The 53,444-nt window shown below is 68.3% G+C and carries 62 protein-coding genes and 2 pseudogenes (2 of these 64 running past the window's edge); 21 read left to right on the top strand and 43 right to left on the bottom strand.

Features of this window, described 5'->3' with window-relative positions; all coding sequences use genetic code 11:
• The 3 genes in view from ACUN0C_RS10515 to pcaH are tightly spaced (at most 24 nt apart) and all read right to left on the bottom strand, a layout consistent with a single transcriptional unit that may run on beyond the window.
• Positions 1–157, bottom strand: the 5' end (the start) of a protein-coding gene (locus ACUN0C_RS10515) for a 3-keto-5-aminohexanoate cleavage protein (protein WP_445466305.1). 683 nt of this gene lie to the left of the window's left edge; only the first 157 of its 840 coding nucleotides appear in the window; the start codon lies at positions 155–157; its stop codon lies beyond the left edge, outside the window.
• A 24-nt stretch (positions 158–181) separates the two neighbouring features.
• Positions 182–772 carry a protocatechuate 3,4-dioxygenase subunit alpha gene (gene pcaG, locus ACUN0C_RS10510; RefSeq protein WP_445466304.1) on the bottom strand — a complete coding sequence of 197 codons (591 nt, stop codon included), beginning with the start codon at positions 770–772 and terminating at the stop codon, positions 182–184.
• Positions 769–1,479 carry a protocatechuate 3,4-dioxygenase subunit beta gene (pcaH, locus tag ACUN0C_RS10505; protein WP_445466303.1) on the bottom strand — a complete coding sequence of 237 codons (711 nt, stop codon included), beginning with the start codon at positions 1,477–1,479 and terminating at the stop codon, positions 769–771. Before pcaH ends, pcaG begins: the two co-directional genes overlap by 4 nt.
• Before the next feature lie 70 nt (positions 1,480–1,549).
• Here pcaH and ACUN0C_RS10500 point away from each other — a divergent pair, with 70 nt between their 5' ends.
• Positions 1,550–1,672 (top strand): hypothetical protein, encoded by a 123-nt coding sequence (locus ACUN0C_RS10500; RefSeq protein WP_445466302.1) that lies wholly within the window; start codon positions 1,550–1,552, stop codon positions 1,670–1,672.
• A gap of 44 nt (positions 1,673–1,716) precedes the next feature.
• Here ACUN0C_RS10500 and ACUN0C_RS10495 read toward each other — a convergent pair whose 3' ends face one another.
• The 3 genes from ACUN0C_RS10495 to ACUN0C_RS10485 form a co-directional block, all read right to left on the bottom strand.
• On the bottom strand, positions 1,717–2,661 hold the full coding sequence (locus ACUN0C_RS10495; RefSeq protein WP_445466301.1) for a DUF6615 family protein: 945 nt from the start codon (positions 2,659–2,661) through the stop codon (positions 1,717–1,719).
• 118 nt (positions 2,662–2,779) lie between these two features.
• Positions 2,780–3,286, bottom strand: a complete 507-nt coding sequence (locus ACUN0C_RS10490; protein ID WP_445466300.1) for an RES family NAD+ phosphorylase — start codon at positions 3,284–3,286, stop codon at positions 2,780–2,782.
• A 10-nt stretch (positions 3,287–3,296) separates the two neighbouring features.
• A complete protein-coding gene (locus ACUN0C_RS10485) occupies positions 3,297–3,632 on the bottom strand; it encodes an antitoxin Xre/MbcA/ParS toxin-binding domain-containing protein (RefSeq protein WP_445466528.1) in 336 nt (111 codons plus the stop codon).
• A gap of 281 nt (positions 3,633–3,913) precedes the next feature.
• Between ACUN0C_RS10485 and dusA the strand changes: the two genes are divergently transcribed.
• Together dusA and ACUN0C_RS10475 are read left to right on the top strand one after the other, a co-directional pair.
• A complete protein-coding gene (dusA, locus tag ACUN0C_RS10480) occupies positions 3,914–4,915 on the top strand; it encodes a tRNA dihydrouridine(20/20a) synthase DusA (RefSeq protein WP_445466299.1) in 1,002 nt (333 codons plus the stop codon).
• Positions 4,916–4,965: 50 nt separating this feature from the next.
• Positions 4,966–5,796, top strand: coding sequence for a sulfite exporter TauE/SafE family protein (locus tag ACUN0C_RS10475; protein WP_445466298.1), 831 nt, complete (start codon positions 4,966–4,968; stop codon positions 5,794–5,796).
• A 3-nt stretch (positions 5,797–5,799) separates the two neighbouring features.
• On the opposite strand, the gene ACUN0C_RS10470 is transcribed toward ACUN0C_RS10475, so the two are convergent.
• From ACUN0C_RS10470 to ACUN0C_RS10460, 3 genes are all read right to left on the bottom strand, one after another.
• Positions 5,800–6,174: a PRC-barrel domain-containing protein gene (locus ACUN0C_RS10470; protein ID WP_445466297.1), complete on the bottom strand. Its 375-nt coding sequence runs from the start codon at positions 6,172–6,174 to the stop codon at positions 5,800–5,802.
• 61 nt (positions 6,175–6,235) lie between these two features.
• The gene (locus tag ACUN0C_RS10465) at positions 6,236–6,859 is read right to left on the bottom strand and encodes a retropepsin-like aspartic protease family protein (protein ID WP_445466296.1); all 624 of its coding nucleotides are present in this window, start codon (positions 6,857–6,859) and stop codon (positions 6,236–6,238) included.
• A gap of 5 nt (positions 6,860–6,864) precedes the next feature.
• Positions 6,865–7,665: an adenosylcobinamide-GDP ribazoletransferase gene (locus ACUN0C_RS10460; protein ID WP_445466295.1), complete on the bottom strand. Its 801-nt coding sequence runs from the start codon at positions 7,663–7,665 to the stop codon at positions 6,865–6,867.
• Between the two features lie 89 nt (positions 7,666–7,754).
• On the opposite strand from ACUN0C_RS10460, the gene cobT reads away from it, so the two are divergent.
• Positions 7,755–8,780: a nicotinate-nucleotide--dimethylbenzimidazole phosphoribosyltransferase gene (gene cobT / locus ACUN0C_RS10455; protein WP_445466294.1), complete on the top strand. Its 1,026-nt coding sequence runs from the start codon at positions 7,755–7,757 to the stop codon at positions 8,778–8,780.
• 25 nt (positions 8,781–8,805) lie between these two features.
• Here the strand turns inward: cobT and ACUN0C_RS10450 are convergent, their stop codons facing one another.
• Positions 8,806–9,153: a hypothetical protein gene (locus ACUN0C_RS10450; RefSeq protein WP_445466293.1), complete on the bottom strand. Its 348-nt coding sequence runs from the start codon at positions 9,151–9,153 to the stop codon at positions 8,806–8,808.
• Positions 9,154–9,518: 365 nt separating this feature from the next.
• Here ACUN0C_RS10450 and ACUN0C_RS10445 point away from each other — a divergent pair, with 365 nt between their 5' ends.
• Positions 9,519–9,941, top strand: coding sequence for a hypothetical protein (locus ACUN0C_RS10445; RefSeq protein WP_445466292.1), 423 nt, complete (start codon positions 9,519–9,521; stop codon positions 9,939–9,941).
• Positions 9,942–9,982: 41 nt separating this feature from the next.
• Positions 9,983–10,768 carry a hypothetical protein gene (locus tag ACUN0C_RS10440; RefSeq protein WP_445466291.1) on the top strand — a complete coding sequence of 262 codons (786 nt, stop codon included), beginning with the start codon at positions 9,983–9,985 and terminating at the stop codon, positions 10,766–10,768.
• Positions 10,769–10,837: 69 nt separating this feature from the next.
• Here ACUN0C_RS10440 and ACUN0C_RS10435 read toward each other — a convergent pair whose 3' ends face one another.
• Together ACUN0C_RS10435 and ACUN0C_RS10430 are read right to left on the bottom strand one after the other, a co-directional pair.
• The gene (locus ACUN0C_RS10435) at positions 10,838–11,239 is read right to left on the bottom strand and encodes a BA14K family protein (RefSeq protein WP_445466290.1); all 402 of its coding nucleotides are present in this window, start codon (positions 11,237–11,239) and stop codon (positions 10,838–10,840) included.
• Positions 11,240–11,379: 140 nt separating this feature from the next.
• A complete protein-coding gene (locus ACUN0C_RS10430; RefSeq protein WP_445466289.1) occupies positions 11,380–12,936 on the bottom strand; it encodes a sensor histidine kinase in 1,557 nt (518 codons plus the stop codon).
• Positions 12,937–13,100: 164 nt separating this feature from the next.
• On the opposite strand from ACUN0C_RS10430, the gene ACUN0C_RS10425 reads away from it, so the two are divergent.
• The 3 genes from ACUN0C_RS10425 (at position 13,101) to ACUN0C_RS10415 (ending at position 15,070) form a co-directional block, all read left to right on the top strand.
• The gene (locus ACUN0C_RS10425; protein WP_445466288.1) at positions 13,101–13,712 is read left to right on the top strand and encodes a glutathione S-transferase family protein; all 612 of its coding nucleotides are present in this window, start codon (positions 13,101–13,103) and stop codon (positions 13,710–13,712) included.
• A 168-nt stretch (positions 13,713–13,880) separates the two neighbouring features.
• A complete protein-coding gene (locus ACUN0C_RS10420; protein WP_445466287.1) occupies positions 13,881–14,450 on the top strand; it encodes an MBL fold metallo-hydrolase in 570 nt (189 codons plus the stop codon).
• Entirely contained in the window at positions 14,447–15,070 is a 624-nt protein-coding gene (locus ACUN0C_RS10415; RefSeq protein WP_445466286.1) for a uracil-DNA glycosylase family protein, read from the top strand. The genes ACUN0C_RS10420 and ACUN0C_RS10415 overlap by 4 nt, the downstream gene beginning before the upstream one ends.
• On the opposite strand, the gene ACUN0C_RS10410 is transcribed toward ACUN0C_RS10415, so the two are convergent.
• The 3 genes from ACUN0C_RS10410 to ACUN0C_RS10400 are packed head-to-tail and all read right to left on the bottom strand — an operon-like array spanning position 15,063 to position 17,380.
• Positions 15,063–15,221 (bottom strand): hypothetical protein, encoded by a 159-nt coding sequence (locus tag ACUN0C_RS10410; protein ID WP_445466285.1) that lies wholly within the window; start codon positions 15,219–15,221, stop codon positions 15,063–15,065. The two genes, ACUN0C_RS10415 and ACUN0C_RS10410, sit on opposite strands and share 8 nt — an antisense overlap.
• A 4-nt stretch (positions 15,222–15,225) precedes the next feature.
• Positions 15,226–16,416, bottom strand: coding sequence for a YeeE/YedE family protein (locus ACUN0C_RS10405; protein ID WP_445466284.1), 1,191 nt, complete (start codon positions 16,414–16,416; stop codon positions 15,226–15,228).
• Between the two features lie 7 nt (positions 16,417–16,423).
• Positions 16,424–17,380, bottom strand: a complete 957-nt coding sequence (locus tag ACUN0C_RS10400; RefSeq protein WP_445466283.1) for a sulfurtransferase — start codon at positions 17,378–17,380, stop codon at positions 16,424–16,426.
• A gap of 164 nt (positions 17,381–17,544) precedes the next feature.
• Between ACUN0C_RS10400 and ACUN0C_RS10395 the strand changes: the two genes are divergently transcribed.
• Both ACUN0C_RS10395 and ACUN0C_RS10390 read left to right on the top strand, forming a co-directional pair.
• A complete protein-coding gene (locus tag ACUN0C_RS10395; RefSeq protein ID WP_445466282.1) occupies positions 17,545–18,030 on the top strand; it encodes an Lrp/AsnC family transcriptional regulator in 486 nt (161 codons plus the stop codon).
• A gap of 83 nt (positions 18,031–18,113) precedes the next feature.
• Positions 18,114–18,602 (top strand): DUF302 domain-containing protein, encoded by a 489-nt coding sequence (locus tag ACUN0C_RS10390; RefSeq protein ID WP_445466281.1) that lies wholly within the window; start codon positions 18,114–18,116, stop codon positions 18,600–18,602.
• A gap of 12 nt (positions 18,603–18,614) precedes the next feature.
• Here ACUN0C_RS10390 and ACUN0C_RS10385 read toward each other — a convergent pair whose 3' ends face one another.
• From ACUN0C_RS10385 to ACUN0C_RS10350, 8 genes are all read right to left on the bottom strand, one after another.
• Complete coding sequence (locus ACUN0C_RS10385) at positions 18,615–19,484, bottom strand: NAD(P)-dependent oxidoreductase (RefSeq protein WP_445466280.1); 870 nt, start codon at positions 19,482–19,484, stop codon at positions 18,615–18,617.
• 61 nt (positions 19,485–19,545) lie between these two features.
• Positions 19,546–20,235, bottom strand: a complete 690-nt coding sequence (locus tag ACUN0C_RS10380) for an ABC transporter permease (RefSeq protein ID WP_445466279.1) — start codon at positions 20,233–20,235, stop codon at positions 19,546–19,548.
• Positions 20,232–20,987: an ABC transporter permease gene (locus tag ACUN0C_RS10375; protein ID WP_445466278.1), complete on the bottom strand. Its 756-nt coding sequence runs from the start codon at positions 20,985–20,987 to the stop codon at positions 20,232–20,234. The genes ACUN0C_RS10380 and ACUN0C_RS10375 overlap by 4 nt, the downstream gene beginning before the upstream one ends.
• 61 nt (positions 20,988–21,048) lie before the next feature.
• Positions 21,049–21,828 carry an ABC transporter substrate-binding protein gene (locus ACUN0C_RS10370; RefSeq protein WP_445466277.1) on the bottom strand — a complete coding sequence of 260 codons (780 nt, stop codon included), beginning with the start codon at positions 21,826–21,828 and terminating at the stop codon, positions 21,049–21,051.
• Between the two features lie 139 nt (positions 21,829–21,967).
• The gene (locus tag ACUN0C_RS10365) at positions 21,968–23,248 is read right to left on the bottom strand and encodes a molybdopterin molybdotransferase MoeA (protein ID WP_445466276.1); all 1,281 of its coding nucleotides are present in this window, start codon (positions 23,246–23,248) and stop codon (positions 21,968–21,970) included.
• Positions 23,241–23,759 (bottom strand): molybdopterin-guanine dinucleotide biosynthesis protein B, encoded by a 519-nt coding sequence (gene mobB, locus ACUN0C_RS10360; RefSeq protein ID WP_445466275.1) that lies wholly within the window; start codon positions 23,757–23,759, stop codon positions 23,241–23,243. The genes ACUN0C_RS10365 and mobB overlap by 8 nt, the downstream gene beginning before the upstream one ends.
• A complete protein-coding gene (mobA, locus tag ACUN0C_RS10355) occupies positions 23,756–24,424 on the bottom strand; it encodes a molybdenum cofactor guanylyltransferase MobA (protein ID WP_445466274.1) in 669 nt (222 codons plus the stop codon). The genes mobB and mobA overlap by 4 nt, the downstream gene beginning before the upstream one ends.
• Positions 24,421–25,416: a formate dehydrogenase accessory sulfurtransferase FdhD gene (locus ACUN0C_RS10350; protein WP_445466273.1), complete on the bottom strand. Its 996-nt coding sequence runs from the start codon at positions 25,414–25,416 to the stop codon at positions 24,421–24,423. Before ACUN0C_RS10350 ends, mobA begins: the two co-directional genes overlap by 4 nt.
• A gap of 66 nt (positions 25,417–25,482) precedes the next feature.
• Here ACUN0C_RS10350 and ACUN0C_RS10345 point away from each other — a divergent pair, with 66 nt between their 5' ends.
• Together ACUN0C_RS10345 and ACUN0C_RS10340 are read left to right on the top strand one after the other, a co-directional pair.
• Positions 25,483–26,589: a TRAP transporter substrate-binding protein gene (locus ACUN0C_RS10345; protein ID WP_445466272.1), complete on the top strand. Its 1,107-nt coding sequence runs from the start codon at positions 25,483–25,485 to the stop codon at positions 26,587–26,589.
• A gap of 196 nt (positions 26,590–26,785) precedes the next feature.
• Entirely contained in the window at positions 26,786–27,889 is a 1,104-nt protein-coding gene (locus tag ACUN0C_RS10340) for a TRAP transporter substrate-binding protein (protein ID WP_445466271.1), read from the top strand.
• A gap of 55 nt (positions 27,890–27,944) precedes the next feature.
• On the opposite strand, the gene ACUN0C_RS10335 is transcribed toward ACUN0C_RS10340, so the two are convergent.
• Complete coding sequence (locus ACUN0C_RS10335) at positions 27,945–29,861, bottom strand: TRAP transporter large permease (RefSeq protein ID WP_445466270.1); 1,917 nt, start codon at positions 29,859–29,861, stop codon at positions 27,945–27,947.
• Between the two features lie 2 nt (positions 29,862–29,863).
• Positions 29,864–30,463 (bottom strand): TRAP transporter small permease subunit, encoded by a 600-nt coding sequence (locus ACUN0C_RS10330; RefSeq protein WP_445466269.1) that lies wholly within the window; start codon positions 30,461–30,463, stop codon positions 29,864–29,866.
• 172 nt (positions 30,464–30,635) lie between these two features.
• Between ACUN0C_RS10330 and ACUN0C_RS10325 the strand changes: the two genes are divergently transcribed.
• A complete protein-coding gene (locus tag ACUN0C_RS10325) occupies positions 30,636–31,823 on the top strand; it encodes an Mrp/NBP35 family ATP-binding protein (RefSeq protein ID WP_445466268.1) in 1,188 nt (395 codons plus the stop codon).
• A 3-nt stretch (positions 31,824–31,826) separates the two neighbouring features.
• Entirely contained in the window at positions 31,827–32,027 is a 201-nt protein-coding gene (locus tag ACUN0C_RS10320) for a DUF6494 family protein (protein ID WP_445466267.1), read from the top strand.
• 4 nt (positions 32,028–32,031) lie between these two features.
• Here the strand turns inward: ACUN0C_RS10320 and ACUN0C_RS10315 are convergent, their stop codons facing one another.
• The 3 genes from ACUN0C_RS10315 to moaA all read right to left on the bottom strand — a co-directional run bounded on the left by ACUN0C_RS10315 (position 32,032) and on the right by moaA (position 35,294).
• Entirely contained in the window at positions 32,032–33,282 is a 1,251-nt protein-coding gene (locus ACUN0C_RS10315; RefSeq protein ID WP_445466266.1) for a multidrug effflux MFS transporter, read from the bottom strand.
• Complete coding sequence (locus ACUN0C_RS10310) at positions 33,279–34,199, bottom strand: DMT family transporter (RefSeq protein WP_445466265.1); 921 nt, start codon at positions 34,197–34,199, stop codon at positions 33,279–33,281. The genes ACUN0C_RS10315 and ACUN0C_RS10310 overlap by 4 nt, the downstream gene beginning before the upstream one ends.
• Positions 34,200–34,289: 90 nt before the next feature.
• A complete protein-coding gene (gene moaA / locus ACUN0C_RS10305; RefSeq protein WP_445466264.1) occupies positions 34,290–35,294 on the bottom strand; it encodes a GTP 3',8-cyclase MoaA in 1,005 nt (334 codons plus the stop codon).
• Positions 35,295–35,432: 138 nt separating this feature from the next.
• Between moaA and ACUN0C_RS10300 the strand changes: the two genes are divergently transcribed.
• Together ACUN0C_RS10300 and ACUN0C_RS10295 are read left to right on the top strand one after the other, a co-directional pair.
• Entirely contained in the window at positions 35,433–35,798 is a 366-nt protein-coding gene (locus ACUN0C_RS10300; protein WP_445466263.1) for a gamma-butyrobetaine hydroxylase-like domain-containing protein, read from the top strand.
• A 226-nt stretch (positions 35,799–36,024) separates the two neighbouring features.
• On the top strand, positions 36,025–36,216 hold the full coding sequence (locus tag ACUN0C_RS10295) for a hypothetical protein (RefSeq protein ID WP_445466262.1): 192 nt from the start codon (positions 36,025–36,027) through the stop codon (positions 36,214–36,216).
• A gap of 14 nt (positions 36,217–36,230) precedes the next feature.
• On the opposite strand, the pseudogene dprA reads toward ACUN0C_RS10295, so the two are convergent.
• The 3 genes and pseudogenes from dprA to ACUN0C_RS10280 all read right to left on the bottom strand — a co-directional run.
• Positions 36,231–37,280 (bottom strand): annotated as a pseudogene (dprA, locus tag ACUN0C_RS10290) (DNA-processing protein DprA); the annotation flags it as partial.
• A 130-nt stretch (positions 37,281–37,410) separates the two neighbouring features.
• Positions 37,411–38,064 carry a hypothetical protein gene (locus tag ACUN0C_RS10285; RefSeq protein ID WP_445466261.1) on the bottom strand — a complete coding sequence of 218 codons (654 nt, stop codon included), beginning with the start codon at positions 38,062–38,064 and terminating at the stop codon, positions 37,411–37,413.
• Positions 38,065–38,249: 185 nt separating this feature from the next.
• Positions 38,250–38,474: a DUF6471 domain-containing protein gene (locus ACUN0C_RS10280; RefSeq protein WP_445466260.1), complete on the bottom strand. Its 225-nt coding sequence runs from the start codon at positions 38,472–38,474 to the stop codon at positions 38,250–38,252.
• A gap of 104 nt (positions 38,475–38,578) precedes the next feature.
• Between ACUN0C_RS10280 and ACUN0C_RS10275 the strand changes: the two genes are divergently transcribed.
• Together ACUN0C_RS10275 and ACUN0C_RS10270 are read left to right on the top strand one after the other, a co-directional pair.
• Entirely contained in the window at positions 38,579–39,541 is a 963-nt protein-coding gene (locus ACUN0C_RS10275; protein ID WP_445466259.1) for an IS1595 family transposase, read from the top strand.
• Between the two features lie 224 nt (positions 39,542–39,765).
• Positions 39,766–39,966 carry a hypothetical protein gene (locus ACUN0C_RS10270; RefSeq protein WP_445466258.1) on the top strand — a complete coding sequence of 67 codons (201 nt, stop codon included), beginning with the start codon at positions 39,766–39,768 and terminating at the stop codon, positions 39,964–39,966.
• On the opposite strand, the gene ACUN0C_RS10265 is transcribed toward ACUN0C_RS10270, so the two are convergent.
• From ACUN0C_RS10265 to ACUN0C_RS10240, 6 genes and pseudogenes are all read right to left on the bottom strand, one after another.
• Entirely contained in the window at positions 39,963–40,250 is a 288-nt protein-coding gene (locus tag ACUN0C_RS10265; protein ID WP_445466257.1) for a hypothetical protein, read from the bottom strand. The genes ACUN0C_RS10270 and ACUN0C_RS10265 overlap by 4 nt on opposite strands.
• A gap of 51 nt (positions 40,251–40,301) precedes the next feature.
• Positions 40,302–40,733: a hypothetical protein gene (locus ACUN0C_RS10260; RefSeq protein ID WP_445466256.1), complete on the bottom strand. Its 432-nt coding sequence runs from the start codon at positions 40,731–40,733 to the stop codon at positions 40,302–40,304.
• A 68-nt stretch (positions 40,734–40,801) separates the two neighbouring features.
• A pseudogene (locus ACUN0C_RS10255) lies at positions 40,802–40,900 on the bottom strand (hypothetical protein); the annotation flags it as partial.
• A complete protein-coding gene (plsY, locus tag ACUN0C_RS10250; protein WP_445466255.1) occupies positions 40,897–41,508 on the bottom strand; it encodes a glycerol-3-phosphate 1-O-acyltransferase PlsY in 612 nt (203 codons plus the stop codon). The gene plsY and the pseudogene ACUN0C_RS10255, both read right to left, overlap by 4 nt.
• Positions 41,501–42,823 carry a dihydroorotase gene (locus ACUN0C_RS10245; RefSeq protein ID WP_445466254.1) on the bottom strand — a complete coding sequence of 441 codons (1,323 nt, stop codon included), beginning with the start codon at positions 42,821–42,823 and terminating at the stop codon, positions 41,501–41,503. The genes plsY and ACUN0C_RS10245 overlap by 8 nt, the downstream gene beginning before the upstream one ends.
• Complete coding sequence (locus ACUN0C_RS10240) at positions 42,816–43,751, bottom strand: aspartate carbamoyltransferase catalytic subunit (protein ID WP_445466253.1); 936 nt, start codon at positions 43,749–43,751, stop codon at positions 42,816–42,818. The genes ACUN0C_RS10245 and ACUN0C_RS10240 overlap by 8 nt, the downstream gene beginning before the upstream one ends.
• Positions 43,752–43,836: 85 nt before the next feature.
• Here ACUN0C_RS10240 and ACUN0C_RS10235 point away from each other — a divergent pair, with 85 nt between their 5' ends.
• A complete protein-coding gene (locus ACUN0C_RS10235) occupies positions 43,837–45,480 on the top strand; it encodes an isovaleryl-CoA dehydrogenase (protein ID WP_445466252.1) in 1,644 nt (547 codons plus the stop codon).
• Position 45,481: 1 nt separating this feature from the next.
• Here the strand turns inward: ACUN0C_RS10235 and ACUN0C_RS10230 are convergent, their stop codons facing one another.
• On the bottom strand, positions 45,482–46,408 hold the full coding sequence (locus ACUN0C_RS10230) for an AEC family transporter (protein ID WP_445466251.1): 927 nt from the start codon (positions 46,406–46,408) through the stop codon (positions 45,482–45,484).
• Entirely contained in the window at positions 46,405–46,890 is a 486-nt protein-coding gene (ruvX, locus tag ACUN0C_RS10225; protein WP_445466250.1) for a Holliday junction resolvase RuvX, read from the bottom strand. Before ruvX ends, ACUN0C_RS10230 begins: the two co-directional genes overlap by 4 nt.
• Positions 46,891–46,955: 65 nt before the next feature.
• On the opposite strand from ruvX, the gene parC reads away from it, so the two are divergent.
• Positions 46,956–49,226 (top strand): DNA topoisomerase IV subunit A, encoded by a 2,271-nt coding sequence (gene parC / locus ACUN0C_RS10220; protein WP_445466249.1) that lies wholly within the window; start codon positions 46,956–46,958, stop codon positions 49,224–49,226.
• Positions 49,227–49,310: 84 nt separating this feature from the next.
• Here the strand turns inward: parC and ACUN0C_RS10215 are convergent, their stop codons facing one another.
• The 4 genes from ACUN0C_RS10215 to hemB form a co-directional block, all read right to left on the bottom strand.
• Entirely contained in the window at positions 49,311–50,057 is a 747-nt protein-coding gene (locus ACUN0C_RS10215; protein WP_445466248.1) for an arginyltransferase, read from the bottom strand.
• Positions 50,058–50,068: 11 nt separating this feature from the next.
• A complete protein-coding gene (locus ACUN0C_RS10210) occupies positions 50,069–51,871 on the bottom strand; it encodes an SLC13 family permease (RefSeq protein ID WP_445466247.1) in 1,803 nt (600 codons plus the stop codon).
• A gap of 65 nt (positions 51,872–51,936) precedes the next feature.
• Positions 51,937–52,434: an RDD family protein gene (locus tag ACUN0C_RS10205; protein WP_445466246.1), complete on the bottom strand. Its 498-nt coding sequence runs from the start codon at positions 52,432–52,434 to the stop codon at positions 51,937–51,939.
• A 64-nt stretch (positions 52,435–52,498) separates the two neighbouring features.
• Positions 52,499–53,444, bottom strand: partial view of a porphobilinogen synthase gene (hemB, locus tag ACUN0C_RS10200; protein ID WP_445466245.1) — the 3' portion only. It continues 80 nt past the right edge of the window; 946 of the gene's 1,026 nt are visible here — the last part of the coding sequence; its start codon lies beyond the right edge, outside the window; the stop codon is at positions 52,499–52,501.

Here is a 53,444-nt window from a genome sequence, read left to right as displayed (position 1 = left end):
CGTCCCGCACATGGACGTGGACGATGGAGGCGCCCGCCTCGAAGGCGGCGTGGGTCGATTCCACCTGCTCGGGCACGGTGACCGGAACGGCCGGATTGTCGGCCTTCCGCGGCACGGACCCCGTGATCGCGACGGTGATGATGCAGGGTTCGGTCATGAGAGAAGCAATCTCCTCCGGCGGTCAGACGTCGAAGAAGACGGTCTCGTCGGCGCCCTGCATGTGAATGTCGAAGCGGTAGACGGTGCCGATCGGCATGTCCTCGCGGCTGGCGACCAGCGTCCGCCGCCGCTCTTCCGGCACGCTCTGGAGGACCGGGTCGCGCCCGTTCGCCTCCTCCTCGTCGGAAAAGTAGATCCGCGTGTAGAGGTGGCTCAGCTGCCCGCGCATGAACAGGATCACGTTGATGTGCGGCGCCTGCACCCCGTCCACCGAGCCGGGCTTCACCGTCTCGAACAGGTAGCGGTTCTGCGGGTCCGTGCCGGTGCCGTAGCGGCCGAAGCCGGTGAAGACGCTGTTCGACGCGCGCCCGTCCTCCGGGTGGAGGTAGCGGCCTTCGGAATCGGCCTGCCAGATCTCGATCATCACGTCGTCGATCGCCACGCCTTCGCCGTCGAAGACGCGCCCGGTGACGTGGATGCGCTCGCCCGTGCAGAGTTCGTCGGCGACCTTGCCGCCGGCGAGCGCATCGTGCGGGTAGCCGTACTGCTCGGCCGTCAGGCCGTAGGCGAAATAGGGCCCGACCGTCTGGGACGGCGTCTGCTTCAATGTCATCTCGGCGTCTCCATCGGCGTTTCCTCGCGCCCGCGTAGCACGATGTCGAAGACGTAGCCGAGCGCGAAGCCCGGTTCGGTGACGTCGATCGAGAATTGGGAGATGAGCCGCTCGCGCGCCCCCGCAGGCGCGCTCAGGTAGATCGGGTCGAGGTCGAGCAGGGGGTCGCCCGGAAAGTACATCTGCGTCACGAGGCGGGTGGCGATGGACGGCCCCAGCAGCGAGAAATGGATGTGGTTCGGGCGCCAGGCATTGTGATGGTTGCCCCAGGGATACGCCCCCGGCTTGATCGAATAGAAGCGGTAGCGGCCCTCGTCGTCGGTGACGCAGCGTCCGCCGCCGAAGAAGTTCGGGTCGAGCGGCGCGAGATGCTGGTCGACCTTGTGGACGTAGCGGCCGGCAGCGTTCGCCTGCCAGACCTCGACCAGCGTGTTGCGGACAGGGCGTCCGTCCTCGTCGAGGACGCGGCCGGTCACGACGATGCGCTCGCCGAGCGGCTCGCCGTTCTTCGCCCCGTTCCTGGTGAGGTCCGCGTCGAGCGCGCCGACCTTCTCGTGGCCGTAGACCGGCCCGGTCAGTTCCGAGAGCGTGTGCTTCATCGGGATGAGCGGCTTGGTCGGCGACCGGAGCGCGGTCGACTTGTAGTCGGGGAAATTGTAGGGCGGATGCGATTGCCAGTCGCGGATCCGGTAGGCATTGGCGGTCATGGCGCCCTCCCTCTTCGATCCGGTCCTGATATAGCGCGGCCGCGCGGCCGGCCATGCCGGAAAGCCGGCTTTGCCTGACGCGAGAGCGCCGGCGGCGGCGGAGATCGGGACGCGCCGCCTGCGTCGCCGCATCGCTTCGGACGTCTACGTCCACGACAGCTGGTTCTTCGGCAGCTTGCCGGTGGGGTCGTAGACCGTCACCTTGTGCGGCGGGTCCGGGCCCCAGCGCGACGCGGCCTAAGCGTCGTCAATCGTCCTTGATACAAGGATGATCTTAGGACGCTTAATACGAGCAACCTGGATAGGCTCCTCGTGATCACTTCTGCCGATGGCGCGTTCGACCAGCAGGGGAAATGGTCGGGTTATTGGGGCGAGCTGATCAGGACGACGAGGTCTTGGTCGTTCTTCGCCCGACAATGGAGGCCGCAGGAACCGGTCTGGCACAAGGCTTGGCAACTGAGGGACTTCTTCTCTCCACATCCATTCCGGACGAGACCGCTCATTGATGGTGGCCTCAACGGCTGCCCGAGAAACTCGTGGTGGCAGGATCATCGCCGCGGGAGGGCTCGCGCCACCCGTCGGCGGGCATAAGATAGTCGAAAGTGGAAAGAACAGGTCACGCAGGAATCCGACCTGTTTCAGGCGAGGTCTCTTCGATGCCTTCTTTGCTTTCAGCAGCGCCTTAACGACTTCATTAATTGCCCGACCGTCGGCCAGCTCGATGCCCGCGATGATGCCGCCCGAAGCCTTGCACGCCTCTTCTGGATTGTAGAAGGCATAGAGCGGGATCGTTTCGATCTTCTCCTTTACCGAAGATCGGATCAGCGTCGAGGATTGCTTTCCCGTACCATGTGGATGGTCGAGTTCACGATAAAGTCCCCGCATCCAATTTGTCGCGTGAGGCGAAAGGCGTTTGGCTTGAATCCGGTATTGAATGGCCTCACTAGTGGACGGTTCGACAATGAGGATGTCGAAGTCGCCGCCCGTTTTAGCTTCAGGTGGCACGAGGACTGTCGCATTGGTGCCGGCTATCCTCAGCAGCGAGGCAATGATGATGTCCGTGACACTGTCCTCGCGAAAACGCCGGCCAATCTTGTTCTCCAAGTCGAGGAAGTCCGAGATCATAGATGGTATTCGTTGGGCCAGATCGCACGGCGAGCCGAACAGTGGTGCGAACGTCACAGGGAGGCTCCAGCCTGACCGTATAAGCCGGAGCAACTGTCGCATGTAAGTGCGTCGTGGCTCAACCGGTTTGCTCGACCGTATCCTAACGGCGGACGTTCCACTTTCTAACCCGAGATCAACGGTTCTTCGGCAGCTTGCCGGTCGGGTCGTAGACTGTCACCTTGTGCGGCGGGTCCGGGCCCCAGCGCCACAGGACGAGGTTCTGGTCGTCTTGCGTGGCGCCGTTGGCGAAGCTCGGGACGAGGATGCCGGCGCAGCCGTCCGCCAGCAGCCGCCGGACGACGCCCCAGGAGGCGGGTTCGCGACGCGCGATCAGGGCATCGCCCCAGGCGCAGGCGAGATGCTCGAGCGCGACGCCGTGCGAGGCGCGGCCGGCTTCGGTCCGCAGGTCGGCAATGTCCGCGCAATCCACGTCGTAGCTGCACAGCACGTAGGGCGTCAGCCGATGGGCGAAGCCGGCCGAGACCTCGCGGAACGCGGTCTTGAAGCTGAGCGACAGGTAGAGCGTGTCGAGGCCCGGCCAGTTGAAGCGCCGGCCCTTCAGGGCCGCGCCGGCGCCGGAGAGCGGCATCCAGGACCAGTTCGGGTCGTGCGCCCTGAACGCCTCGCCCCGGAACCGCACGAGATCGGCCTCAGGCGTAGCCGCCCGTCGCCAGGTGGTCGACGTAGTCGCGCACGGCGGCCGCCTGGCCGGTCTTCACCAGCGCCTCCGCGGTGCGTCCTCCGAAGGCCAGGATCGGCTCGGCGCGGTACCACGCCATCGCCTGGGCCGGGCCGCCCGCCCAGACCTGCACCATGTTGATGATCTCCAGCATTTCCCGCATGCGGCTCTGGGCCTTGGGGCTGTCCCGGCGGCTCGCCTTCTGGAACACCTCGCGGGCGAGGCCGGCCGTCTCGGCGAGCTGCGCTTTCGACATGCCGAAGGCCTCGGCGACCTCGCCGGCATTCAGGGCGCCGTGCTCGTTCATCAGGCCGACGAGGGAGACGCTCTGGGGCAAGCTTCGACGTCCCGATCCGCTCGCCGGCCGCGGTGCGGACACGGTCCTCTTTGCCGCCTGAGCCATTGTCGTCGCTCCTTTGTCCTTTATCCCGGACAATATGGCGACGCATCCCCTCCGCTGCAATCGTATTCCGGGGCTGCCGCACGGTGTTCGGTTTCGGCGATCTTCGGCCACTAAGGGGCGCAAACGATGGTATCGCCTCCTATATCCGTCACACGCCGCGATCGGCGCCCTCGATATACGGACACATGCAGCCTCATTCGACACATCGCTTCGCCGTCGCCCCCATGATGGACTGGACCGACCGGCATTGCCGCTACTTCCATCGCGGGCTGACGCGCCGTGCGCTGCTCTATACCGAGATGGTGACTGCGGAGGCCGTGCTCCACGGCGACCGGGCGCGGCTCCTCGGATTCGACGCGGCGGAGCATCCGCTCGCGCTGCAGCTCGGCGGCTCGGACCCGGCGCGGCTCGCGGCGGCGGCCCGGATCGGCGCGGACCTTGGCTACGACGAGATCAATCTCAATGTCGGCTGCCCCTCCGACCGCGTTCAGTCCGGCACCTTCGGCGCCTGCCTGATGCGCACGCCGGCCGTCGTCGACGAATGCGTCGCGGCGATGAAGGCGGCGGTCTCGGTGCCCGTGACGGTGAAGTGCCGGATCGGCGTCGACGACCAGGATCCCGAGGAGGCCTTGGACGCGCTCGCTAATGCGGTCTTCGCCGCGGGTGCCGATGCGCTCTGGGTCCATGCCCGCAAGGCCTGGCTGGAGGGGCTGTCGCCCAGGGAGAACCGGACCGTGCCGCCGCTCGATTACGGCCGCGTCCACCGCCTGAAGCGCCGGCTGCCGGAGCGCTTCGTCGGCATCAACGGCGGGATCGGCGACCTTCCCGCCGCCCTGGAGCAGCTCCGCCACGTCGACGGCGTCATGCTGGGCCGCGCCGCCTGGCACGAGCCGGGACTGCTGGCGGAGGTGGACCGGCTGGTGTTCGGCGACGAGGGCGGGACCGCCGATACGGTGGCTGCGGCGGAGCGGATGATCCCCTATGCAGAGCGCGTCCTGGCCGAAGGCGCGCGGATGGCGGCGGTCGTGCGGCCGATGATCGGCCTCTTCCACGGCCGCCCCGGCGCACGCCGCTGGCGGCAGATCCTGACCGTCGAAGGCAGCCGGCGCGACGCCGGCCCGGAGGTCATCCGCAGGGCGCTCGCGGCGGTGACGGCGGGCGGCGAGGGGCTGGACACCGCCGCCTAGAGGGTCGATAGGGCGTCCGGAGTTCCTGCCGCCGCCCGAAAGCCCTTGCCATGATTGCAGATGTCCCCGCAGGCGAACTCCTCGCGCTGGCGGCGGCGCTCGCCGCGACGGGGGCTGTTTCGGGGCTCCTCGCCGGAATTTTCGGGGTTGGCGGCGGCGCTGTCATCGTCCCGATCGTCGATTTCGTGCTGGCGGTGCTCGGCTACGGCGATTCCGTGCGCATGCACGTCGCGCTCGGAACCTCCCTCGGGGTCATCATCCCGACCTCGTTCCGCGCCTTCATGGCGCACCGGAAGCGCGCGGCGATCAACTCGGTCGTGGTGAGGAGCTGGGCCATACCCGTTCCTGTCGGCGTGGCTCTCGCCTCCTTCGTGGCGGCGGTGTCGAGCGGCACGACGCTGCGGGCGATCTTCGCGACCCTCGCATTCCTCCTGGCCATGCGGATGATCTTCGACCTGAAGGTCGGCCGCGTAGCGGACACCATGCCGGGCTGGCCGGTCCGCATCGTCGCCGGGATCGGCGTGGGGTTCCTGTCCGCACTCATGGGCATCGGCGGTGCGGTCATGAGCATGATGTACATGACCATGTTCGGCCGGCCGATCCATGAGGCGGTCGGCACCGCCGCCGCCGTCGGCGTGCTCGTCGCCATTCCCGGCGCGATCGGCTACGCGGTTGCCGGCTGGGGTGCGCCGGGCCTGCCGCCGCTCTCGCTCGGCTACGTCAATCTCCTGGCGGTCGCCGTCATGATCCCTCTATCGATCCTGACGGCGCCGTACGGCGTCCGGGTCGCCCACATGATGACGAAGCGCCAGCTCGAGGTCGCGTTCGGCCTGTTCCTGCTGACCGTCGCCGCCCGGCTCGGATTCACGCTGCTGTTCTGAGGCTCACGCCAGCGCGCCGGGCGCGCCGTAGTGCCCGCGCACCTTCTCGCCGAACAGGCGGTCGGCCCAGTCCGGCTCCTCACCGGCCGTGTAGCGCGGCGCGTTGGTCAGTGTGGTGCGGTCGACCTCGACGACGTAGCCGCCGAGATCGACGTCGTAGCGCAGGATCTCCCAGGGGAGGGGATAGAGATCCTCGCCGACGCCGAGAAAGCCTCCGGAAGCGAGCACTGCATAGGCCACCCGCCCGTTCAGCTTGTTCAGCATGATGGTCCTGATGTGGCCGAGCGACTCGCCGTTCTGATCGTAGACATAGGTGCCTTCCACCTTGTCGGCTGCGATCAGGTTGGGCGTCTCGTCGGTCGCGATTTCGCTCGCCATGTGTCGTCCCTCGCAGTTCAACGGGAAACGCGCGCCCGTCGGCCGGCGTTCCCCGTTTCCGCTATGGCACGAGCACGAGACGGTCGCCTTCCACTCTCCAGGCCCGGAACCGGTCGAGCACGTTCATGCCGAGGAGATTCATCTGCAACGTTCCAGCAGGCATGACACTCACCGGCACGTCGCGCAGGCGGAACTGCCCGATCTCCATCGTGCCGAGCCGGGCCGGCGCGGCGAAGGCGAGCCCGGCCGCCGTCTGAACCGGTCTCTCGAACCGCAGGCTCTCGCCATGAAGTCCGATCCGCTCGGCGTCGCGCATGGTGAGCGTCGTGCCGGTCGCGCCGGTGTCGACGAGGAATTCGAGTGCCGTTCCGTTCGCGCTGCCGCGCAGCCGGAAGTGCCCGTCCGAGCTCCGCCCGATGACGAGCTCGCGTTCACCGTCGGCCCCGGCGACCTCCACGACGCGGCTCGGGTCGAGCTCGCGAATGACGGGAGCGGCGAGGTCGATGAGGGGCGCGCGGAAGCTGTAGAGGACCACGAGCCCGAGGACGATCGCTGCCCAGACCATGAGATGCCGGAACACGGGGCCGCGCTGCCCGCGGAATGCGAAGACGCCGCTGCCGATGAAGGCGAGCAGCAGGATCAGGTAGACGAGGTGTGCAAACCGTTCTTCGTCGAGTCCGAACATCGACCTCAGATAGTGATGAGCATGGCGTCGGCCCAGCTCGTCGAAAGACCGAGCAGGAGGGCCGTCTCGGCGAGCTGCTGGCTCGCGCCGATCGTGTCCCCCGTATGCCCGCCGAGCCGTCGACGCACGAAGCTCGTGAAGAGGATGGCGGCGGCGGCGCCGAGGACGAGACCGAGAATTCCGCCGGCGCCGAACGCGGCGATCATGGCGATGGCGAGGATCGCCGCCGCTGCGACGGCGAGGCGGACGGCATGGCCGTCCGGGCGTCCCGCGGCGGTCGCGAGGCCGTCGCTCCGCGCCGGCGGCAACGCACGCCAGTGACCGACGGCAATTGCGCGGGAGAGGCCGGCGGCGAAGAGGAGCGCCAGCGCGCCCCGGCCCGGATCGAGCGCCAGCCCCGCCAGCGCCCCGGCCCGGACGAGGAACGTGACCGTGACCGCGAGGGTGCCGAACGTCCCGATCCGGCTGTCGCGCATGATCGCGAGCCGGCCGGACCGGTCGCGGTCGGCGCCGAGGCCGTCGGCGCAGTCGGCCAGCCCGTCCTCGTGAAGCCCGCCGCCGACGAGCGCGAGTGCGCCGAGCGCCGCCGCCGCCGCCGCGAGCCCCGGCGCGCCGGCCGCGGAAAGGAGCGCGAGCAGAGCGGCAGGCCCGATCGCGACGACGAGCCCCGCCACCGGCCAGGCCCCGACGGCTCGTCCGAGTGCGAAGGGACCGGCGGGCGGCGTGATCGGCAGCCGCGAGAAGAAGGCGAGGCAGGCCCTCGTGTCTTCGGGCAGGCGCTTCAGATCGTCGGCGAATTGGCGCATCGGCGATCGGCTCCCGGGCTCGCTCGCGTCCTGTTTGCCTGCGCTGCGCCGCCTCTGTAAACCCGCGGACCCGAGACCGGAGATTCCCCTTGCCGAACTTCGCCAGCGCTCTGCCCTTCGAGGACATCCGTGCCCTCATTCGCGGCCTGCCCGGCCCGGACGAAGAGGCGGCTTCCGCCGTCCGCGCGCGGGACGCGCGGCTCACCAAGCCGCCGGGCAGCCTCGGCCGGCTCGAACGGGTCGCGGAATGGCTCGCGGCATGGCAGGGGCGGCCGCGGCCGGCCGTGACGCGGCCGCTGGTGGCCGTGTTCGCGGCCAATCACGGGATCGCGGAGCGCGCCGTCTCGGCCTACCCGCAGGCGGTGACGCGCCAGATGGTGCAGAATTTCGCCGTCGGCGGAGCGGCCATCAACCAGATCTGCAAGGCCTACGAGCTGGGGCTCAAGGTCTTCGAGTTGGCGCTCGACATGCCGACCCCGGATATCGTGGAGGCGGACGCCTTCAGCGAGGCCGAATGCGCGGCGACGATCGCCTATGGCATGGAGGCGATCGCCGGCGGCGTGGACCTCCTCTGCCTCGGCGAGATGGGAATCGCCAACACCGCCGTCGCGGCCGCAGTGTACCATGCGCTCTATGGCGGCGAGGCGGCCGACTGGGTCGGCCGCGGCACGGGCGTGGACGATCGCGGCCTTGCCAGGAAGGCGGAGGCGGTCGCCGCTTCCGTCGCGCGGATTGGACCCGGCCGCGACCCGCTCGAGGTCCTCCGCCGGGTCGGCGGGCGCGAGGTCGCCGCGATGGTCGGCGCCATCCTGGCGGCGCGGATGGAGCGGGTGCCGGTGATCGTCGACGGCTTCGTGACGAGCGCGGCGGCGGCGATCGTGCATGCCGCCGATCCGCGTGCGATCGATCACTGCCTTTTCGCCCATTGCTCGGCCGAGGCTGCCCACCGCGCCGTCCTCGGGAAACTGGGCGTCGAGCCGCTTCTCGATCTCGAGATGCGGCTCGGCGAAGGGACCGGTGCCGCCCTTGCGGCCGGCATCGTCAGGGCCGCCGCCGCGGTCCACGGCGGCATGGCGACCTTCGACGAAGCGGGGGTCTCCGACCGCAGCGGGTGATCGCCTGCGGCTCGAGGCAACCCGCTCACTGCCTGGCGTCGGCAAGCTTCCCGATCATCCGGTCGCCGATCTCGACGCTGTCCCCGATGCGCGCGATGGTCAGCTCGGCCGCGGCGGCGCCGACAGGGCCGGGGACGGAGAGCGTCACGGACTGCCCCGAGGAAAGCGTCGCCACGAAGCGCATAGGCTGGCTGCCGGATGCGGCGAGTGTGACGACCACCCGGTAGCCTTCCGGCTCGACCGTGTAGAAGGCGACCCCGGAGACGTCTCCGAGACGGACGCTCGCGCCGGCGGCGGGACGGAGATCGGCGGCCGAAGCGGCCTGGGTGCAAAGGATGCCGGCGACGCCGAGCGCGAGGATGATCTTCGACATGGTTCTTCCCTCCTGAAAACAGCAGCCGGTTGGCTTCCTGAGCGGCTGGCTCTGATGCTCGTGCTGCTTGCAACGAACGACCGGCCCGACGGCGGCGCTTTTCGCAGGTGGCCGTTTCGGACCTATTTCAGAAGCCGGCGAAGTGATGTCGACGACGTTGCAGGACTGGCCCAACGACCGGCGAACGTTTCGTCCCGTGGCAGGTGTCGGCGGCGATCCTCGGCAGGATCGCTCATTCCGCCTTAACCGCCCGCGGCGATCCCGAGCCGCTCCATCGTGCGCGTACCGCTTCACGCTGGCGCTCGGCCCGCCGAACGGGTGAGATGCTTCATGCCCGCTCCGCGGGAGCAAGTCGGAGGAAGGTCATGTCAACGCGCGCAATGCTCGCAGCTCTGGTGATCGGCTGCGTTTCCTTGCCGGCCGCGGCCCAGGAGATTCCCAACCTGGTCGGAACGTGGAAAGGCGCGGCCGAAGCCGTCCATGTCGGGCCGACGCCGTACCGGCCGGCCGGGGAGGCGGGCGTCACCTTCTCGGCGGACCCGATCGAATTCACGTACCGCATCACTGAACAGAAGGACCAGCGCTTCGCCGGCGAGATGTCGGGCGGGACCGGCACGGAGACGGTCATCGGCTCGCTCCGGCACGACAACGAGGGCGGAATCATGCTGGATGCCGACGGCCAGTATCAGTTCACGCTGCGCGATTCCGACACCATGGATCTCTGCTACAGCCACCTGAACCCGACGAGCCGGGTGGTGGCGTGCTGGACCGTGACGCGGACGGAGTGAGCCGAAGCGCCGAACCGGCCGCGCGGCGAGGAGCATAGGTCATGCCTCCGGGGGCAATGCTCGTCGATGGCATCCTGACCGGCCTTCCGGCGGATCGGATCCGGGGGGCGCTCGCCGCCGCGCCCGGCAACGAGCTCGCAAGTGGCAAGTTCCTGAGTCCCCGCTCGTCGTCCGCCCTGGCCGCGAACGCGTTCGGCCTGTTCCTCGATGATCCCGGCCGTCTGCCTGCAATTCCCGGCTGCGAGGATCACGGATGGCCCGCGGCTTCAGTGCACCTGGAGGCCGTCCTGCGCTTCCCCTGGGGCGGAGGCCGGCATCCCTGCCTCGACGTCCTGGTGGAGACGGAGACGGCGTTGATCGGGATCGAATCGAAGCGGTTCGAGCCGTTCGGATCGACGAAGAGGGGGGCACTGTCAGAGGCCTATTGGCGGCCCGTGTGGGGGCCGGCCATGGCGCGCCACGAGGCGATGCAGGACATGCTCCGCGCGCAGACCACAACCTTCTCGATGCTGGACGCGCCGCAACTCATCAAGCACGCGCTTGCCCTCCGGACGGAGGTCCGCCGGGCAGGCCGGGCTTCGCCGAAGCGTCCGGTCCTCCTCTACGTCTTCGCGGAGCCGACCCGCTGGCCGGACGGCCGCCCGATCGCTTCGGCCGATCGCCAGCGCCACCGCGACGAGATCGGATGGTTCGCCGACGCCGTCGCCGGCGACGAGGTGACGTTCGTCGCCTGCTCCTACCGGCGGCTTCTGACCCTGTGGGCCGGCTCCGGCGACCCCGGCGTGCGGGAGCATGCCGCCCGGATCACCGCCTGCTTTGCGCCGTGACAAGGAGCGCCGTGACAACCCTCCGACTTGCGAAGGCGGTGCGTTGCCGCCTCCACAATCGTCGTTGTGTCAGAGCTGGCAGCGGTGCCGCCGCCCGTCCGTGCCGAGATAGGTATCGGTCGCGGGGTCGTACGAGCGGTACTGTGCGGCACACCGGTCGGCATGGCTCTGGCTCGAGGCCGCGCCGAGCGCGCCGCCGATGATGGCGCCGGCGGCGAGGCCGAAGAGCGCCGCCGCAGCCGCGTCGTTGCGGCCGTGGTCGCGGTACCAGCGCTGATAGCGCGCATCGTCCCAGCTGTTCGGATTGCGGCGGAAGTCCTGGCAGTCGCGGCTGTTCGGGTTCTTGGCGCAGTAGCTCTGCACGTATTGCTGCCGCTGCTTCATCGACGGCTTGCCCTGGGCAAGTGCCGGCGGTGCCGCGGTCGCCCCGAGCATCATGACGGCCATGGCAGTGGTGAAGATCTTTTGCATGTCGGAACCTCCCTGGGACGCTCGGCACCTGGCGAGCCGCGCCGGCGCCGGACCCGGCGCATCGGCGCGAGCTCGCGGGCCATTAACCTTCAACGTAGGCGAGAAAGCCGGGTTCCAATTGGCACCCGCCGAGCGCCGCGTCAGGCGGACTTCCTGAGCTTCACCGGCTTCGGCTGCGGCGCGGTCCAGGAGCGGTTGTCCTGCGTGAACGGCGACACGACGCGCTTGGAGGGAAGCGTCGCGATCGCTTCGGTGCCGACTCCGACCTGGCTGCGCAGGGTGAAGTTGCCGCCGTGGAGGTGGATCAGGGCCTGGACGATCGGGATACCCAGCCCGGTCCCCTGCTCGGCGTTCTTCAGCGAGACGGAGCCCTGGCCGAAGGCGGAGAGGACGATCGGGATCTCCTCCTCCGCGATCCCCGGCCCGTTGTCCCGGACCGAGACGTACTGGCCGCCCGCCTGCGTGCGTCCCACCTTCACGGTCACCTCACCGCCGGGTGGCGTGAACTTCAGCGCGTTCGACACGAGGTTCAGCACGACCTGCCGGATCGCCTGCTCGTCCACGACGATCCGCGGCAGGCCGGGGTCCAGCACCTCGATCACATTGATGTTCTTCTGCCTCGCCTTCAGCTCCAGCAGAGCGCACGCCTCTTCGGCGATTGCGGTCAGCGACGTGAGTTCCTCGCGCAGTTCCCGCTTCCCCGCCTCAATGCGGGAGAGGTCCAGAATCTCGTTGATGATCTTGAGGAGATGCTGGCCGCTGTTGTGGATGTCGTCGAGGTAGTCCTTGTAGGCAGGATTGTCGATCGGCCCGAGCATTTCCGCCCGCATCAGCTCCGAGAAGCCGAGAATGGCGTTGAGCGGCGTGCGCAATTCGTGGCTCATCGTGGCGAGGAACTGGGATTTCGCCATGTTGGCCGCCTCGGCGCGGCGCCGCGCCTCGTCGGAAACGGCCTTCGACTGCTCGAGTTCGGCGAAGATGGCGTCCTTCTCGGCACGGTATGCGAGGTTCTGGGCGTTCTGCTCGTAGAGATGGCCGGTCAGATGCAGGAAGAGGATCTCGGCGCCGAGCGTCGCGAGCGCGATCATGATGTTGAAGAACGTCGGGTCGATGATGTGGACCGCCGCCATGCAGAGCGCGATCGGCAAGGTTCCGGCGACCGCCGCCGCGGGGATCGGCGAGGACAGAAGGGCCCCGACCGACAGGACGACGATGACCGCGGCGAGGCGGATGATGGCGAGGCCGTTCGCCATTTCCGGGTTCTCGCTGAGCGGGAACAGCAGGGGAAAGAGCGCCCAGCACAGCCCGTAGATGAAATCGCGAAGCACGAAGCGGCGCTTCCAGTTCGCGAGCGTCGCCCGCTTGACCCCTTCACGCAGGAAGCGGCGGCAGGCATGCAGCGCGAAGGCGTGCGCGCCGAGCATGATTGTCGCCCAGCCGAGTGCGAGGTAGGGACTGCCCAGGAGGGCCAGGGCGAACGCCATGATGAGGACGAGGACGGGGATGACGATCGCCGAGGAAAGCCGGTTCTTGGCGAAGGTGTCGGCCATCTCCTGCTCGAAGTGGAACAGCTGGCGGAGCGGGTTCTCCGTGTCCGAAGCATTCCCGATCAGGGCACGCGCAATGAGGCGCCGCCGCGCGATCCGCGAGGGCGGATCGGAACTGATCGTGGAAGCGACCTCCGCGGCGGTTACCATCGGCCATCCCGTTGCAGGTATAGTTCTCGTTAATCCAAGCTTCTAAAGGCCGACTGTTAAGAATCGCCCCAACTGCAACGGTTAACCGTAGGTATTCACAACCGATAGGTTTTGACCACACACCGGAGCCGCCGGGCCGGCCCGGGTCCGGAAGGAGAGGCTGCATGAAGCTCATCGATGGGGGTCGGGCGCCGAACCCGCGGCGCGTCAGGATCTTCCTCGCGGAGAAGGGGACCGCGGTGCTGACCGAGACGCTGGACATGGCCGCGCGCGAGCATTTGAGCGAGGCATTCCGGGCGATCAACCCGATGCAGCGGCTCCCGGTCCTCGTGCTCGACGACGGCACGGCACTCGCCGAATCCGTCGCGATCTGCCGCTATTTCGAGGAGTTGCAGCCGCAGCCGCCGCTTTTCGGCGTCGGGCCGCGCGAGCGGGCGCTGGTCGAAATGTGGAACCGCCGCATGGAGTTCGAGCTCTATCTGCGGATCTCGGCTGCCTTCCGCCACCGCCATCCGGCGATGGCCGAGATGGAGGTCCCGCAGGTGCCCGCATGGGGCGAGGTCTGCGGGGCCAAGGCTCTCGAAGTCCTCGCGTGGCTCGACGGCGAACTGGCCGACAGGCCCTACATCGCCGGCGACGGCTTCACGATCGCCGACATCACCGCGCTCGTCGCCGTCGATTTCATGAAGCCGGCTCGCCTCCGGATGCCGGAGCATCTCGGGAACGTCGAACGCTGGCACGCGGCTGTCTCGTCCCGGCCGAGCGCATCGGCATGAGCGACGTGCGGCTCACGGTGGTCGGCTGCGGCGACGCCTTCGGTTCCGGCGGGCGCTCAATACCTGCTTTCATGTCAGCGCGGACTCGACGTTTCTCATCGATTGCGGCGCGACGACGCTGCCCGGCCTGAAGCGGCTCGGGCTCGCGCCGAACGACGTGGATGCGATGTGCTCACCCATCTCCACGGCGACCATTTCGGCGGGCTGCCGTTCTTCCTGCTCGACGCGCAATTCGCGTCGCGCCGGGAGATGCCGCTCGTCGTCGCGGGACCGGTCGGCACCGGGGAGCGGGTGAGGCGCGCGCTCGAAGTGTTCTTCCCGGGCTCCGAACGGACCGAGTGGCGGTTCCCGCTGGACATCCGGGAGATCGGGCCGGCATCGCCCACGAGGATCGGTGGGGCCGCAGTTGCCGCCGAGGTGGTGCTGCATCCCTCCGGCGCGCCGTCGCTTGGATTGCGGATCGAAGCCGGGGGACGGACGATTGCCTATTCCGGCGACACCGAATGGACGGACCGCCTGCTCGTCCTGGCGAAGGGCGCCGACCTCTTCATCTGCGAGTGTTACGCCTGGGCGGGGAGAGCGCCGCATCACCTCGATTTCGGTACGCTCGCGGCGCGGCGCGGCGAGCTTGGCGCGAGGCGTATCCTGCTGACCCACATGAACGCCGAAATGCTCTCCCATCGGCAGGAGGTGGAAGGCTTCGACGTCGCCGAGGACGGCATGGTGATGGTAGTGTGATAAGCGAGGTGGATCTGGAGGCGTTCGCGGGCCGGGTCCGGGCCTGCCGCATCTGTGCCGAGCTGCCGGACGGGCGCGCCCTTCCGCATGCGCCCAACCCGATCCTGCGTGTCTCGACGACCGCCCGGCTCTGCATCGCGAGCCAGGCCGCCGGCACGTGCGCCCACGCATCGAGCACGCCATTCGACGACGCGTCCGGCGACCGGCTGCGCGATTGGCTCGGGCTCGACAGGGCCCGCTTTTACGATGCCAGCCGGATCGCCATCGTCCCGATGGGCTTCTGCTTTCCGGGCCAGGATGCCAAGGGCGGCGACCTGCCGCCGCGGCGCGAATGCGCGCCGACCTGGCGGGCCGAACTCTTCGCGCGGATGCCGCAGATCGAGCTGGTGCTCGCCATCGGGCAATACGCCCAGGCCTGGCACCTCGGCGCCGACCGCAAGGGCCGGCTGACGGACACCGTCTCGGGCTGGCGCGAGATCATGGCCCGGAGCGGCACGCCCAAGGTCCTGCCGCTGCCGCACCCGTCCTGGCGCAACAATGGCTGGCTGCGGAAGAACCCCTGGTTCGATGCCGAACTCCTCCCCGTCCTGCGCGCCGAAGTGCGCCGCCTGGCTACCTAGCCGTCGTGGATGGGCAGGGCGCCCCGCAGGGGGCGCAGGCCGTCTCGCCCGTTCCGACGGATGCGTGGAGCGGAGGCGAGAGCAGGTGATCGGCGAGGATCAGCGCGACGATCGCCGCGACCAGCAGGAACATGAAGGATCGTCCCGTCACGGCATCAGTCCCTGAAGCCGAAGGCCGGCCGCAGCCGCACGCCGATCAGCGTGCCGGCGAAGGCGACCGCGAACCAGATCCAGCCGTGCAGCGACCCGGATGCGATGCCGCCCAGGAAGGCGCCGATGTTGCAGCCGAACGAAAGGCGCGCGCCGTAGCCCATCAGCAGGCCGCCGACGATTGCCGCGGCGGCGAAGCGCGGCGTCAGGTTGAGCGGCTTGGCGAAGCTGCCGGCGAGGCCCGCCGCCAGCATCGCACCGAGCACCAGTCCGACGTTCATCACCGACGTGACGTCGGCGAGGAGAGAGTTCTCGAGCGCGGTCTTGCCTTTGTCCCATTGCCAGAAGGCGTAGCCGGACATGTCGAACCCGAGCGCCTGCGCCGCCTTCGCGCCCCACAGCGCAAAGCCGTAGGTGATCGTCCAGGGATGACCCGCGACGAGCAGCGTCGCGATGTCGAGCGCGGCGAGCGCGCCGGCGGCCCAGACGAACGGCCAGGGACCGCGCAAGAGGCTCCGGCCCTTCTCGGCCGCCGGTACGAGCCCGCGGCGCTTCTCGCGACCGAGCGTGAACCAGGCGAGGCCGCCGAGGGCGGCCGCCTGGATGAGGATCGTGCCGGGGACGGTCAGGTGATCGGCGAGGTTGACCGGGTCCCAGCCGGGCTGCGCCAGCCACCAGGGCAGGTGCATGGAGCCGATCACCGAGCCGACGATGAAGAAGAGGAGCGTGAGCGCCATGCGGGCCGAGCCGCCGCCGAGCGTGAAGAGCGTGCCCGAGCCGCAGCCGTTGCCGAGTTGCATGCCGATCCCGAACATGAACGAGCCGACCACCAGCGAGGTGCCGACCGGAGCGATCGCGCCCGTCAGCCCGTCCGGGCCGTAGCCGTTCACGAGCGGGATGAAGGCAAGCATCGCCAGCCCGATCGTGAGGAGCTGCGCGCGGAAGCCCCGCCCGTCGCCGGTCGTCACCAGGCTGCGCCAGCCTGCGGTGAAGCCGAACGCGCCGTGCAGCAGCACGAAACCGAGCGCCGCGCCGATCACGAACAGCGCGGCCATCCGTCCCGACACTTCCGAGCCGATCAACAGCGTGAAGGCCGCGAGGACTGCGGCCGCCACCAGGACCGCCGGGCGGTCGATCCGCCGAGCGGGAGGAGCCGCGGCGATCGCCGGCGCGGCCCCGAACGTGCTTGCGCTCATCGGATCCTCAGCTGAACAGGCCGTTCCACCACGCCTTCAGGTCGTCAAGGCGGGTCCGGTCCGATTCCACCGGCCGGGACGGATCGAGGGTCCAGCCGACCATGGATTCCACGTAGAGCCGCACGTTCTCGTAGCCGAGCAGCTCGTGCAGGACGAACCAGTTGGTGGCCGCCCAGTGCCCGGTGTTGCAATAGCTCACGATCTCTGCGTCCGGCGCGAGCGAGGCGGGCACGCTCGCCTTCAGCGCCGGGAGCGCCTTCAGGCGGGATCCCTTCTCGTCGAAGAAGAGGTTCTGGTCGAGCGACATCGCACCCGGCAGACGGCCGAACCGGGAGGCCTCGCCGCTCTTGTCCCTGCCGCGATACTGCTCCTCGGGCCGGGCGTCGACGAGGATGGCGTCGCCCTCGATCTCCGCCGAAACGTCCGGCGTCTCGATGCGGTACGCGTCCCGGATCTCGGCGACGAAGAGATCGCCTGTCGGGGTCACGTCGCCCGATTCCGTCGGCAAGCCGGCCGCCTGCCACGCCTTCCAGCCGCCTTCCAGGATCGCGACGTCGTCGTGGCCGAGATATTTGAGGGTCCAGTAGGCGCGCGCCGCGACGCCGAAGTCGGACGATCCCGCTCCGACCGGAACGAGCACCACGGTCTTGCCGTCGGCGACGCCCAGCTCGGAAAGATAGGCTTCCAGCTTCTCCACGCTCGGAACCGTGCCCCGGTAGCCGTCGCGGTCGGTGCGCCAGGCCCCCGGATAGTCGCTCCAGATCGCGCCCGGAATGTGCGCCGTCAGGTACTCGTCCCGGGAGGACTCGCCGAGGGCGGTGCGGAACTCGACGATGACGACCTCGTCGGAGCCGAGCCGGCCCTTCAGCCATTCCGGCGAGACGAGCGGCTGCGCCGCAAGCGCGATCGCGGCGTACAGCGTGGACGCGGCGGCAGCCGCGAGGCGTAAGACAAATCGGGTCACCGGAAGCTCCCTCCGAACGGTTCGCGTCGATCGGAGCGGAGGATAGTGAGCCCGTCACTGGAATGAAAAACCTGCAGTTGCCCGCCGGAGCGCGAGTTGGAGAAAACTTGACGCTGCCTTCGATGCAGGAGAGAAACTGTGTTCTACCAGATGGAGATGCGTTCTTGGACCGGCTCGATCGCATGATCCTTTCCATCCTGCAGGAGGACGCCACCGTTCCGGTGGCGGAGATCGGCCGTCGCGTCGGCCTTTCGACGACGCCGTGCTGGCGGCGCATCCAGAAGATGGAGGAGGACGGCGTCATCAAGGCCCGCGTGGCGGTGCTCGACCCGGCCAAGGTGAACGTGAAAGTGACGGTCTTCGTCTCCGTCACGACCAACCAGCACAACGAGGATTGGCTCACCCGCTTCGCGCGGATCATCTCCGACATGCCCGAAGTCGTGGAATTCTACCGCATGAGCGGCCAGATCGACTACCTGCTCAAGGTCGTCGTCCCGGACATCGAAGCCTACGACGCATTCTACAAGCGGCTCGTGTCGCGGATCGACATCACCGACGTGTCCTCGGCCTTCGCGATGGAGCGGATCAAGGACACCACCGCGCTCCCGCTCGGCTTCATGCAGATCGAGGCGGCCGCGAAGGCGCGCTAGTGCGAAACGGCTTGCCTGCCGGGCTTCCGCGGCGCAATATATTCTGATTGACGAATATATCAGGGAAGTGGGAGGAAACCGCCATGTTGCATTCGTTCCGTCTTGTTGCGGCCGCCGCCGTCGTTGCCGGCGCGGCGATGGGAGCAGGCTTCGCCGCCGCCGAGCCGGCCGGCGTGACCGTCTACGAGAGCCAGGACAGCTTCGACGACGTGCGCCAGGGGGTGTCCGACGCGATCGTGAACCGCGGCTTCGTGATCGACTACGAGGGGCGGATCGGCGAGATGCTGAACCGCACCGCGGCCGATGTCGGTGCCGGCAAGACGGTCTACGAGCACGCCGATTTCCTCCAGTTCTGCTCCGCCACCCTGTCGCGGACGGCCATGGAAGCGGATCCGGCGAACATCGCCTTCTGCCCCTATGTCGTGTTCGTCTACGAGTTGGCGGACCAGAAGGGCACCACCCATGTCGGCTTCCGCCACCTGCAGGGCGGCGGGTCCGAGGACTCGACGAAAGCGCTCGACACCGTCAACGCGCTTCTCGACGAGATCGCCAAGGAGGCCGCCGGCCAGTAGGCGCTCGGTGGTTCAGCGCTCCAGGAGCTTGATGAGGCTCGACGAATCCCAGCGCCGGCCGCCCATCGCCTGCACTTCCGAGTAGAACTGATCGACGATTGCGGTGACCGGGAGGTGCGCCCCGCTCCGCCGTGCCTCGTCGAGGCAGATGCCGAGATCCTTGCGCATCCAATCGACGGCGAAGCCATGGTCGAAGCGATCCTCGACCATGGTCTTCCACCGGTTCTCCATCTGCCAGGACTGGGCGGCCCCCTTGGAGATGACGCCGATCACCTTCTCGACGTCGAGCTCCGATTTCCGCGCGAAGTGGAGAGCCTCCGAGAGCGCCTGAACGAGCCCGACGATCGCGATCTGGTTCACCATCTTCGTGAGCTGGCCTGATCCGGCCGGACCCATCAGCCCGACCATGCGCGCATAGCATTCGATCACGGGGCGCGCGGTCTCGTACGCCTCGGGCACACCCCCGACCATGACCGTGAGCGCGCCGTTCTCCGCGCCGGCCTGGCCGCCGGAGACGGGCGCATCGAGCGCGGCGAACCCTCGCGCCTCGGCCGCCGCCGCGAGCTCGCGGGCGATTGCGGCGGAGGCGGTCGTGTTGTCGACGTGGACCGCGCCCGGCTTCATCGTCCGGTATGCGCCCTCCGGCCCGAGCGTGACGGAGCGGAGATCGTCGTCGTTGCCGACGCAGGTGAAGACGACGTCGCAGCCATCCGCGGCTTCCGCTGGCGTCGGCGCGCTGCGGCCGCCGTGCCGGGCCACCCAGCTCTCCGGCTTGGCGGCAGTCCGGTTGTAGACGGTGACGTCGTGGCCGCCCTTCTCCGCGATGTGCCCCGCCATCGGGAAACCCATCACGCCCAGACCGATGAAGGCCACCTTCGCCATTGCGCTCTCCTGATTCCGCCGTCGCCTCCGGATAGCCCCGTTGGAGGCGATTGTCAGGCCGTCACGTCCTCAATGCGAGGTGCCGGGTCAGCCGCGCCTCCATCGCGTTCCAGACCCGCCTGAGCGTCTCGACCACCGCCAGATAGAGCGCGGCGGCATAGAGGTAGATCGTCATGTCGAAGCTGCGCGAGAAGGCGAGGCGGGTCTCGCCCATGAGGTCGAGCACCGTGACGATGCTCGCCACCGCCGAGCCCTTGATCATCAGGATGATCTCGTTGCCGAGCGGCCGGAGCGCGATGATCGCCGCCTGCGGCATCACGACGTAGCGGAAGATGTGCCAGCGCGACAGGCCGAGCGCGGAAGCCGCCTCCGACTGCCCGAGCGGCACGGAACGGATCGCGCCGCGGTAGATCTCGGCCTGGTAGGCGGCCGTGTTCAGCGTGAAGGTGAAGGCGGCGCAGTTGAAGGCGTCGCGGAAGAAGCTCCAGAGGCCGATCGCGTCGAGGGCCGGCCGAAACTGGCCCATGCCGTAATAGACGAGGAAGAGCTGCGCGAGGAGCGGCGTGCCACGGAAGAAGTAGACATAGGCGAAGGAGATCGCGCGCAGCACGCGGTTCTCCGAGAGCCGCGCCAGCGCGATCGGGATGGCGAGCAGGACCCCGAGGAGGATCGCCACCACGACCAGCCGGAGCGTGACGCCGAGCCCTTCCAGCAGTTCCGGTCCGTAGCGCTGGAGGAGGTCGAGGCTCACGGATTGGTTCCGATCGCCACCGGCTCGCCGCGGGGCACTGCGCCGCGCTGCCGCTCGCCCCGTTCCGCCCACCGTTCGATCGCCGTGATGCCGAACGAGGAGACGATCGACATCACCAGGTAGATCATGCAGGCGACGAAATAGAAGAAGAACGGTTCCTTGGTGTTGCCGACCGCGACGGACGTCGCCCGGAGGAGGTCGTTCAGCGCGATGACCGAGACGAGCGAGGTGTCCTTCAGGAGGATCAGCCAGAGATTGGCGAGGCCGGGGAGGGCGAGACGGACGAGCTGCGGCAGGATGACGAGCAGCAGCGTCTGCATGCGGTGGAGGCCGAGCGCCGAGGCACCCTCCCACTGCCCCTTCGGGATGCCGTTGAAGGCGGCCGCGAAGACCTCGCTCGCATAGGCGGCGAAGACCAGGCCCAGTGCAATCATGCCGGCGACGAAGCCGTTCACCTCCACATAGGTGTCGTAGACGAGCCGCACCGCCCATTGCAGCAGCATCTGCCCGCCGTAATAGACGATGAAGAGGGTGAGCAGCTCCGGCAGCCCCCGGAACACGGTCGTGAAGGTTTCGCCGAAGCCGCGGAGGAACGGATTGCGGCTGCGCTTGGCGAGCGCGATCAGGAGACCGAGGGCGAGGCCGACCGGCAGCGTCGACAGCGCGAGGCGGATCGTCAGCCAGGTTCCGGCCGCGATTTCATCGCCCCACCCGGTCGGCCCCGGCGCCAGCAGGGCGATCAGGTCGGCCATCGCACCCCGCCCGCCGCGTCACCGCGGCGGGGCGATGGCCCCGCCGGAAGGCGGGTGCACATCAGTCGCCGTAGACGTCGAAGTCGAAGTACTTCTCGTTGATCGTCTGGTACGAGCCGTCGGCGCGGATCTCCTCGATCGCCTTGTTGAACATTGCGACCAGGTCGGTGTCCTCCTTGCGGATGGCGATGCCGGCGCCCTCGCCGTGGATCTCCTCGACCGGCGTGATGGTGCCGGCGATCTTGCAGCAGGCGCCGTCGGGCGTGTCGAGCCATTCCGACAGGACGACCACGTCGTCGACCGCGCCGTCGAGGCGGCCGTTCTGGAGGTCGAGCTTATACTCGTCCGCCGTCGGGTACATCTTCAGCTGGGCGTCCTTGTAGTACTGCTCCACGTAGCGCGAATGGGTGGTGGAGGACTGCGCGCCGATCGCCTTGCCCGCAACATCCTCCGGATCGGCGCCCTGGATGGCGGAATCTTTCGGCACGGCGAGTGCGGGGGGCGTGTTGTAGTACTTGCCCGTGAAGGCGACCTTCTCGGCGCGCTCCGGCGTGATCGACATGGACGCGATGATCGCGTCGTACTTGCCGGCGAGCAGCGCCGGGATCATGCCGTCCCAATCCTGCGTGACGAACTCGCACTCGACCTTCATCTTCTCGCAGAGCGCCTTGGCGACATCGATGTCGAACCCGACGAGCTGGTTGTCCGGCGTCAGTTCGTTGAAGGGGGGATAGGCGCCCTCGGTACCGATCCGGACCTTCGTCCATTCCTTGGCTTCGGCAATGCCGCCGAAAAGTGCGGCCATCGTCGCCGCGAGCGCCAGACGCTTGAGGATGCGCATGTCAGTCTGCCCTGTTCCCTGCTTGACGTTTTCGTCGGCCGCAACCGGCCGCCCTGGCGGGCATACTCCGATCAAAGCAGCGCATGCGCAACGGGGATTCGCGCCGCGTCGGGCGCGGAACGTGGCTTCTCCGGCGCCTTCAGCCCCTGATGCCGAAGGCAGAGAATGGAATGAACGGCACCGGCGTGCCTGGCTCGACCGCAACCGTGTCCTCGTCGAGTTCGATCAGGCCGTCGGCTTCCCGCAGCGAGGTGATCAGGCCGGACCCGTCGCGCGGGAAGCGGCGCACGAGGAGCCTCCCGTCCGGCCCTTCCGCGAGGATGCCGCGCAGGAACTCGCGGCGCCCCTCCTTCTTGCCCGAAAGCTCGAAACCGGCGGGCACGAGGAAGCGGGGCGGGGCGGTGAACGCGCCGCCGCCGAGCGCGGCGAGCGTCGGTCGGGCATAGAGCAGGAAGCAGACGAAGGCCGCGACCGGGTTCCCGGGTAGCGCCAGCACCACGCAATCCCCGACCTGACCGAAGCTCATTGGTCGCCCGGGCTTGACTGCCAGCTGCCAAAGATGGCGTTTGCCGAGCGCGTCGAGGCTGGTGACGAGATGGTCCTCCTCGCCGCGCGATGCGCCCCCGGTCGTGAGAACGGCGTGATGCCTCCCGGCCGCGGCGGAGAGCGTCGCGAGCACCGCTTCGGCCCGGTCTGGCACAAGGCCGAGGTCGGTCACCTCCGCCCCGACGGTGTCCAGCAGGGCGCGCAGCAGGTAGTGATTGGAATCGTAGACCTGGCCGCTTCCGAGCGGATGGCCCGGCCGGACCAGTTCGTCGCCGGTGGACATCACCGCCACCTTGAGGCGCTCGAAGACGGCGACGCGGTCGCGTCCCGTCGAGGCGATCGCCGCCACCTCCTGCGGGCGGAGCGTGGCGCCGTGCGGCACGACCACGGCGCCTTCCGGAAGGTCCTCGCCCGCTTTCCGGCAGTTGGCGCCGTGCTTCAGTCCGGGCGGAACCGCGACGAAGTCCTCGCCGTCCTGGCGGTGCGGCTCGCAATCCTCCTGCATCGCGACCGTGTCGGCGCCCGCCGGCATCAGCGCGCCCGTGAAGATGCGGACAGCCTGGCCCGCGGCGAGCGGCGCTCCGCTCGGATGGCCGGCGGCGACGCGAGCCGCCACCCTGAACCAGCCGCCCGTCGCTTCGTAATCGGAATGGGCGAAGGCGTAGCCGTCGACGGCGGCATTGTCGGCCGCCGGAACCGGCCGCGGGCTCGCCACCCCCTCGGCGACGATCCGGCCGACGGCATGGTCGAGGGCGATCTCCTCGACGCCGACGACGCGTCCGACGCGGGCGCGGAGGATCGCCAGCGCCTCGTCGTGCCGCAGCCTTTCCTTGTCGGTGAGGAAGCAATCGTCGATCAGGCGGCGCTCAGGCATCTGCGCACCAAAGCTTCAGCCGATCGGCGATGAAATCGGCGATCGCCGCGACATCGTCGAGCGCAAAGGACGGAAGGCCGTGGCTTTCGGTCGGATGGTCGGCCGCGATCGCGGCGATTGTCGGATCGTCGGGAGCGAGCGGGCGATCGCCCGCAGCGGCGGACCGGCGAACCTCGATCTTGGGAATGCGCTCCCGCTTGTAGCCCTCGACGAGCACGAGGTCGCAGGGCGACAGATGCGGCAGCACCTCCTCGAACGCCGGCTCCGCCTCGCCCCGGAGCTCGTGCATCAGGGCCCAGCGCTTCCCCGACACGATCAGGACCTCGCCGGCGCCCGCGGCCCGGTGCCGGAAGGAATCGGTCGCCGGCGTGTCGATGTCGAAAGCGTGGTGGGCGTGCTTGATCGTCGACACCGACAGGCCGCGGCCGACGAACTCGGTGACGAGCCGCGTGACGAGCGTCGTCTTGCCGGAGTTCTTCCAGCCGGTCACGCCGAAAACCGGCATGTTCATCCGGCGGCCCCGCTTTCGAGCGCTCTGGCTATGCCGGCTGCCCTCTCGGCCTCCTCCGGCGTGTTCACGTTGTAGAAGGGGTCGATCTCCTCGCCCGCCGCATCGATCGTCTCGAACGGAACGTTCAGCCGGACGTGCCGGTCGGTGAAAGCGAGGATCTTGCCGCTTTCGCCGCTCCGCAGGAAGGCCTCGAGCGCGTCGGCGAGCGCGATCGGCCACAGGCCGAACACGGGATGGGTGCCGTCGGGCGAGGCGGCGAGGGCGATCGTGTTCTCGTCCCGGCCGCATCCTTCCGAGAGCCGCGCCACGAGATTGCGCGGAAAGAACGGCGTGTCGCCGGCGACGCTCACGATGAAGCGCGCCTCGGGCATCGCCACCTCGGCCCAGCGCATGCCGGCCAGCACGCCCGCGAGCGGCCCGGCGTGGCCCTCCACCGTGTCGGCGACGACGGGGAGGCCGTAGGCCGCGAAGCGCGACGGGTCGCCGTTGGCGTTGATGACGACCGCGTCGACCTGCGGGCGAAGCCGCTCGATAACGTGGTCGAGCATGGGTCGCCCGCCGATCTCGACGAGCGGCTTGTCGCCCCCGCCCATCCGCCGTGCAAGGCCGCCCGCGAGGACGACCGCGGGAACGGGTCGGGACCGGTCGAGGTCGGGTTGGTTCACTCTGCGGCCTCGCCCATGCCGGCGCTGCCCTTGCGCCGGTGCCTGCCTGCCTCCTCCTCGACGGCCTCGATGTCGGCGTCGAAGACGAGCCGTTCTGCGCCGGCGACGGCGACGAAGCGGCGGCCGCGCGCGCGGCCGATCAGCGTCAGCCCGGCCCGGCGCGCGAGCTCCACGCCCCAGGCGGTGAAGCCGGAGCGGGAGACGAGGATCGGAATGCCCATCATCACGGTCTTGATCACCATCTCGGAGGTGAGTCGCCCCGTCGTATAGAAGATCTTGTCCTCTGCCGGCACCTCGTTCAGCCACATCCAGCCGGCGATCTTGTCGACCGCGTTGTGGCGGCCGACGTCCTCCATGTAGACGAGCGGCCGGTCCTGCCGGCACAGGACCGAGCCGTGGATCGCGCCGGCGGTCAGGTAGAGCGAGGGCGTGAGATTGATCTCCCTGGCGAGGCTGTAGAGCCAGCTGGTCCTGAGCTTCGCCTCCGGGGCGAGCCGCACCTCGTCGAAGCTCGCCATCACGTCGCCGAACACCGTTCCCTGCGCACAGCCCGAGGTGCGCACCCGCTTCTTCAGCTTGTCCTCGTAGTCGGTGGCGCGTTCGGTGCGCACGACCACGACGGACAGTTCCTCGTCATGGTCGATGCCGGTGATCCTGTCGTCGGGCCGCAGCATGTTCTGGTTGCGGAGGTAGCCGACGGCCAGCAGGTCCGGATGGTCGCCAATCGTCATCATGGTGACGATCTCCTGGCTGTTCAGGTAGAGCGTCAGCGCCTTCTCGGTGACGACGCGGACCTCGACCGCGGCTCCGCTCTGGTCGACGCCGGTGACGACGGCGGACAGGCGCGGGTCGTTCGCGTCCGGCTTGATCAGATAGTCGCTCAGGCGTGGCTCCTCGGGCTCAGACGCCCGGCCGATCGAACTGCGGCGGGATCGGCAAGCAAAGCCGGCGATCCGCCACCTTCGGCCATAATGACAAGGCGTCGGCAGCATGCTAGCGACGCCGCCACCCGGGCGCAATCAGCCCGCAACTTCAATGGGAAAGGGAGTAATCATCTGATGAGGCGTCGTGACGTTATCACGGGACTGGGCGCTGGCCTTGCCGCCGGAGCGGCGACCACGCTGGCGCGCCCGGCCATCGCACAGAGCGCGCCGGAGCTGAACTGGCGGCTGACGTCGGCCTTTCCGAAGTCGCTCGATACGCTTTACGGGACGGCGGAGCTCTTCGCGAAGTACGTCCGCGAAGCGACCGACAACAAGTTCCGCATCCAGGTCCTGGCCGCCGGCGAGATCGTCCCCGGCGGGCCCGCGCCGCTCGACGCCGTCTCTGCCGAGACCGTCGAGATGGCCCATACGGCCGTCTATTATTCCTGGGGCAAGGACCCGACCTACGCGCTGGCGACCGCCATCCCGTTCGGGCTGAACGCCCGCATGCAGAATGCGTGGATGTATTATGGCGGCGGCATCGACCTCCTCAACGAGTTCTTCGCCAAGAGCAACCTGTACGGCCTGCCCGGCGGCAACACAGGCGCCCAGATGGGCGGCTGGTTCCGCAAGGAGATCAACAGCCTGCAGGACATGCGCGGCCTCAAGTTCCGCATCGCCGGGCTCGCCGGCGCGGTCCTCCAGAAGGTCGGCGTCGTTCCGCAGCAGATTTCGGCCGGGGACATCTATGCCGCGCTGGAGAAGGGGACGATCGACGCCACCGAGTTCGTCGGGCCCTATGACGATCTCCGGCTCGGTTTCGTGAAGGTCGCGCCGTACTATTACTACCCGGCCTATTGGGAAGGCGGCGCGATGCTCCACTTCCTGATCGGCAAGAACCGCTGGGACGAGCTGCCGGACAGCTACAAGGGCGTGGTCCGGGCGGCGGCGCAGGCGGCGAACGTCGACATGCTCGCGCGCTACGACTGGCTGAACCCGACTGCGATCCGCGAGCTGGTCGGCCAGGGCGCGCAGCTTCGGCCGTTCAGCCAGGAGATCATGGCGGCGTCCTTCGACGCGGCCAAGGAGACCTACGCCGAGCTGTCGGCTTCGAACGCGGACTTCAAGAAGGTCTTCGACTCGATGATGGCCTATCGCGAAGGCGCCTATCTCTGGGCGCAGATCTCCGAGTACACGTACGACACCTTCATGATGGTGCAGCAGCGCGGCGCCAAGCTCTGAAACGCTGACGCCGTCGACCTTTCGGCCCCGGAAGCAACGCTCCGGGGCCTTTTTCTTGCCCGCGCGATCGGCGCGGCAGTATTCGAATAGGCCTTCGGTACTATTCGCCGGCTTCCGCCCGCGTGCTAGGCTGCCCTCGCAAGCGCCTGAAGAGCGCTGCCGCGGGCAGAGCGCCCGCTCAGAGGGAGGAAGGAAGATGAAGCGTCGTGACGTCCTGAAGGGCGCCGGGCTCGGTCTGGCGGCGGGCGCGGCCGGATCGCTCGCCCGCCCGGCCATCGCCCAGAGTGCACCGCAACTGAGCTGGCGGCTTACCTCGTCGTTCCCGAAGTCGCTCGACACCATATACGGCGCGGCCGAGGTGTTCGCGAAGTACGTCTCGGAAGCAACCGACGGAAACTTCAAGATCCAGGTCTTCGCCGCGGGCGAGATCGTGCCCGGCCTGCAAGCGGCCGACGCGGCGGCGAGCGGCACCGTCGAGATGTGCCACACCGCAAGCTACTATTACTGGGGCAAGGATCCGACCTACGCGCTCGCCACGGCCATTCCGTTCGGGCTGAACAACCGGCTGATGAACGCCTGGCTCTATCACCAGGGCGGCATGGACCTCCTGAACGAGTTCTATGCCACCCAGGATCTCTACGGGCTCCCGGCGGGCAATACCGGTGCGCAGATGGGCGGCTGGTTCCGCAAGGAAATCAATTCGGTCGCCGACATGCGCGGCGTGAAGATGCGCATCGGCGGCATGGCGGGCAAGATCATCGAGAAGCTCGGCGTCGTGCCGCAGCAGATCGCCGGCGGCGACATCTATCCCTCGCTCGAGAAGGGGACGATCGACGCCGCCGAGTGGGTCGGGCCTTATGACGACGAGAAGCTCGGCTTCGTGAAGGTGGCCAAGTACTACTATTACCCGGGCTGGTGGGAGGGCGGCCCCGCCCTCCACGTGCTCTTCAACAAGGCGAAGTGGGAAGAGCTGCCGAAGAGCTACCAGGCGGTCTGCACGGCCGCGGCCGGCTACACGAACGTCGACATGATGGCCAAGTACGACGCGCTCAATCCCGGCGCGGTGCGGCGGCTCGCCGCCAACGGCGCGCAACTCCGGGCCTTCAGCCAGGATGTCATGGAGGCCTGCTTCAACGCCGCGCAGGAAACCTATCAGGAGATCATGGCCCAGAACGCCATGTTCAAGAAGGTCTACGAGTCGATGGCCGCCTACCGCAAGGACGGCTATCTGTGGATGCAGGTTTCGGAGCTGACCTACGACACCTTCATGATGGTGCAGCAGCGGAACGCGAAGATCTGACGCTCCGCAGCGGCTCGCGCGGAAGGCCCCGGAGCGATCCGGGGCCTTCCTGCGCTCAGTTGAAGCTCGGCGGGCGGCTAAGGTCGAGGGGCGGTGCGCCGGGCGCGGCCGGCGGGGCCGCATCGGCTGGCGCGCCGCCGTGGTCCGGCTGCGGTGCCGCGGGCGGCGCGCCGAAATTCAGGCCGCCAGGGAGGCCTGCGCCTGGCTGGGGCAGAGCGCCTGGCGCCGGCTCCGCGGCCGGTGGCGCGGCCGGCGTCGGCGGTCCGCCGAAATTGAGCTGGCCCGGCAGGCCGAACCCGCCCGGCTCGCCGGGCTGTGCGCCTCCGGGCGGCCCGAAGCTCGGCGGGCCTTGCCCCCCGATCGGCGGGAGCTCCAGCCGGAACTCGCTCGGGTCGACGGTCGGCGCCGACCCTTTGTAGTGCATGACCATCTGCGGGAAGGCGATCGTGAGGCCGACCATGATGACCTGGATTATCACGAACGGCACGGCGCCCCAGTAGATCTGGCCCGTGGTGATCCCCTCGATCCGCTGCTTCGTGAGCCGGTCCACATAGGCGCTCCGCGGCGCGACCGAGCGGAGGAAGAACAGCGCGAACCCGAAGGGCGGGTGCATGAAGCTCGTCTGCATGTTGATGCCGAGGAGCACGCCGAACCAGATGAGGTCGATGCCGAGCTTCTCCGCCACCGGGCCGAGCAAGGGCACGACGATGAACGCGAGCTCGAAGAAATCCAGGAAGAAGGCGAGGAAGAAGACGAGCACGTTGACGACGATCAGGAAGCCGGTCTCGCCGCCCGGCACGTTCAGCAGCAGCTCCTCCACCCAGATGTGGCCGTTCACGCCGTAGAAGGTGAGCGAGAACACCCGCGCGCCGATGAGGATGAAGATCACGAAGGCGGAGAGCTTTGCGGTCGAATCGAGCGCCTGCGTGAGGACGTCCAGCCGCAGCCTGCCCTTCGCCGCCGCGAGCACCAGCGCGCCGACAGCCCCCATCGCGCCGCCTTCCGTCGGCGTGGCGACGCCGAGAAAGATGGTGCCGAGCACCAGGAAGATGAGGGCGAGCGGCGGGACGAGGACGATGATGACCTGCTGCGCGAGCCGCGAGAAGAGCCCCAGGCCGAGTACCCTGTTGAGGACCGCTGCGAGATAGACGACGCCGACGCCGACGGTGGCGCCCCAGATGGCGGCGCCCCGCTCCACCCTGCCCTCGAACCCCCGGCTCGCCGCATAGGAGACGAGCACAGCGGCGGCGAGCGCGAAGAAGAGGGAGGTGACGCCGGAGCCGAGGGTGCGCGCCTCGATCGGCAGAGCGGGCGCCGCGCCCGGGCGGACGAGCGTCACCAGCACGACGTACCCGACATAAAGGCTGGTCAGCACAAGCCCCGGAATGAGCGCGCCGGCATACATGTCTCCGACGGAACGGCCGAGCTGGTCGGCCATGACGATCAGGACGAGCGACGGCGGGATGATCTGGGCGAGGGTCCCCGAGGCCGCGATGACGCCGGTCGCGAGGCGCCGGTCGTAACCGTAGCGGAGCATGATCGGCAGCGAGATCAGGCCCATCGCGATCACCGAGGCCGCCACCACGCCGGTGGTGGCGGCGAGCAGCGCGCCGACGAAGACGACGGCGAAGGCGAGCCCGCCGCGAATCGGGCCGAACAGCTGCCCGATCGTGTCGAGGAGGTCCTCGGCCATGCCGGAGCGTTCGAGGATCAGCCCCATGAAGGTGAAGAAGGGGATCGCGAGCAGCGTCTCGTTGCTCATGATCCCGAAGAGACGGTCCGGCAGTGCGCCGAGGAGCGGCCAGGAGAGCGTGATCTCGCCGCTGGAGAGCGGCGCGAGCTCGACGCCGATGACGAAGAAGAGCAGGCCGTTCGCGGCGAGCGCGAAGGCGACCGGGTAGCCGAGCAGGAGAAAGACGATGAGCGCCGTGAACATGATCGGCGCAAGGTTGTGGGCGATGAACTGGGCCATCCTCAGCGGCCCCGCTCGTCGGACGCGTGGCCGATCGCTGCCGTCGTTTCGATCTCCGAGACGGCCGGATGCGCCTGTTGTTCGGGCGTCGGATCGGGGATCGCCCCGGCGATCACGGCGACGCGCTTGATGATCTCCGAGACGGCCTGCAGCAGCAGCAGGATGAACCCGGCAAGCAGCAGCGCCTTGGCCGGCCAGAGGATGAGGCCGCCGGCATTGGGCGAATGCTCCCCGATCCGCACGGAGAGGCGGACATAGGGGATGAGGAGCCAGATCATCAGCGACACGAACGGGAGCAGGATCAGGAGGTGGCCGAGCAGGTCGATCCAGTCCCGCGTCCGTTTCGAAAGCAGGCCGGAAACGATGTCGATGCGGATGTGCTCGTTGCGCTGGAGCGTGTAGGCGGCGGCGAGCATGAAGACGGCGCCGAACAGGTACCATTGCAGTTCCAGCCAGGCATTCGAGCTCATGTCGAAGGCCTTCCGGATCACGGCGTTGCCCGCGCTCACGAGAACCGCGGCGAGCACGAGCCATGCCACGGCACGTCCGACGAAGACCGTCACGGCGTCGATCGTCCGGCTCACGGCCAGAAGCGCTGCCAAACCCTGTGTCCCCCCTCGCACCGAAAGCGACGCCGGAGCGATCTCGAGCCGCCCGTTCTCACGCCCAAGGAAGGAATGCCATATCGCATGGCCCGGCTTCACTTGCCACCCGGGACAAAAGGAGTAGATGTCGCGCCAGTTTGAAGCGGCAGAGAGCCGAGGGAGATGCGTCTTGCGCTGGCCAGGAGGACGACGGACGAAGACGGCTGAGGTCACCAGAGAGGCGGTTCTAGACGCGCTGAAAGCGGTGAGGGGACCGGACGGCACGGGTGACCTGGTCGGCCTAGGCCTCGTGTCCGACATCGTCGTTTCTGACGGAAAGGTGATCTTCTCCATAACGGTGCCGGCCGAGCGCGCGCGCGAACTGGAGCCCATGCGGCAGGCGGCCGAGCGTGCCGTCCGGGCGGTTCCCGGGGTCGTGCAGGCGATGGTCGCGCTCACCGCCGAGCGGCGGGGAGGCTCGGCTGCCTCCGCCCCGCCGAGGGGCTCGCCGATGGCCGGTCCCGGCCCTGCGGCTCCGCCGGCGGCCGGCGGAGCGCCGCAGAAACCGGGCGTGCCGGGCGTCGGCGCCATCGTCGCGGTCGCGTCGGGCAAGGGCGGCGTCGGCAAGTCGACGACGGCGGTGAACCTCGCCCTCGCGCTGCAGGCGATCGGTCTCAAGGTCGGCATGCTCGACGCCGACATCTATGGCCCGTCGCTGCCGCGGCTCCTGCACCTCTCCGGCAAGCCCGAGCCGCTCCACGGGCGCGTGCTGAAGCCGCTCGACGGCTACGGCATGAAGGTCATGTCGATGGGCTTTCTCGTCGACGAGGACACGCCCATGATCTGGCGCGGGCCGATGGTGGTTTCTGCGCTGACCCAGATGCTGCGCGAGGTGGCGTGGGGCGAGCTCGACGTGATCGTCGTCGACATGCCGCCGGGCACCGGCGACGCCCAGCTCACCATGGCCCAGCAGGTGCCGCTCGCCGGCGCGGTCATCGTCTCGACGCCTCAGGACCTGGCGCTGATCGACGCCCGCAAGGGGCTCAACATGTTCCGCCGGGTCGACGTGCCGGTGCTCGGGATCGTGGAGAACATGAGCTACTTCGTCTGCCCGCATTGCGGCGGGCGCTCCGACATATTCGGGCATGGCGGGGCGGAAGCCGAGGCGGCGCGAATTGGGGCTCCTTTCCTCGGGGCCGTGCCGCTCCACATGGAGATCCGGGAACGCTCCGATTCCGGTATGCCGGTCGTGATCGCGGATCCGGACGGGCCGCATGCGACTATCTACAAGGAGATCGCCCGCCGCGTCTGGGACGGCGTGGAGGCGCACCGCGCCGGCGGTGCGCAACGGGCGCCATCCATCGTGATCGAGGAGTAGACCATGACCGATGACCGCAACGAAGACCGCTTCAACATGTCGATGCGGAAGTTCCTGAAGCAGGTCGGCGTTACGTCGCAGCGCGAGATCGAGCGTGTCGTCGCGGACGGCGAGCTCAAGGGGACGCTGAAGGTGCGCGCCCTCGTCACCGCCGAGGGGACCGACCTCCAGCACGTGGTCGAGGGCGAGATCGACCTCGGCTGACCCGCTACCCGGCCGGATCGCCGGCCGGCCGCCGATGGCGGATGCCGTACGCGGCGGCGAGTGCGACGGCGGCCGCCGGGATCATGACGGCAAACATCGGGAAGGGCGCGGTGCTCCCTTCCAGGAGCATGCCGACCAGCGCGCTGAGCACGGCGCCCGCGCCGATCTGGACGGCGCCGGTGAGCCCGGCCGCCGCCCCGGCGATCTCCGGACGCACGCTGATCGCCCCCGACAGCGAATTCGGCAGCACGACGCCGTTCGCGATGCCGGAGACGGCCATCGGCAGGAACAGTGCGGAGGGCGAGCCGAACCCGGCCGCGAAGAGAAGCATGGCGACCGCGATCGAGGCGAGGCCGAGATAGGAGCCGTAAAGGATCATCCGCACGAGGCCGAAGCGCTCGGAGAACCGGGCCGAGAGGAAGTTGCCGAGCGCGTAGCCGATCGCGAGCAGGCTGAACCAAAGCCCGTAGACGCTCGGCGACAGGTCCAGGATGCGTTCCGCCACATAGGGCGCGCCGCCGAGGAAGGAAAAGAATACCCCGGCCGTCAGGCCCGTGCTCGCGGTGAAGAGCACGAAGTCACGCTCCGAGCCGAGAATGCGGAAGTCACGGAGCATCGTCCCGAAATTCAGGACCGGTGTGCGAGCGAAGTTGGTCTCGGGTATCCATCGCACCGTGACCAGCAGGCAGACGAGGCCGAACGCCGTCATCAGGACGAACACGGCGCGCCAGCCCTGGGTCTCCTGCAGCACGCCGCCGAAGAACGGCGCGAGCATCGGCGCCATCGCCATGCCCATGGTCACGTAGCCGATCATGCTGGCCGCCTGCCGGCGGTCGTAGAGATCGCGGATGATCGCGCGCCCCAGTGCGATCCCGACGCAGCCGCTCGCGCCCTGTACGATCCTGAGGGCGATCAGTGCCGCGATGCTCTGCGCGAAGACGGCTGCGAGGCTGGCAAGCGTGAAGATCAGGAACCCCAGGAGGAGGACGGGCCGGCGGCCGAACCGGTCCGAAAGCGGGCCGACGAAGATCTGTCCGGCCGCCACCGCGACCAGGAATAACGAGAGCACCAGCTGGACGGTGCCGTAATCCGCCGAGAAGTGGCGCTCGAGCGCCGGCATGGACGGCACGATCACGTTGATCGCGAAGGGCGACAGCGCCGAGATCGCGACGAGCGCGAGGATCGGCGGCCGTCGGATCCCGCCCGCGGGCTCGCTGCGCCCGGCATCGGTGCCGTCGGTGCGCGACACCGTCATTTCGGGGCAGGCGCGGTGAGTGCGGCGGCGGCTGGGCGAAGCTTCGCGCGCTTGCGTTCGCGGTTGAACGTGTAGAGGCCGGTGGCGACCAGGATCGTGCTGCCGGCGAGCGTGGGCAGGTCCGGCCATGCGGCGAAGACGACGGCCTGGATGGCGATGGCCCAGAGGATGATGGAATATCTGAACGGCGCGACGACGGCCACGTCGCCGGCGCGCATGGCATGCAGGATCAGCACGTAGCCGGCCGAGAGCAGCACGGCGGAGCCGGCGAGATAAAGGTAATCGCCGGCCCCGAGCACCACCCAGTCCTCCCACAGGCCCATGACGAGGCCGACCACGGCCACAGCCGCCGATGCGGCGGCCGAAACCGCGAAGACCGGCAGGTTGGGCGGGATCATCCGCGAGCAGAGATCCCGCGTTGTCACGAACAGGGCGGCGACGAGCGCGACCACCGACCAGACGGTGAAGCCCTCCATGCCTGGCCTCACGATGATGAGCGCACCGAGGAGGCCGATGCCGATCGCCGTCCAGCGCCGCAGGCCGACGGGCTCGCGCAGGAACAGGGCGGCGCCGGCGGTGGTGGCGAGCGGGACCAGCAGGAGGATCGCCGTCGCATTGGCGATCGGCAGGTGCGCGAGCGCGCTCAGGTAGAAGCCGGTGGAGCCCATCTCCCCGACGGTCCGCAGTCCGACGATCGGGTGGAAAAGGCCGCGCATCTCGACCGGCACGCCTTGCCACCATGCGGCGAGAAGCAGGAGCGGAGTCGCCATCAGTCCGCGCACGAAGACGATCTGCCCGACCGGCAGGTCCGCGCTCGCCAGCTTCACCAGCGTGTCGTTGACCAGGAAGGCGGCCATGGCGGCGAGCATGAATGCGATGCCGCGCCGGTTGTCTGTGGCAGTGTTGGGAGCGGACATGGCGGCAGGAGAAATGACCCGCCGCCTCTACATCAGTTCATCCGCGCTGGAAATGGCGGCCGCGCATGATCGGCATGGCCGTGGAGCCGATCAACCCCCCGTCACGCTCATGTGGCGCCGCACGCTCGGCCGGCTCGTGCGCCGGTCGATCACGAAGTCGTGACCCTTCGGCTTGCGCGCGATCGCCTCGTCGATCGCCTGCATCAGAAGATCGTTGCCTTCGGACGCGCGGAGCGGCGCGCGAAGATCCGCGGCGTCTTCCTGGCCGAGGCACATGAAGAGCGTTCCGGTGCAGGTCACCCGCACCCGGTTGCAGCTCTCGCAGAAATTGTGCGTCATCGGCGTGATGAAGCCGAGTCGCCCGCCGGTTTCGGCCACCTTCACGTATCGCGCCGGGCCGCCGGTCCGATACGGAATGTCCTCCAGCGTGAAGAGCTCCTTCAGCCGGGCGCGGACGAGCGAGAGCGGCAGGTACTGGTCGGTGCGGTCGCCGTCGATGTCGCCGAGCGGCATCGTCTCGATCAGCGTGAGGTCCATGTCGTGGGCGTGGGCCCAGCGGATCATCTCCGGGATCTCGTCGTCGTTAACGCCCTTGAGCGCCACGGTGTTGAGCTTGATCCTGAGCCCGGCCTCCTGGGCGGCCGTTATCCCGGCCATGACCCGGCCGAGTTCCCCGCGACGGGTGATCGCCTTGAACTTGGCGCGGTCGAGCGTGTCGAGCGACACGTTGATGCGGCGGACGCCGGCGTCGAAAAGCGGCCGGGCGAAGCGCTCGAGCTGGGAGCCGTTCGTGGTGACGGTCACCTCTTCGAGCCCGCCCGTCCCGATCTGCCGGCCGAGCGCCTCGAACAGCTTCATGATGTCGCGGCGCACGAGCGGCTCGCCGCCGGTGATGCGAAGCTTGCGGACGCCCTTGGCGATGAAGGCGGTGCAGAGCCGCTCCAGCTCCTCGATCGTCAGCAGGTCCTTCTTCGGCAGGAAGGTCATGTCTTCCGCCATGCAATAGACGCAACGGAAGTCGCACCGGTCGGTGACCGATACGCGGAGATAGGTGATTGCCCGCCCGAACCGGTCGATCATCGCCGACTCCGGCATGGTCGCTGTGCCCGTAAAGTCCGACGCCAATGCTGCCTCCGCCTTCCGGGCAAGTGTTGCCCGGCGCCCCGATCGGGTCAATGTAGTGAATCGCCCGAGCCGACCAACCCCTTCGGCTCGCCCGCCAAGGAGGAACGATTGCCCGAACCGTGGCCGACCGAACTGCGCTTGTCAAAGGACAAGCGCACCCTGACCGTCAGTTTCGACACCGGGGAGAGCTATGCGCTGTCTGCCGAATATCTCCGCGTGGTGTCGCCCTCGGCCGAGGTCCAGGGCCATTCTCCCGAGCAGCGCGTCACCGTCGGAGGCAAGGAGGACGTGAAGGTCGCGCGGATCGACCCGGTCGGCAATTACGCGGTGAAGATCGGTTTCGACGACCGCCACGACACCGGCATCTACAGCTGGGGCTATTTGCGCAGGATCGGACGCGAGCAGGACGAGATCTGGGCGCAGTATCTCCGCGAGCTGGAGGAGAAGGGCCTCTCCCGCAGCCGCAGACGTTGAACCGGGAAATCGGCGGGGTTCCACAGCGGCCGCCGTTCAAGGAGGCGTGGACCGGGTCATCCTTCGTTTGACGCAGGTGCCGGTCTCCCGCGGCGACGGGTTCAAGCCGCACAACTAAGACGAGAAAGTTTAGAACTTCTTTCGTAAAAGTAGTTGATTTGAATTGCCGCCGTTGTAAGCTGGCTGACAACTGGCAGCCAGGGCGGAAGCAATGCCGAGTCGGTCGGTGGCGCACGGGAACGGCGACAGCACGGTGTGCGGAGCCGCCGAGTACATCGCCGTCACGGCCGGCCACCTGCGCCGGATCGCAGAGGCCAATCAGCTCCCGTTCCTTGCGTATCTGATCGACATGGCCGTGATCGAAGCGAAGCGGGTCGCGGCCGAGCGTAACGCGGTGCGCGCTGACGAAGGCTCGTAAGCGGTCGCCAGATCTCAGCGCAGCGAAACCCGGCCGCCGGGGTGTCGCTCGATCCGGCCGGCGAGGTCCAGTTCGAGCAGCACGACCTGGACATGCCGCGCCGCCACGCCGGTGAACCGGATGATGTCGTCGATCGGGATAGGGGTGGGCCCAAGCGCCTCGATGACCTTCTCGCGGTCGCTCTCCGCCGGCTCAGCGGGTTCGACCGCTTCTTCCGGCATACGCAGATCCGCGATCGCCGGCGGGACCGCGATCTCGCGGTCGAGCATCGGCGCGAGTGCCTCGATGACGTCGCCGGCCGCCGTGACCAGCCGCGCGCCCTGCTTGAGGAGCCGGTTCGCGCCTTCCGCCCGCGGATCGAGCGGCGAGCCGGGTACCGCCATCACTTCGCGGTTCTGCTCGAGCGCGAGGCGCGCCGTGATGAGCGATCCGGAGCGCTCGGCGGCCTCGACCACGACGGTGCCGAGGGTCATGCCGGCGATGACCCGGTTGCGCCGCGGAAAGTCCCGCGCCCGCGGCTCCCATCCCATCGGCATTTCGCTGATGACCGCGCCTCCCGTGCCCAGAAGCGCCTCCAGCAAGGCCTCGTGCTCGCGCGGGTAGAGGATGTCCACGCCGCCGGCGAACACCGCCACGGTACCCGTGGCGAGCGCGGCCTCGTGCGCGGCAGCATCGATGCCGCGAGCGAACCCGGAGACGACGACGAAGTCGGCCTCCCCGAGGTCGCGGGCGATCAGGGCCGCCATCTTGCGCCCGGCGACGGAGGCGTTGCGGGCGCCGACAAGGGCGACGGCGGGCCGCACGAGGACGCGCGCGTCCCCTCGTACGGCGAGAAGCGGCGGCGGCTGGTCCGCATGGCGCAGCCAGGGCGGGTAGTCGGGTTCGCCGAGGCCGACGAAGCGTGCGCCGATCCGGTCGGCGGCGGCGAGTTCCTCCTCCGCCTCTGTTACGCCGGCGATCCTGAGGCTGCTTCGCCCGCCACGCCGGGAGAGGTCGGGCAAGCCTTCGAGGGCGGCCTGCGCAGTGCCGAAATGGTTGACGAGGGACCGGAAGGTCGCCGGTCCCGGCCTTATGTATCAAGAGCACCAAGGCTGGGGAGCGGCCGTCACCCGCCCCAGGACCTAGGGAGGGGACGGTGAGCTAGGAGCGCGCGCCGTGTGGGCGCGAGCCGCGCTGGCGGCTGTCATGTTCGTCTCAGCTCACGAAGCTGGGGCCGAGCTCTATCATGCAAACGTCCTTGAATGGGTCGTCTCCGGACACCCGGTGAAACGCGGACAACGCGCCGTCTCTAACGCATCCTATCCTGAAGCATTTCATGGTGATGCCGCGTCCGCTGGGAATGTTGTAAACGGCCTCTACACAGGCGTTCAAAAAGAACCCGGCCGCATTATCCCGATCGTCAGCAGCAAACGCGAAGCGCGCGATTGCTGTCTCGAGGGTAGAAACAGGTTTGTCGCTCGGAAAGATGATCCTGCCGCCTTCCGCTCTGACATTGTTGGTTCGGTCAACGCGCCCCTTGGAAAGCTTTTCCAAGCTGCCGAAAAACGGTGCGGGAACCTCCTCCATCCGAAGGAAGACGAACACCCCGGTCGCAGGCGTCTTCCCGAGATTTCTCATGTCGATCTGCGCTTGGCATTTGAGCCGGCCATCCGGCTGGACGCCTACCAGTGTCAGCCTCGTGATCGTGAAATCCAGCCAAGGACGCCGATCAGCCTCAGCGTTGGCTTGGGCGATCGCATTGGCGCCTTTCGCTTCGTTGACGGCGCTGATGTTCGCCGCAAGCGTCCTGTTGACCAGTCTGACCGCGTATATGCTGACGCCAGTTGCAGCAATGGTGAAAAGGGCCATGATCCATTGTGCGTACGTGTCCTGAGGCGTGGCGTAAGCGCGCCAGAACCCGGACGGTTCGATTGGATCATCTTTCCTCTGCTTTACGTTGCCCTGCTGGCTCTGTCCTATTTTGGCGTGCGATGGTTCGCGGAACTCGGGGACGGTAAGGACGAGGAGCAAAAGCGAAAGGCCAGTACCGACGACTAATCCAATCGCAGCTCCCGAGAGCCAATGGCGGCCAGGCATTGCAGCAAGAACCCTGCGGTGAATTTCCCCCGACTCACCTTATTCCGCAGGTTGCGCTCGTTCTCGTCAACGCCGATCGCATGTAGCTTCTCAGCGAGCTGGGCGTAGGTGACGCCGCGCCGGGCCATTTCGCCCCGGATGATCCCCTTCGCCTTCTCTTCCCAATCCGTCCGTTCCGGCATGTCACGCTCCTTGATGCGAGTGTCATCATACGGCGTGCTTTTGTGATTGACAAGGTGACAGTATGTCATCATATCTAGTGCACACGCACTGGAAACGATGACAAATGGCCCAGCACTTCCTCCTCTCCGCGGCGGCCCGCACCCTGAGCCTCAAGGCGATCTACAAGGGCGGCGAGGAAGCGGCTTACGAGACGTTCTGCAAAATCCGCTGGGCTGAGACGAACGGCACTCCGGTTTGCCCGCGCTGCGGCTGCCTCGACAGCTACAGCATCCCCACCCGCCGCAAGTTCAAGTGCACCGCCTGCTACCATCAGTTCTCGGTGACGAGCGGCACCATCTTCGCCTCCCGCAAGATGGCCTTCGTGGACCTGCTGGCCGCGATCTGCATCTTCGTGAACGCGGTGAAGGGCATTTCGGCCTGCCAGCTCTCTCGCGATCTCGATTGCCAATACAAGACGGCCTTCGTCCTGGCCCACAAGCTGCGCGAGGCGCTTGCGGCCGAGATCAACGGCCAGACCCTTGATGGCGAGGACGTGGAAATCGACGGCGCCTATTTCGGCGGTCATATCCGGCCGGCGAACATGAAAGCGGATCGGGTGGACCGGCGCCGTGCGGAGCATCAGACCGGAACTCGCCGCGTCGTCGTCGCCCTTCGTGCCCGCAAGGGCCGCACGCTCCCCTTCGTGGTGATGAGCGAGTCCGAAGGCGTAGAGATCGCCAAGCGGGTCGTGTCCCGCATGTCGCGCATCCATGCCGACGAGGCGGCCCATTGGGATGCCCTTCATGCCGGATGGCTCACCGCCCGCATCAATCACTCTGAGGCGTACAGCCTGGACGGCTCGTGCACCAATCAGGTCGAGAGCTATTTCAGCCGGCTCCGCCGCATGGTCGACGGCCAGCATCACCGCGTGTCGGCCCGCTACCTGTACCAGTACGCAAACGAAGCCGCGTGGAAGGAAGATCACCGCCGGCTGGACAACGGCGCGCTGGCACGGAGGACGCTGGGGCTGTCGCTCGGCTCGCCGGTCAGCCGCCAGTGGGCGGGCTATTGGCAGCGGGCCGCGTAAAGCGCGAGTCCGGGCAACGGGTTGACTATCTGATTGTAGCCGCCGAACATTCCGCGGTTGAGCCGATTCGGCCCAACAAAGGGCGAGCCCGACACGCGCCAACGTGCCGGGCTCAAAAACAACCAGCCGGAAGGGGCAGGTCAGGTCGTGATCACGAAGTCAGTAAATGCTTATTCGCGGCACGGCGTCAAGCCTCCTCCGGCCTTTCCTCGAAAGGAACGGCCATGGAAATGGCACGGAAAGCGAGCTATCAGCTCACATTTGATGACGCGGTAAGTATCTGGGTTCGCTACTGGAACGGTGAGTTCCAGCATCGGATCGCAGCCAGCTTCGACGTGAACCCCGGCCGCGTGAACGATGTCATCAAGGGTAGGCGTCACCGTGGCAGCGAGCAGGTCGCTGCCGCCAAGCGGAGGGCGGCCTAATGGCTTCTGACTCCGTAGAAGCGCTTTGCGGCAAGTGCCATGTCCGCCTTGAACCTGTCGCTCACGACGATGGCGAGGAATGGCTTGCCTGCCCCCGGTGCGGTGCGAATGACAGCCGCGAGGCCGTATTCAGGGAAGTGAGCCAGCATCTCGTGGAAGTCGTCTCGCGCGGATCGCAGAAAGCTATCGGCCGCGCGGCTCGGCGGCACAAGATCGCGAAGTTCACGGGCAAGCCCATTCCAAAGCGTAAGTACCGCTTCATCGGCAACCTTGAATCGTGACATAGCAATGCGGCGGGCCGTGAGGCCCGCCGTCCCTTCTAACAACAGCACGGGTCAGATCAGCCGCCACCGTCGCGGATGGCACTGATCCCCTTCCACCGTCTTTCCAGCGTGATTATCGAGCGAAGCGGCCACCGCTCCGTACATGCGCCGCATGTCGTCTCTGGACGGCTCTGAGACGCCCTTGGAGCGGAACAGCGCACGGCTGATTTCATCCACCGTCATTGGCTCAGGCGAGGCTCTGAGCACGTCCAGCGCGGCCCGGAACAGCGTGCCGCGCTTGAACAGCGGGTTCGGATTGTAGCGACGCCTGGGCGCGATCCGTCGCGCGTTGAACTCCGGCTGTAGCAGGTGAAGGACGGCCTCGACGTGCTTCATGTCGACCCTGAGCTTCACCGCCTCGCGCTGGTTGTCCTTGATCTTGCCGCCCAGCTCGGCGTGAAGCTGCAAGAGGGCGTAGACGGCGGGGGAGTGGTTCGTGTCCATGCCCCGGATTGTCGGGGATCGCGGCCCTACGGGCTACTTTCCAGTTGGTGCTTTTGATACATAAGGCCGGCCGGTCCGACATTCTCGCTCCGGATGAGGCGGAGCCAGGCGAGGCGCTGCGCATCGGTGAGACGAACGCCGCCTGCCGCTGCGCCGCCGGGCCTCACGGCCGCCCGATCCGGCTTTCGCGGCCGCTCATCAGCCGGGCGATGTTGGCGCGGTGCCGCACCCAGAGGATGGCGGCGAGGAGCGCCGCCAGCTCGGCATACCGGATTTCGCCGAACAGGAAGAGGATCACCGGTGCGAGCGCGCTCGCGACGAGCGCCGAAAGCGAGGAGTAGCGGGTCACCGCGGCCGTGGCGAGCCAGACCAAAGCGGTGGCGATCATGGTCGGCCAGTGCAGCCCGAGCAGGATGCCGAGATAGGTCGCCACACCCTTTCCGCCCTTGAAGCCGAGCCAGATTGGAAAGCAATGGCCGAGAAAGGCGCCGAGGCCCGCGGCCGCTGCCGCGGGCGGTCCCCAGGAGGCCGCGATCAGGACCGCGGCGGTGCCCTTGAGGCCGTCGCCGAGGAGCGTCAGCGCCGCCAGCCCCTTCCGCCCCGTGCGCAGCACGTTGGTCGCGCCGATGTTGCCCGATCCGATCCGGCGCACGTCGCCGAGGCCGGCAAGGCGGGTGAGGATCACGCCGAAGGGGATCGAGCCGAGGAGATAGCCGAAGACGAGCGCCGCGACGATCGCAGACCACCCCGCAACGGGTCCCGACCACTCAGCCATGCGGCTTGTCCACGCCGTCATCGTGCTGGAACACGGTCCGGCCGCCGACGAGGGTCCGCATCACCTTCCCGGTCAGCCGCGCGCCCTCGAAGGCCGTGTTGCGAGCCTTGGAGCGAAGCGCCTGCTCGCTCACGACCCAGGGCCGATCGAGATCCACGAGCACGAGGTCCGCCGGGGCCCCCGGTGCGAGCGTCCCCGCATCGAGCTTCAGGAGGGCGGCGGGACGGGTGCTCATGGTGTCGACCAGCCTCGTGAGCGTCACGTCGCCATCATGCACCAGCCGCAGGCCGACCGCGAAGAGGGTTTCGAGCCCGATCGCGCCGTCCGCCGCCTCGGCAAAGGGCTGGCGCTTGCCTTCGACGTCCTGCGGATCGTGCGCGGAGCAGATTACGTCGAGCGTTCCGTCGGCGAGGCCTTCGACGAGCGCGCGCCGGTCGTCCTCGCCGCGGAGCGGCGGCGACATCTTGAAGAAAGTGCGGTAGGCGCCGATGTCGTTCTCGTTGAGGGCGAGATGGGCGATCGCGGCGCCGGCGGTCACCGCGAGCCCCGCCTCCTTGGCGCGCCGGATCGACCACAGCGACTGGCCGCAGGAGAGCTGGGCGGCGTGATAGCGCGCGCCCGTCAGCCGTGCGAGCTTGAGGTCCCGGTCGAGCATGATCGCCTCGGCCTCCCGCGGGATACCCGGCAGGCCGAGCCGCGTCGCGGTCTCGCCCTCGTTCATCACGCCGGCGGCGGCAAGATCCCGGTCCTCGGTGTGATGGACGATCAGCGCATCGAAATCGCGCGCATAGGTGAGGGCGTTGCGCATCACCTGCGCGTTGCGCAGCGATGTGCGCCCCTGCGTGAAGGCGACGGCGCCGGCCTCCTGCAGGAGCCCGAACTCCGAGAGCTCCTCGCCCATCAGGCCGCGGGTGAGCGCGGCCATGGGATGGACGTTCACCTTGGCGGTGTCACGGGCGCGCCGCAGCACGAAGTCGACGAGTGCCGGGTCGTCGATGATCGGGCTCGTGTCCGGCATGGTGACGATCGTGGTGACGCCGCCTGCCGCTGCGGCGCGGCTCGCGGTTGCGAGCGTCTCGCGGTGCTCGCCGCCCGGCTCGCCGACGAAGACGCGCATGTCGACGAGGCCCGGAATGGCGGTCCGGCCGCGCGCATCGAGTCTGCTGGCGCCGTCGGGAGCACCCTGGTTGAGGGCATCCGGGCCGGCCGCCGCGATGCGCCCGTCGCGGATCACCACGCTGCCGATCGCGTCGAGCCCGCGCGAGGGATCGACGATCCGGGCGCCTTCGATGACGAGGGGGCGGCCGTCAGGCATTGGGCAGGTTCCGGCTGAGGGCCTCGAGGACCGCCATGCGGACGGCGACACCCATCTCGACCTGTTCGCGGATGACGCTGTGGACACCGTCTGCGATCATCGGGTCGATCTCGACGCCGCGGTTCATCGGGCCGGGATGCATCACGATGGCGTCCGGGCGGGCATGAGACAGCTTCTCCTGGTCCAGGCCGAAGAAGCGGAAATACTCGCGCACGCTCGGCACATACGCGGCGTGCATGCGTTCGCGCTGGAGCCGCAGCATCATGACCACGTCCGCGTCGCGGAGACCCTCCTTCATGGTCGTGAAGGGGGTGACGCCGAGGCGTTCGATCGCGCGGGGCAGCAGGGTGGACGGCGCGACCACCCGAAGCTTCGCGCCCATCGCGGAAAGGAGCAGGATGTTCGAGCGCGCCACCCGCGAGTGCAGGACGTCGCCGCAGATCGCAACGGTGAGCCCCTGGAGCCGTCCCTTGTGCCGCCGGATCGTGAGAGCGTCGAGCAGCGCCTGGGTCGGATGCTCGTGCGCCCCGTCGCCGGCATTGATGACGGCGCACTCGACCTTCTGGGCGAGCAGCGCCACGGCCCCGGCCGCGTGATGGCGGACGACCAGCAGGTCGGGCCTCATGGCGTTCAGCGTCATCGCGGTGTCGATGAGCGTCTCGCCCTTCTTCACCGAGGAGGCGGCGACCGACATGTTCATGACGTCGGCGCCGAGCCGCTTGCCGGCAAGCTCGAACGAGGACTGCGTCCGGGTCGAGGCTTCGAAGAAGAGGTTGATCTGCGTCCGCCCGCGCAGCGTCGCCTTCTTCTTCTCGATCTGGCGGCTGACGTCGACCGCCGATTCGGCGAGATCCAGCAGGTACAGTATGTCCTGCGGGGCGAGCCCCTCGATGCCGAGGAGATGCTTGTGCGCGAATGAGACGGTCATCAAAGCGTCGCCTATAGGCACTCCCACCCCTGGCAGCAAGGAGAACCGGTGCGTGCTAGGGTCTTGCGCACAGGGAAGCGATTCGATGGTCGAGACCGCCGCGACGCACCGCGTCTTCAACCAGTCGCCGATCTATGGCGGCGTGAACCTGTTCGACGCCGATCCCCTGATCAACAGCGCGACGGCGGGCTTTCCCGATGCGGTGCGGCACGACCTCTACGAGGTCGGCGGCTCCTGGGGCACGCACGAGATGCGCGACCTCGCCCGCCTCGCCAACCGGCACGAGCCGGATCTGCAGCGCTTCGACGCCAGGGGCAACCGCCTCGACCAGGTGACCTACCACCCGGCCTACCACGCGCTGCTCCGGCGCTCGATCGCGAGCGGGCTGCATGCCTCGGCCTGGGACACGGGCGACACGGAAGCGGGCCTGCGCCATCGCGCCCGCGGCGCCCGCCTCTACATGACGGCGCAGACGGAATGCGGGCACATCTGCCCGATGACCATGACGAACGCCGCTCTCGCGACGTTGCGGCACGCGCCTGAGCTCTTTCCGGTCTGGGCACCGCGCGTCCTCTCCCGGACCTACGACCGGTCGTTCCGCCCGCCGGACGAGAAGCGCGGCGTCACGCTCGGCATGGCGATGACGGAGAAGCAGGGCGGCACCGACGTCCGCGCGAACACGACGCGGGCGGAACGCTCCAGCGACGGGCTCTACAACATCACCGGCCACAAGTGGTTCGTCTCGGCGCCGATGTCCGACGCCTTCCTCGTGCTGGCCCAGGCGCGCGGCGGACTGACCTGCTTCCTGATGCCCCGAATCCTGCCGGACGGCACCGTGAACGCGATCCGGCTCGAGCGGCTCAAGGACAAGCTCGGCAACCGCTCCAATGCTTCGGCGGAGGTGGAGTTCGCAGGCGCGCGTGCCTGGCGGGTCGGCGACGAAGGCCGGGGAATACCCACGATCATCGACATGGTGACGCTGACGCGGCTCGACTGCGCCACGGCATCGGCGGGGCTGATGCGCGCCGGCTTTGCCGAAGCCGTCCATCATGCCCGTCACAGGGCCGTGTTCGGCCGCGCGCTCGTCGACCAGCCGCTGATGCTCCGGGTGCTGTCCGACATGGCGCTCGACCTCGCCGCCGCGCTCGCGCTCTCGATGCGGCTCTGCGAGGCTTTCGACATGGCGCCGGATCGGCCTGCCGAGGCGGCCTACGCCCGCCTCATGACGCCGGCAGTCAAGTATCTCGTGTGCAAGACGGCGCCGGCCTTCCTGGCCGAGGCGATGGAATGCCTCGGCGGCAACGGCTACGTCGAGGATGGCCCGCTTCCGCGCCTCTACCGCGAGGCGCCGGTCAACGCCATCTGGGAAGGGTCGGGCAACGTCATGGCGCTCGACGTGCTGCGCGCCATCCGCCGCGACGACCAGACGCTCGACATGGTGCTCGGCACCATCGCGGACGAGCTGGGGCCGGGATCCAAGGCGGCGGTCGGCGTGCTGTCGGCGGCCGCCCAGGTCGCGACCGAGGACGAGGGCTCCGCCCGCATCCTCACCGAGCAGCTCGCCCTCACCGCCGCCGCGGGCGTGCTCCGGCGCGACTTCCCGCCGGCCTTCGCCGACGCCTTCATCGAGACCCGGCTCGGGCGGCCGTGGCGGGCGACCTACGGCATGATCGATGGCCGTTTCGACAGCCGGGCGCTCATCGACTACGTCGCGCCGGACATCGCCTGACTCAGGCGAGGAGCGCGAGCGCGACCGGCAGCGTGACTGCGCTGGCGATCGTCTGCAGCGTGGTGATCTCTGCCATCAGCCGGGCGTCGCCGCCCATGCGCCGCGCGAGCAGGTAGGCCCCGCTCGCCGTCGGCACCGCGGTGGCGACGATGGCGACGCCCAGCGCGATGCCGGTCACCCCCAGCATGGCGCAGAAGAAGGCGGCGAGCAGCGGCATGCCGACGAGCCGCAGGAGGCTCGCCGTGGCGAGCGCAGGTCCGGGGCGGCGGAGGGCGGAGAGGTCGAGCCCCGCACCCACCGCGAGGATGCCGGCCGCGAGCGCGGCCTGTCCCATCATGCGCAGCGCCGCCGTTACGGGCTCGCCCAGGTCCAGCCCGACGAGGTTGATCGCAACGCCCGCCGCGGACGACCAGATGAAGGGATTGAGCGCGAGATCGAGCGCGACGCGGCGGACGGAGATCGGCCCGCCCGCGGCGTAGACCGACAGCGCGGGGACGTTGATGAAATTGAGGAGCGGAATCATCGCGACGATCGCGACGGCGGTGAGCGCCACGCCTTCCGCGCCGTAGAGGCTCGCCGCCATTGCGAGGCCGATGAAGCTGTTCCAGCGCGTCGCTCCCTGCAGCACGGAGGTGAAGCGCGGGCCGTCGAGCCGGAGCGGCGCGGACAGGAACCGCTTCAGCGCGAAGCAGACGGCCGCCATGGTGAGGACCGAGGCGGCGAGCGCCGCCCCCAGGGTGGCGAACGGAAGCGCGCCGAAATCGGCCTCGGCCAGATTGAGGATGATGATGCTCGGGAAGAACACCTGGTAGGCGATCGCCTCGAAACCGACCCAGCCCGCCGGCGCGACCATCCCGCTCCGGGCGAGAGCCCATCCGACGGCCGTCACGATCAGGATCGGGAGGAGGGCCTGAAGGGCCGCGGTCATGGAGCGCGGAGCCGTGCCAGGCGATCGAGCGCGCCTTGCAGGATGAAGCTCGCCGCGGCCGAATCGATGCGCTCCGCGCGCTTGCGGCGCGACAGGTCCGCCTCGATCATGGCGCGCTCGGCGGCGGCGGTGGAGAGGCGTTCGTCCCAGAGCACGACGGGAAGGGAGCTCTTCCCGGCGAGGCTGCGCACGAAGGCGCGGGTCGCCTGCGCGCGCGGACCTTCGGTGCCGTTCATGTTGATCGGCAGCCCGAGCACCAGCGCACCGACGTTCTCCTTCGCGCAGATGGCGAGGAGCTCCTCGGCGTCCTTCGTGAACTTCGTGCGCCTGATGGTGTGGAACGGCGTCGCGATGCGGAGCCCCTGATCGGAGAGGGCGAGGCCGATGGTCTTTGTGCCGAGGTCGAGGCCGATGAGGCGCTCGCCAGGCTTCAGGACCTCGTGAAGCGCTTCGATGGGAATGTCGGGGCCGCGGGACGCCATGGCCGCGCTCTACCACGCGCTGGTTTCCTTGTCCCGACGGCTCGGCGCGCGTAAACCGTCCCGTCATGGGACAGAAACCGAATCTCCCGGGCGGCGGCCCGGGCCCCGACGGCGAGATCGTTCCGGTCAACCTGCGCGAGGCGCTGGAGGAGCGGTATCTCGCCTACGCGCTCTCCACCATCATGAATCGCGCGCTGCCGGACGTCCGCGACGGGCTGAAGCCGGTCCACCGCCGCATCCTCTACGCCATGCGCGAGATGCGCCTCAACCCGAGCGGCGGCTACAAGAAGTCGGCCAAGGTGGTAGGCGAGGTGATGGGCAACTTCCATCCGCACGGCGACCAGGCGATCTACGATGCGCTGGTCCGGCTCGCGCAAGATTTCGCCGTCCGATATCCGCTCGTCGACGGCCAGGGCAATTTCGGCAACATCGACGGCGATAACGCCGCCGCCATGCGCTACACCGAGGCGCGGATGACGATCGTCGCCGGCCTCCTGCTCGAGGGGATCGACGAGGACGCCGTCGACTTCCGTGCCACTTATGACGGCGAGGGCCAGGAGCCGGTTGTCCTGCCGGGTGCCTTCCCGAACCTGCTCGCAAACGGCTCGTCCGGCATCGCCGTCGGCATGGCGACCAACATCCCGCCGCACAACGTGGCCGAGGTCTGCAGCGCGGCGCTTCATCTCATCAAGCATCCGAACGCCAGCGACGCGACGCTGAACGAGCTGGTGCCGGGACCGGACTTCCCGACCGGCGGCATCATCATCTCGTCGCGCGCGGAGATCGCCGAGGCCTACCGGAGCGGCCGCGGCGCTTTCCGCGTGCGCGCCCGCTGGCGAAAGGAGGAGGGGAGCCGCGGCGCCTACGAGGTGGTCGTCACCGAAATCCCGTACCAGGTTCAGAAGAGCCGGCTGATCGAGCAGATCGCCAACCTGATCGAGGCACGCAAGCTGCCGCTCGTCGGCAACATCCGCGACGAGAGCGCGGAGGACGTCCGGGTCGTCGTCGAGCCCAAGAGCCGGGCGGTCGATCCAGCCCTGATGATGGAGTCGCTGTTCAGGCTGACGGATCTGGAAGCGCGCTTCTCGCTCAACATGAACGTGCTCTCGCAGGGCCAGGTGCCGCTGGTCATGCCGCTCAAGCAGGTCCTGCGCGAGTGGCTGGACCATCGGAAGGCCGTGCTGGTCCGGCGCTCCCATTTCCGGCTCGGCAAGATCGCGCACCGGCTCGAGGTGCTCGGCGGCTATCTCGTCGCCTATCTCAACCTCGACGAGGTGATCCGCATCATCCGCGAGGAGGACGATCCGAAGGCGTTCATGATCGCCCGGTTCGGGCTTACCGACGTGCAGGTCGAGGCGATCCTCAACATGCGGCTGCGCGCGCTGCGGCGGCTGGAGGAGATCGAAATCCGCAGCGAGCACGACCGTCTCACGGAGGAAAAGGCCGATCTCGAGGACCTCGTCGGCTCCGAGGAGCGTCAGTGGAAATGCGTCGGCTACGAGATCGCGGAAGTCCGCAAGGCCTTCGGCCCGGACACGCCGATCGGCAGGCGCCGGACCGGCTTCGCCGAGGCGCCGACGATCGATCTCGGCGAGATCCAGCAGGCGATGATCGAGCGCGAGCCGATCACGGTCGTGCTCTCCGAACGCGGCTGGATCCGTACCTTGAAGGGACATTTGCAGGACCTCGCCGGGCTCACCTTCAAGGAGGGCGACCGCCTCAAGAAGGCCCTGCACGCGCAGACGACGGACAGGATCCTGCTCTTCTCCACCGGCGGCCGCTTCTTCACGCTCGACGCCTCCAAGCTCCCGGGCGGGCGCAGCCAGGGCGAGCCGGTCCGTCTCATGATCGAGATCGACAAGGATCAGGACATCGTCACCGCCTTCGTCCACGATCCGGACCGCAAGCTGCTCCTCGCCTCTGCGGCTGGCTACGGCTTCGTCGTGCCCGAGGCGGACGTGGCCGCGAACACGCGCAAGGGCAAGCAGGTGCTGAACGTCGCCGCGCCGGACGAGGCGAAGCTGTGCGTGCCCGCCGTCGGCGATCATGTCGCCTCGATCGGGACCAACCGCAAGATGCTGGTCTTCCCGCTCGCCCAGGTCATGGAGATGAGCCGCGGCAAGGGCGTGCGGCTGCACCGGTTCAAGGACGGGGAGATCGTCGACCTCCGCGTCTTCGACGGCGCCGCGGGACTGTCCTGGGTCGACGGCGCGGGCCGGATGCACATGCGGACGCTGGCGGAGTTGCGGGACTGGACCGGCGACCGCGCCCAGTCCGGCCGCCTCGCGCCGCCGGGCTTCCCGAAGTCGAACCGTTTCGGCAGCCCGGGGCTCTGAGCGGCCCGCATTTTCAGTTCTGCGCGAGAGGCCAGACGAAGGCGATCAGTGGCGGCGCGGGCTTGCCGCTGCCGGCCGTTCCGGTCAGTCGAAACGCACCCAGCCCTGCGGGCCGAGCCGCTCCTGCGGCCGGAAGCGGCCCTTGTAGGCCATCTTGTCCGAGCCGGCGACCCAATAGCCGAGATAGACGTACGGCTTGCCGAGCTTGCGGGCGCGCTCGACGTGGTCGAGGATCATGAAGGTGCCGAGGGAGCGCAGCTCCTCGTCGGGCTCGTAGAACGAGTAGACCATCGACAGGCCGTCGCCGAGGACGTCCGTGAGTGCGCAGGCCACCAACTCGCCGTCGCCGCGTTCGCTGATGCCGCTGTCGAGGCCGCGGCGCCGGTATTCGATGACGCAGGTTTCGACGTGGCTGTCCTCGACCATCAGCGCATAGTCGAGCACCGTCATGTTCACCATGCCGCCGTCCGGATGACGCCGGTCCAGGTAGCGCCGGAACAGGCTGTACTGGTCGCTCGTCGCCTGCGGCGTGCGCATCCGCCCGACCAGATTGCGGTTGCGCCGCCCGACCCGGCGCATGGATTCGGTCGGCCTGAACGCATCGACGCAGACACGGATCGAGACGCAGGCCGTACAGTGCTCGCAGGCCGGCCGGTAGGCGATCGCCTGGCTGCGGCGGAAGCCACCCTGGGTGAGGATTTCGTTGAGATGCGGCGCCTGCGGCCCGACCAGGTGCGTGAAGACCTTCCGCTCCTTCTGGCCCGGCAGATAGGGACAGGCGCTCGGCGCGGTCAGGAAGAACTGGTGCGTGTCAGTGAGCGGCTTCGTCATTGCAGTGGATTCTAGAGCCCATAGTACCAAGGGGCCAATACCGAGAATACCGCCCAGACGAGCACCACGAGCGGCCCCCCGGCCATAAGGTAGTCGCTGAACCGGTAGCCGCCCGGTCCCATCACGAGAAGGTTCGTCTGGTATCCGATCGGCGTGGCGAAGGAGGCGTTGGCGGCGAATATGACGGCGACCACGAAGGGCTCCACCGGCGCGCCGAGCCGCACGGCCGTCGAGATCGCGATCGGCGTGAAGAGGACGGCCGCCGCGTTGTTCGACAGCACGTTGGTGAGGAGCGCAATGAGGGCGAAGAGCGCGGACAGGACGAGCGCCGGGCTTTCGCCATGCATCGATGCGACGAGGCCGTTCGCCAGGTAGGCGGCGCCGCCGGTCCGCTCCATCGCCAGCGCCATGCCGATCGAGGCGCCCACCAGCATGAAGATGCGCCCGTCGAAGGCGCGCCGGGCCTGGCGCACGTTGAGGCAGCCGGCCGCGATCATGGCGAGCGCCGCGGACAACGCGGCGACCGTGATCGACATCAGGCCCGTCGCCGCGGCCAGGACCATCAGGGCGAAGATCACGATGGCGCGTTTCGCCTCCGCGCCGGCCGGCAACGGCCTGATGGATCGCTCCAGCACGACGAGGTCGCGGCTGCCGCGGACCTTCTCGAAGGCGGCTTCGCGCCCGGCCATCAGCAGGACGTCCCCGCCCTCAAGGCGCATTTCGGAGAACGTGGTCCTGTTCATCCGGCCGCGCCGCTCGACCGCTGCGACGCTCAGCCCCTCCAGCCCGTCGAACCCGGCATTGGCGGGCGACCGCCCGATGAGGCGCGACCCCGGCGGGATCAGGCACTCGGCGATCGAAAGCGTGCGCTGCGGCCCGTCTGCGGCAGCCTCTTCGCGCAGGCCCGGAAGGATGAGGCCGAGCTCCGTCAGTTCCCGCCTGATCCCGGCGAACACCACCCGGTCGCCGACCTGGAGTTCCAGGCTCTCGAAGGGGGGCAGGTAGGTCGTGCCGGCGCGCCGAACGAGGCGGACGACGACATGGTGTAGGCCGGGAAAGAGCCCCGACACCGCGCGCCGGCCGACGAGCGGGTGCCCCTCCGGAATGACGATCTCCGCCAGGAAATGCTTGCCGCTGATATGGCCGTCGGTCTCCGCTTCGCGGTCGCCCAGGAGGTGGGGCATCACGTATGCGACATAGAGGAGGCCAAATCCGGCCACCACGATGCCAGGGCCGGTGATCGAGAAGAAGCCGAGTTGCAGGCCGCCCGAGCGTTCCGCGACCTGCGCCACCAGGAGGTTCGTCGACGATCCGATCAGGGTCATGCTGCCGCCCAGAATCGTTGCGGCGTTCATCGGCATGAGCAGCTTGGGCGAGGCGATCCGCCGCTCCCTGGCGAGCGCCGCCACGACCGGGATGAGGATAACCACCACGGGCGTGTTGTTCAGGAACGCAGAGAGAACGATCGCCCCCGCCAGAAGAAGCACGACGATCGTGCGCCGGCCGAGCTTCGGCATGCGCGCGAGGCGCCGGGTCGGCCGGTCGAGCGCGCCGGTCTGGAAGAGCGCCTGCCCCACGATGATCAGCGCCAGGACGGCCACGAGGGCCGGGTTGGCGAAGCCGGCCAGCAGGTCGGCGAGCGAAAGCGGGGAGTCCGTACCGGCGAGATCCGGCCCCACGACGAACAGGAGGATCAGCGCGATCAGAATTCCGAGCGCGGAAAGCTCGATCGGCACCCGGTCGAACGACAGCGCGACGATCGCGCCGGCGACCACCAGGAAGGTCAGCCACATCTGGATGTCGATCGTCCCCAAGCCGCCCTCCGGCCCGGAGACTAGCGGCGGGGCAACGCCTCCACAATCGACGGTGTGCCGCAGCTTCAGCCGCGCAGGAGGTCGGACCTGACGACGACCGTTCCGGCCACGATGTCGTGGAGGAGACGCTTTCGCGGCGTGACGAGCGCCACGAGCAGAACGAAGGGCGTGAGGATCGTCACGCTCAGCCAGAAAAGAACGGCATGGAACAGGGCGAGGAGGGAATACATCCGCTCGCCCGTCCAGGTCCGCATCTCCAGGCCCACGAAGCGCATGCCGGGCGTCGCCGAAGCCGGCCCGCCCAGCGTGAACATCGTGTAGAGGATCGCGACGAGCGGCCAGACGAGCGGGAAGAGCAGCCAGCCGAGCCCCAGCGTGAAGATGCCGAGCACAACGATGACGACCGAGGCCAGCACCATCAGCGCCAGGATGACCGACGCATCGATCAGGAAGGCGAACATCCGCCGCGTCCGCACCCCGTCATAGAGCGCAGGCTGAAGCAGGGGATCGTAGGCCGTGCGGTCGTCGAGTCCGGCCCGGAAGGGGGTGCTGGTCGTTTCCATGGCCATGAAATGGTGGCCCGGCTGACCTTCTTCAACGGCGCCGGGAGGCGTTTCCTGACGTCGCTCAGGCCTGCGCCAGGCGCTCGGCCGCCATCGGCGCGAAATAGGTGAGAACGCCGTCGGCGCCGGCGCGCTTGAAGGCGAGCAGGCTCTCCATCATCGCCCGCTCGCCGTCGATCCAGCCGTTCTGGGCCGCGGCCATGATCATCGCGTACTCGCCGGACACCTGGTAGGCATAGGTCGGCACCCTGAAATGGTCCTTCACCCTTCGCAGCACGTCGAGATAGGGCATGCCGGGCTTCACCATGACCATGTCGGCGCCCTCGTCGAGGTCGAGTTCCGCCTCGCGCAGCGCCTCGTCGCTGTTGCCCGGATCCATCTGATAGGTGCGCTTGTCCCCGAGGAGCGTCGCGCTGGTGCCGATCGCATCGCGGAACGGCCCGTAGAACGCGGAGGCGTACTTCGCCGAATAGGCCATGATCTGGACCTGCCGGAAACCGGCGCCGTCGAGCGCCTCGCGGATCGCGCCGACGCGCCCGTCCATCATGTCGGAGGGTGCGATGACGTCGGCCCCGGCCTCGGCCTGGACGAGAGCCTGCCGGACGAGCTGCGCGACGCTCGCATCGTTCACGATCTCGCTGCCCTCCATCAGCCCGTCATGCCCGTGGCTCGTATAGGGATCGAGGGCGACGTCGGTGATCAGGCCGATCTCCGGCACTGCGGCCTTGATCGCACGGCAGGCGCGGCAGACGAGGTTCTGGCCGTTGAGCGCCTCCGAGCCCATCGGATCGCGCAGGTCGGGGTCGGTGAAGGGAAAGAGCGCCAGCGCCGGGATGCCAAGCCTGGCTGCGCGCTCCGCCGCGGCGACCGCGAGGTCGACCGAGAGGCGCTCCACCCCGGGCATCGAGCCCACCGGCTCGCTCCTCCGATCCCCTCCGATGACGAAGATCGGCCAGATCAGGTCGTCCACCGTCACCGTCGCCTCCCGGACGAGGCGACGGGTCCAATCG

Source organism: Faunimonas sp. B44 (genome assembly GCF_052655945.1).
This window is presented reverse-complemented; position numbering and strand designations above follow the sequence as displayed.

Bases quoted from the DNA above. Each gene is read 5' to 3' on its own strand.
- ACUN0C_RS10230 (WP_445466251.1), bottom strand. From the start codon at position 46,408: ATGACCGCGGCCCTTCAGGCCCTCCTCCCGATCCTGATCGTGACGGCC.
- ACUN0C_RS10215 (WP_445466248.1), bottom strand. From the start codon at position 50,057: ATGACGAAGCCGCTCACTGACACGCACCAGTTCTTCCTGACCGCGCCG.
- ACUN0C_RS10430 (WP_445466289.1), bottom strand. From the start codon at position 12,936: ATGGTAACCGCCGCGGAGGTCGCTTCCACGATCAGTTCCGATCCGCCC.
- ACUN0C_RS10375 (WP_445466278.1), bottom strand. From the start codon at position 20,987: ATGGCCGACCTGATCGCCCTGCTGGCGCCGGGGCCGACCGGGTGGGGC.
- ACUN0C_RS10440 (WP_445466291.1), top strand. From the start codon at position 9,983: ATGCCTCCGGGGGCAATGCTCGTCGATGGCATCCTGACCGGCCTTCCG.
- pcaG (WP_445466304.1), bottom strand. From the start codon at position 772: ATGACATTGAAGCAGACGCCGTCCCAGACGGTCGGGCCCTATTTCGCC.
- ACUN0C_RS10470 (WP_445466297.1), bottom strand. From the start codon at position 6,174: ATGGCGAGCGAAATCGCGACCGACGAGACGCCCAACCTGATCGCAGCC.
- ACUN0C_RS10450 (WP_445466293.1), bottom strand. From the start codon at position 9,153: ATGTCGAAGATCATCCTCGCGCTCGGCGTCGCCGGCATCCTTTGCACC.
- ACUN0C_RS10365 (WP_445466276.1), bottom strand. From the start codon at position 23,248: ATGCCTGAGCGCCGCCTGATCGACGATTGCTTCCTCACCGACAAGGAA.
- ACUN0C_RS10285 (WP_445466261.1), bottom strand. From the start codon at position 38,064: ATGGCCCTTTTCACCATTGCTGCAACTGGCGTCAGCATATACGCGGTC.
- ACUN0C_RS10265 (WP_445466257.1), bottom strand. From the start codon at position 40,250: ATGTCACGATTCAAGGTTGCCGATGAAGCGGTACTTACGCTTTGGAAT.
- ACUN0C_RS10370 (WP_445466277.1), bottom strand. From the start codon at position 21,828: ATGCGCATCCTCAAGCGTCTGGCGCTCGCGGCGACGATGGCCGCACTT.
- ACUN0C_RS10345 (WP_445466272.1), top strand. From the start codon at position 25,483: ATGAGGCGTCGTGACGTTATCACGGGACTGGGCGCTGGCCTTGCCGCC.
- ACUN0C_RS10465 (WP_445466296.1), bottom strand. From the start codon at position 6,859: ATGTTCGGACTCGACGAAGAACGGTTTGCACACCTCGTCTACCTGATC.
- ACUN0C_RS10245 (WP_445466254.1), bottom strand. From the start codon at position 42,823: ATGCCTGACGGCCGCCCCCTCGTCATCGAAGGCGCCCGGATCGTCGAT.
- pcaH (WP_445466303.1), bottom strand. From the start codon at position 1,479: ATGACCGCCAATGCCTACCGGATCCGCGACTGGCAATCGCATCCGCCC.
- ACUN0C_RS10485 (WP_445466528.1), bottom strand. From the start codon at position 3,632: ATGAACGAGCACGGCGCCCTGAATGCCGGCGAGGTCGCCGAGGCCTTC.
- dusA (WP_445466299.1), top strand. From the start codon at position 3,914: ATGCAGCCTCATTCGACACATCGCTTCGCCGTCGCCCCCATGATGGAC.
- parC (WP_445466249.1), top strand. From the start codon at position 46,956: ATGGGACAGAAACCGAATCTCCCGGGCGGCGGCCCGGGCCCCGACGGC.
- ACUN0C_RS10335 (WP_445466270.1), bottom strand. From the start codon at position 29,861: ATGGCCCAGTTCATCGCCCACAACCTTGCGCCGATCATGTTCACGGCG.
- ACUN0C_RS10310 (WP_445466265.1), bottom strand. From the start codon at position 34,199: ATGTCCGCTCCCAACACTGCCACAGACAACCGGCGCGGCATCGCATTC.
- ACUN0C_RS10320 (WP_445466267.1), top strand. From the start codon at position 31,827: ATGACCGATGACCGCAACGAAGACCGCTTCAACATGTCGATGCGGAAG.
- ACUN0C_RS10240 (WP_445466253.1), bottom strand. From the start codon at position 43,751: ATGACCGTCTCATTCGCGCACAAGCATCTCCTCGGCATCGAGGGGCTC.
- ACUN0C_RS10235 (WP_445466252.1), top strand. From the start codon at position 43,837: ATGGTCGAGACCGCCGCGACGCACCGCGTCTTCAACCAGTCGCCGATC.
- ACUN0C_RS10340 (WP_445466271.1), top strand. From the start codon at position 26,786: ATGAAGCGTCGTGACGTCCTGAAGGGCGCCGGGCTCGGTCTGGCGGCG.
- ACUN0C_RS10350 (WP_445466273.1), bottom strand. From the start codon at position 25,416: ATGCTGCCGACGCCTTGTCATTATGGCCGAAGGTGGCGGATCGCCGGC.
- ACUN0C_RS10385 (WP_445466280.1), bottom strand. From the start codon at position 19,484: ATGGCGAAGGTGGCCTTCATCGGTCTGGGCGTGATGGGTTTCCCGATG.
- ACUN0C_RS10260 (WP_445466256.1), bottom strand. From the start codon at position 40,733: ATGGACACGAACCACTCCCCCGCCGTCTACGCCCTCTTGCAGCTTCAC.
- ACUN0C_RS10205 (WP_445466246.1), bottom strand. From the start codon at position 52,434: ATGGAAACGACCAGCACCCCCTTCCGGGCCGGACTCGACGACCGCACG.
- ruvX (WP_445466250.1), bottom strand. From the start codon at position 46,890: ATGGCGTCCCGCGGCCCCGACATTCCCATCGAAGCGCTTCACGAGGTC.
- ACUN0C_RS10435 (WP_445466290.1), bottom strand. From the start codon at position 11,239: ATGCAAAAGATCTTCACCACTGCCATGGCCGTCATGATGCTCGGGGCG.
- ACUN0C_RS10280 (WP_445466260.1), bottom strand. From the start codon at position 38,474: ATGCCGGAACGGACGGATTGGGAAGAGAAGGCGAAGGGGATCATCCGG.
- ACUN0C_RS10460 (WP_445466295.1), bottom strand. From the start codon at position 7,665: ATGCGCCAATTCGCCGACGATCTGAAGCGCCTGCCCGAAGACACGAGG.
- ACUN0C_RS10275 (WP_445466259.1), top strand. From the start codon at position 38,579: ATGGCCCAGCACTTCCTCCTCTCCGCGGCGGCCCGCACCCTGAGCCTC.
- ACUN0C_RS10390 (WP_445466281.1), top strand. From the start codon at position 18,114: ATGTTGCATTCGTTCCGTCTTGTTGCGGCCGCCGCCGTCGTTGCCGGC.
- ACUN0C_RS10445 (WP_445466292.1), top strand. From the start codon at position 9,519: ATGTCAACGCGCGCAATGCTCGCAGCTCTGGTGATCGGCTGCGTTTCC.
- moaA (WP_445466264.1), bottom strand. From the start codon at position 35,294: ATGCCGGAGTCGGCGATGATCGACCGGTTCGGGCGGGCAATCACCTAT.
- ACUN0C_RS10405 (WP_445466284.1), bottom strand. From the start codon at position 16,416: ATGAGCGCAAGCACGTTCGGGGCCGCGCCGGCGATCGCCGCGGCTCCT.
- ACUN0C_RS10270 (WP_445466258.1), top strand. From the start codon at position 39,766: ATGGAAATGGCACGGAAAGCGAGCTATCAGCTCACATTTGATGACGCG.
- ACUN0C_RS10475 (WP_445466298.1), top strand. From the start codon at position 4,966: ATGATTGCAGATGTCCCCGCAGGCGAACTCCTCGCGCTGGCGGCGGCG.
- mobB (WP_445466275.1), bottom strand. From the start codon at position 23,759: ATGAACATGCCGGTTTTCGGCGTGACCGGCTGGAAGAACTCCGGCAAG.
- ACUN0C_RS10315 (WP_445466266.1), bottom strand. From the start codon at position 33,282: ATGACGGTGTCGCGCACCGACGGCACCGATGCCGGGCGCAGCGAGCCC.
- ACUN0C_RS10425 (WP_445466288.1), top strand. From the start codon at position 13,101: ATGAAGCTCATCGATGGGGGTCGGGCGCCGAACCCGCGGCGCGTCAGG.
- plsY (WP_445466255.1), bottom strand. From the start codon at position 41,508: ATGGCTGAGTGGTCGGGACCCGTTGCGGGGTGGTCTGCGATCGTCGCG.